The organism is Mycolicibacterium lacusdiani (assembly GCF_021916785.1).
Taxonomy (GTDB): Bacteria; Actinomycetota; Actinomycetes; order Mycobacteriales; family Mycobacteriaceae; genus Mycobacterium; species Mycobacterium lacusdiani.
The window spans coordinates 228,749-283,765 of record NZ_JAKCFC010000007.1 but is presented as its reverse complement, the minus strand read 5'-3'; the positions used below and the strand labels follow the sequence as shown (position 1 = coordinate 283,765).

Annotated in this window: 63 protein-coding genes (1 of these 63 running past the window's edge); 36 read left to right on the top strand and 27 right to left on the bottom strand. The window is 69.8% G+C overall.

Annotation, left to right across the window (positions count from 1 at the left end):
- From LOK44_RS21385 to LOK44_RS21340, 10 genes are all read right to left on the bottom strand, one after another.
- A protein-coding gene (locus LOK44_RS21385) for a potassium transporter Kup (protein ID WP_237572082.1) crosses the window boundary here: on the bottom strand, window positions 1-1,541 show its 5' portion. 382 nt of this gene lie to the left of the window's left edge; 1,541 of the gene's 1,923 nt are visible here — the first part of the coding sequence; its start codon is at window positions 1,539-1,541; its stop codon lies beyond the left edge, outside the window.
- Window positions 1,542-1,638: 97 nt separating this feature from the next.
- On the bottom strand, window positions 1,639-1,806 hold the full coding sequence (locus tag LOK44_RS21380; RefSeq protein ID WP_170314484.1) for a hypothetical protein: 168 nt from the start codon (window positions 1,804-1,806) through the stop codon (window positions 1,639-1,641).
- A 167-nt stretch (window positions 1,807-1,973) separates the two neighbouring features.
- Window positions 1,974-2,627 carry an MOSC domain-containing protein gene (locus LOK44_RS21375; protein WP_237572081.1) on the bottom strand — a complete coding sequence of 218 codons (654 nt, stop codon included), beginning with the start codon at window positions 2,625-2,627 and terminating at the stop codon, window positions 1,974-1,976.
- Window positions 2,628-2,643: 16 nt separating this feature from the next.
- Window positions 2,644-3,351: a hypothetical protein gene (locus LOK44_RS21370; protein ID WP_237572080.1), complete on the bottom strand. Its 708-nt coding sequence runs from the start codon at window positions 3,349-3,351 to the stop codon at window positions 2,644-2,646.
- Window positions 3,348-4,316 (bottom strand): vWA domain-containing protein, encoded by a 969-nt coding sequence (locus LOK44_RS21365; protein WP_237572079.1) that lies wholly within the window; start codon window positions 4,314-4,316, stop codon window positions 3,348-3,350. The genes LOK44_RS21370 and LOK44_RS21365 overlap by 4 nt, the downstream gene beginning before the upstream one ends.
- On the bottom strand, window positions 4,313-5,281 hold the full coding sequence (locus LOK44_RS21360; protein WP_237572078.1) for a hypothetical protein: 969 nt from the start codon (window positions 5,279-5,281) through the stop codon (window positions 4,313-4,315). The genes LOK44_RS21365 and LOK44_RS21360 overlap by 4 nt, the downstream gene beginning before the upstream one ends.
- A complete protein-coding gene (locus tag LOK44_RS21355; protein ID WP_237572077.1) occupies window positions 5,272-5,745 on the bottom strand; it encodes a hypothetical protein in 474 nt (157 codons plus the stop codon). The genes LOK44_RS21360 and LOK44_RS21355 overlap by 10 nt, the downstream gene beginning before the upstream one ends.
- Entirely contained in the window at window positions 5,735-6,607 is an 873-nt protein-coding gene (locus tag LOK44_RS21350) for a DUF58 domain-containing protein (protein ID WP_237572076.1), read from the bottom strand. The genes LOK44_RS21355 and LOK44_RS21350 overlap by 11 nt, the downstream gene beginning before the upstream one ends.
- Window positions 6,608-6,617: 10 nt before the next feature.
- On the bottom strand, window positions 6,618-7,619 hold the full coding sequence (locus LOK44_RS21345) for an AAA family ATPase (RefSeq protein WP_163920500.1): 1,002 nt from the start codon (window positions 7,617-7,619) through the stop codon (window positions 6,618-6,620).
- Between the two features lie 55 nt (window positions 7,620-7,674).
- Window positions 7,675-8,166, bottom strand: a complete 492-nt coding sequence (locus tag LOK44_RS21340; protein WP_237572138.1) for an MSMEG_6728 family protein — start codon at window positions 8,164-8,166, stop codon at window positions 7,675-7,677.
- A gap of 40 nt (window positions 8,167-8,206) precedes the next feature.
- On the opposite strand from LOK44_RS21340, the gene LOK44_RS21335 reads away from it, so the two are divergent.
- Window positions 8,207-8,893, top strand: coding sequence for a GAP family protein (locus LOK44_RS21335; RefSeq protein WP_237572075.1), 687 nt, complete (start codon window positions 8,207-8,209; stop codon window positions 8,891-8,893).
- Between the two features lie 10 nt (window positions 8,894-8,903).
- Here LOK44_RS21335 and LOK44_RS21330 read toward each other — a convergent pair whose 3' ends face one another.
- A complete protein-coding gene (locus LOK44_RS21330; protein WP_237572074.1) occupies window positions 8,904-9,821 on the bottom strand; it encodes an AraC family transcriptional regulator in 918 nt (305 codons plus the stop codon).
- A gap of 119 nt (window positions 9,822-9,940) precedes the next feature.
- On the opposite strand from LOK44_RS21330, the gene LOK44_RS21325 reads away from it, so the two are divergent.
- Window positions 9,941-11,023 carry an aldo/keto reductase gene (locus LOK44_RS21325; protein ID WP_237572073.1) on the top strand — a complete coding sequence of 361 codons (1,083 nt, stop codon included), beginning with the start codon at window positions 9,941-9,943 and terminating at the stop codon, window positions 11,021-11,023.
- Here LOK44_RS21325 and LOK44_RS21320 read toward each other — a convergent pair.
- The 3 genes from LOK44_RS21320 to LOK44_RS21310 are packed head-to-tail and all read right to left on the bottom strand — an operon-like array spanning window position 11,020 to window position 13,746.
- The gene (locus tag LOK44_RS21320) at window positions 11,020-11,385 is read right to left on the bottom strand and encodes a cupin domain-containing protein (protein ID WP_237572072.1); all 366 of its coding nucleotides are present in this window, start codon (window positions 11,383-11,385) and stop codon (window positions 11,020-11,022) included. The two genes, LOK44_RS21325 and LOK44_RS21320, sit on opposite strands and share 4 nt — an antisense overlap.
- A gap of 2 nt (window positions 11,386-11,387) precedes the next feature.
- Window positions 11,388-12,557: an acyl-CoA dehydrogenase family protein gene (locus LOK44_RS21315; RefSeq protein ID WP_237572071.1), complete on the bottom strand. Its 1,170-nt coding sequence runs from the start codon at window positions 12,555-12,557 to the stop codon at window positions 11,388-11,390.
- Window positions 12,550-13,746 (bottom strand): acyl-CoA dehydrogenase family protein, encoded by a 1,197-nt coding sequence (locus tag LOK44_RS21310; protein WP_237572070.1) that lies wholly within the window; start codon window positions 13,744-13,746, stop codon window positions 12,550-12,552. Before LOK44_RS21310 ends, LOK44_RS21315 begins: the two co-directional genes overlap by 8 nt.
- A 166-nt stretch (window positions 13,747-13,912) precedes the next feature.
- On the opposite strand from LOK44_RS21310, the gene LOK44_RS21305 reads away from it, so the two are divergent.
- Complete coding sequence (locus LOK44_RS21305) at window positions 13,913-14,719, top strand: SDR family NAD(P)-dependent oxidoreductase (RefSeq protein ID WP_237572069.1); 807 nt, start codon at window positions 13,913-13,915, stop codon at window positions 14,717-14,719.
- Here LOK44_RS21305 and lipE read toward each other — a convergent pair.
- On the bottom strand, window positions 14,716-15,954 hold the full coding sequence (lipE, locus tag LOK44_RS21300) for a lipase LipE (RefSeq protein ID WP_237572137.1): 1,239 nt from the start codon (window positions 15,952-15,954) through the stop codon (window positions 14,716-14,718). The two genes, LOK44_RS21305 and lipE, sit on opposite strands and share 4 nt — an antisense overlap.
- Window positions 15,955-16,054: 100 nt before the next feature.
- Here lipE and LOK44_RS21295 point away from each other — a divergent pair, with 100 nt between their 5' ends.
- The 6 genes from LOK44_RS21295 to LOK44_RS21270 all read left to right on the top strand — a co-directional run bounded on the left by LOK44_RS21295 (window position 16,055) and on the right by LOK44_RS21270 (window position 21,745).
- Window positions 16,055-16,960, top strand: a complete 906-nt coding sequence (locus LOK44_RS21295; RefSeq protein ID WP_237572068.1) for a DUF1295 domain-containing protein — start codon at window positions 16,055-16,057, stop codon at window positions 16,958-16,960.
- On the top strand, window positions 16,957-18,078 hold the full coding sequence (locus tag LOK44_RS21290) for an FAD-dependent oxidoreductase (RefSeq protein WP_237572067.1): 1,122 nt from the start codon (window positions 16,957-16,959) through the stop codon (window positions 18,076-18,078). The genes LOK44_RS21295 and LOK44_RS21290 overlap by 4 nt, the downstream gene beginning before the upstream one ends.
- Before the next feature lie 90 nt (window positions 18,079-18,168).
- Window positions 18,169-19,356, top strand: coding sequence for a PP2C family protein-serine/threonine phosphatase (locus LOK44_RS21285; protein ID WP_237572066.1), 1,188 nt, complete (start codon window positions 18,169-18,171; stop codon window positions 19,354-19,356).
- Window positions 19,353-20,984: a sensor histidine kinase gene (locus LOK44_RS21280; protein WP_237572065.1), complete on the top strand. Its 1,632-nt coding sequence runs from the start codon at window positions 19,353-19,355 to the stop codon at window positions 20,982-20,984. Before LOK44_RS21285 ends, LOK44_RS21280 begins: the two co-directional genes overlap by 4 nt.
- Window positions 20,981-21,421 carry a response regulator gene (locus LOK44_RS21275; protein ID WP_163920521.1) on the top strand — a complete coding sequence of 147 codons (441 nt, stop codon included), beginning with the start codon at window positions 20,981-20,983 and terminating at the stop codon, window positions 21,419-21,421. The genes LOK44_RS21280 and LOK44_RS21275 overlap by 4 nt, the downstream gene beginning before the upstream one ends.
- Window positions 21,422-21,490: 69 nt before the next feature.
- A complete protein-coding gene (locus LOK44_RS21270) occupies window positions 21,491-21,745 on the top strand; it encodes a metallothionein (RefSeq protein ID WP_163920523.1) in 255 nt (84 codons plus the stop codon).
- 3 nt (window positions 21,746-21,748) lie between these two features.
- Here the strand turns inward: LOK44_RS21270 and LOK44_RS21265 are convergent, their stop codons facing one another.
- Together LOK44_RS21265 and mrf are read right to left on the bottom strand one after the other, a co-directional pair.
- Window positions 21,749-22,006, bottom strand: coding sequence for a type B 50S ribosomal protein L31 (locus tag LOK44_RS21265; protein WP_237572064.1), 258 nt, complete (start codon window positions 22,004-22,006; stop codon window positions 21,749-21,751).
- Window positions 22,003-23,202, bottom strand: coding sequence for a ribosome hibernation factor-recruiting GTPase MRF (gene mrf, locus LOK44_RS21260; RefSeq protein ID WP_237572063.1), 1,200 nt, complete (start codon window positions 23,200-23,202; stop codon window positions 22,003-22,005). Before mrf ends, LOK44_RS21265 begins: the two co-directional genes overlap by 4 nt.
- 100 nt (window positions 23,203-23,302) lie before the next feature.
- On the opposite strand from mrf, the gene rpmB reads away from it, so the two are divergent.
- The 4 genes from rpmB to LOK44_RS21240 are packed head-to-tail and all read left to right on the top strand — an operon-like array spanning window position 23,303 to window position 24,289.
- Complete coding sequence (gene rpmB / locus LOK44_RS21255; protein ID WP_237572062.1) at window positions 23,303-23,539, top strand: 50S ribosomal protein L28; 237 nt, start codon at window positions 23,303-23,305, stop codon at window positions 23,537-23,539.
- Window positions 23,539-23,706 carry a 50S ribosomal protein L33 gene (gene rpmG, locus LOK44_RS21250; protein ID WP_237572061.1) on the top strand — a complete coding sequence of 56 codons (168 nt, stop codon included), beginning with the start codon at window positions 23,539-23,541 and terminating at the stop codon, window positions 23,704-23,706. The genes rpmB and rpmG overlap by 1 nt, the downstream gene beginning before the upstream one ends.
- Window positions 23,706-23,969 (top strand): 30S ribosomal protein S18, encoded by a 264-nt coding sequence (gene rpsR / locus LOK44_RS21245; protein ID WP_237572060.1) that lies wholly within the window; start codon window positions 23,706-23,708, stop codon window positions 23,967-23,969. The genes rpmG and rpsR overlap by 1 nt, the downstream gene beginning before the upstream one ends.
- Complete coding sequence (locus tag LOK44_RS21240) at window positions 23,966-24,289, top strand: hypothetical protein (protein WP_237572059.1); 324 nt, start codon at window positions 23,966-23,968, stop codon at window positions 24,287-24,289. The genes rpsR and LOK44_RS21240 overlap by 4 nt, the downstream gene beginning before the upstream one ends.
- On the opposite strand, the gene LOK44_RS21235 is transcribed toward LOK44_RS21240, so the two are convergent.
- Window positions 24,276-24,653: a hypothetical protein gene (locus LOK44_RS21235; protein WP_237572058.1), complete on the bottom strand. Its 378-nt coding sequence runs from the start codon at window positions 24,651-24,653 to the stop codon at window positions 24,276-24,278. The genes LOK44_RS21240 and LOK44_RS21235 overlap by 14 nt on opposite strands.
- A gap of 102 nt (window positions 24,654-24,755) precedes the next feature.
- Here LOK44_RS21235 and LOK44_RS21230 point away from each other — a divergent pair, with 102 nt between their 5' ends.
- The 7 genes from LOK44_RS21230 to LOK44_RS21200 all read left to right on the top strand — a co-directional run bounded on the left by LOK44_RS21230 (window position 24,756) and on the right by LOK44_RS21200 (window position 30,560).
- Window positions 24,756-25,229, top strand: coding sequence for an SRPBCC family protein (locus LOK44_RS21230; RefSeq protein WP_237572057.1), 474 nt, complete (start codon window positions 24,756-24,758; stop codon window positions 25,227-25,229).
- A 150-nt stretch (window positions 25,230-25,379) separates the two neighbouring features.
- Window positions 25,380-26,399: an alpha/beta hydrolase gene (locus LOK44_RS21225; RefSeq protein WP_237572056.1), complete on the top strand. Its 1,020-nt coding sequence runs from the start codon at window positions 25,380-25,382 to the stop codon at window positions 26,397-26,399.
- A 60-nt stretch (window positions 26,400-26,459) separates the two neighbouring features.
- Window positions 26,460-27,425 (top strand): DUF4129 domain-containing protein, encoded by a 966-nt coding sequence (locus LOK44_RS21220; protein WP_237572055.1) that lies wholly within the window; start codon window positions 26,460-26,462, stop codon window positions 27,423-27,425.
- Window positions 27,422-27,907: a hypothetical protein gene (locus tag LOK44_RS21215; RefSeq protein ID WP_237572054.1), complete on the top strand. Its 486-nt coding sequence runs from the start codon at window positions 27,422-27,424 to the stop codon at window positions 27,905-27,907. Before LOK44_RS21220 ends, LOK44_RS21215 begins: the two co-directional genes overlap by 4 nt.
- Window positions 27,904-28,878 (top strand): AAA family ATPase, encoded by a 975-nt coding sequence (locus tag LOK44_RS21210; protein WP_237572053.1) that lies wholly within the window; start codon window positions 27,904-27,906, stop codon window positions 28,876-28,878. Before LOK44_RS21215 ends, LOK44_RS21210 begins: the two co-directional genes overlap by 4 nt.
- Window positions 28,879-28,888: 10 nt before the next feature.
- Window positions 28,889-30,139 carry a DUF58 domain-containing protein gene (locus tag LOK44_RS21205; protein WP_237572052.1) on the top strand — a complete coding sequence of 417 codons (1,251 nt, stop codon included), beginning with the start codon at window positions 28,889-28,891 and terminating at the stop codon, window positions 30,137-30,139.
- Window position 30,140: 1 nt separating this feature from the next.
- Entirely contained in the window at window positions 30,141-30,560 is a 420-nt protein-coding gene (locus LOK44_RS21200) for a hypothetical protein (RefSeq protein WP_237572051.1), read from the top strand.
- A 7-nt stretch (window positions 30,561-30,567) separates the two neighbouring features.
- Here the strand turns inward: LOK44_RS21200 and LOK44_RS21195 are convergent, their stop codons facing one another.
- Window positions 30,568-31,029 (bottom strand): MarR family winged helix-turn-helix transcriptional regulator, encoded by a 462-nt coding sequence (locus tag LOK44_RS21195; protein ID WP_237572050.1) that lies wholly within the window; start codon window positions 31,027-31,029, stop codon window positions 30,568-30,570.
- 86 nt (window positions 31,030-31,115) lie between these two features.
- On the opposite strand from LOK44_RS21195, the gene LOK44_RS21190 reads away from it, so the two are divergent.
- The 3 genes from LOK44_RS21190 to LOK44_RS21180 are packed head-to-tail and all read left to right on the top strand — an operon-like array spanning window position 31,116 to window position 33,273.
- A complete protein-coding gene (locus LOK44_RS21190) occupies window positions 31,116-31,547 on the top strand; it encodes a Rid family hydrolase (protein WP_237572049.1) in 432 nt (143 codons plus the stop codon).
- A gap of 40 nt (window positions 31,548-31,587) precedes the next feature.
- The gene (locus tag LOK44_RS21185; protein ID WP_237572048.1) at window positions 31,588-32,394 is read left to right on the top strand and encodes an acyl-CoA thioesterase; all 807 of its coding nucleotides are present in this window, start codon (window positions 31,588-31,590) and stop codon (window positions 32,392-32,394) included.
- Between the two features lie 27 nt (window positions 32,395-32,421).
- Window positions 32,422-33,273: a rhomboid family intramembrane serine protease gene (locus LOK44_RS21180; RefSeq protein ID WP_237572047.1), complete on the top strand. Its 852-nt coding sequence runs from the start codon at window positions 32,422-32,424 to the stop codon at window positions 33,271-33,273.
- 26 nt (window positions 33,274-33,299) lie between these two features.
- Here LOK44_RS21180 and LOK44_RS21175 read toward each other — a convergent pair whose 3' ends face one another.
- Entirely contained in the window at window positions 33,300-33,677 is a 378-nt protein-coding gene (locus tag LOK44_RS21175) for a heme-binding protein (protein ID WP_237572046.1), read from the bottom strand.
- Window positions 33,678-33,971: 294 nt separating this feature from the next.
- On the opposite strand from LOK44_RS21175, the gene LOK44_RS21170 reads away from it, so the two are divergent.
- Together LOK44_RS21170 and LOK44_RS21165 are read left to right on the top strand one after the other, a co-directional pair.
- Window positions 33,972-34,952, top strand: a complete 981-nt coding sequence (locus LOK44_RS21170; RefSeq protein WP_237572136.1) for an esterase family protein — start codon at window positions 33,972-33,974, stop codon at window positions 34,950-34,952.
- 46 nt (window positions 34,953-34,998) lie between these two features.
- Entirely contained in the window at window positions 34,999-35,436 is a 438-nt protein-coding gene (locus LOK44_RS21165; RefSeq protein WP_237572045.1) for a type II toxin-antitoxin system Rv0910 family toxin, read from the top strand.
- Window positions 35,437-35,490: 54 nt separating this feature from the next.
- On the opposite strand, the gene LOK44_RS21160 is transcribed toward LOK44_RS21165, so the two are convergent.
- A complete protein-coding gene (locus tag LOK44_RS21160; protein ID WP_237572044.1) occupies window positions 35,491-36,276 on the bottom strand; it encodes an oxidoreductase in 786 nt (261 codons plus the stop codon).
- Between the two features lie 172 nt (window positions 36,277-36,448).
- On the opposite strand from LOK44_RS21160, the gene LOK44_RS21155 reads away from it, so the two are divergent.
- The 6 genes from LOK44_RS21155 to LOK44_RS21130 all read left to right on the top strand — a co-directional run bounded on the left by LOK44_RS21155 (window position 36,449) and on the right by LOK44_RS21130 (window position 42,520).
- The gene (locus LOK44_RS21155) at window positions 36,449-37,732 is read left to right on the top strand and encodes an MFS transporter (protein ID WP_237572043.1); all 1,284 of its coding nucleotides are present in this window, start codon (window positions 36,449-36,451) and stop codon (window positions 37,730-37,732) included.
- 17 nt (window positions 37,733-37,749) lie between these two features.
- Window positions 37,750-38,766 (top strand): LacI family DNA-binding transcriptional regulator, encoded by a 1,017-nt coding sequence (locus LOK44_RS21150; protein ID WP_237572042.1) that lies wholly within the window; start codon window positions 37,750-37,752, stop codon window positions 38,764-38,766.
- 115 nt (window positions 38,767-38,881) lie between these two features.
- Window positions 38,882-40,096, top strand: a complete 1,215-nt coding sequence (locus LOK44_RS21145) for a cytochrome P450 (RefSeq protein WP_237572041.1) — start codon at window positions 38,882-38,884, stop codon at window positions 40,094-40,096.
- A complete protein-coding gene (locus LOK44_RS21140; protein ID WP_237572040.1) occupies window positions 40,093-41,166 on the top strand; it encodes a phosphotransferase in 1,074 nt (357 codons plus the stop codon). Before LOK44_RS21145 ends, LOK44_RS21140 begins: the two co-directional genes overlap by 4 nt.
- 103 nt (window positions 41,167-41,269) lie before the next feature.
- Entirely contained in the window at window positions 41,270-41,557 is a 288-nt protein-coding gene (locus LOK44_RS21135) for a hypothetical protein (protein ID WP_237572039.1), read from the top strand.
- Window positions 41,558-41,611: 54 nt separating this feature from the next.
- The gene (locus LOK44_RS21130) at window positions 41,612-42,520 is read left to right on the top strand and encodes a DMT family transporter (RefSeq protein ID WP_237572038.1); all 909 of its coding nucleotides are present in this window, start codon (window positions 41,612-41,614) and stop codon (window positions 42,518-42,520) included.
- Window position 42,521: 1 nt separating this feature from the next.
- Here LOK44_RS21130 and LOK44_RS21125 read toward each other — a convergent pair whose 3' ends face one another.
- Window positions 42,522-43,454, bottom strand: coding sequence for an SAM-dependent methyltransferase (locus LOK44_RS21125; RefSeq protein WP_237572037.1), 933 nt, complete (start codon window positions 43,452-43,454; stop codon window positions 42,522-42,524).
- Between the two features lie 187 nt (window positions 43,455-43,641).
- Here LOK44_RS21125 and car point away from each other — a divergent pair, with 187 nt between their 5' ends.
- Complete coding sequence (gene car, locus LOK44_RS21120) at window positions 43,642-47,184, top strand: carboxylic acid reductase (RefSeq protein ID WP_237572036.1); 3,543 nt, start codon at window positions 43,642-43,644, stop codon at window positions 47,182-47,184.
- Between the two features lie 57 nt (window positions 47,185-47,241).
- Here car and LOK44_RS21115 read toward each other — a convergent pair whose 3' ends face one another.
- Genes LOK44_RS21115 through LOK44_RS21105 form a run of 3 tightly spaced genes read right to left on the bottom strand, consistent with a single transcriptional unit; the run spans window position 47,242 to window position 49,371 of the window.
- Complete coding sequence (locus LOK44_RS21115; protein WP_237572035.1) at window positions 47,242-48,306, bottom strand: NAD(P)H-dependent amine dehydrogenase family protein; 1,065 nt, start codon at window positions 48,304-48,306, stop codon at window positions 47,242-47,244.
- 46 nt (window positions 48,307-48,352) lie between these two features.
- Window positions 48,353-48,769 carry a TIGR03668 family PPOX class F420-dependent oxidoreductase gene (locus tag LOK44_RS21110; protein ID WP_237572034.1) on the bottom strand — a complete coding sequence of 139 codons (417 nt, stop codon included), beginning with the start codon at window positions 48,767-48,769 and terminating at the stop codon, window positions 48,353-48,355.
- A gap of 2 nt (window positions 48,770-48,771) precedes the next feature.
- A complete protein-coding gene (locus tag LOK44_RS21105) occupies window positions 48,772-49,371 on the bottom strand; it encodes a hypothetical protein (RefSeq protein ID WP_237572033.1) in 600 nt (199 codons plus the stop codon).
- 235 nt (window positions 49,372-49,606) lie between these two features.
- On the opposite strand from LOK44_RS21105, the gene LOK44_RS21100 reads away from it, so the two are divergent.
- The 4 genes from LOK44_RS21100 to LOK44_RS21085 all read left to right on the top strand — a co-directional run bounded on the left by LOK44_RS21100 (window position 49,607) and on the right by LOK44_RS21085 (window position 53,398).
- Complete coding sequence (locus LOK44_RS21100; protein ID WP_237572032.1) at window positions 49,607-50,740, top strand: ABC transporter substrate-binding protein; 1,134 nt, start codon at window positions 49,607-49,609, stop codon at window positions 50,738-50,740.
- Window positions 50,737-51,588, top strand: coding sequence for an ABC transporter permease (locus LOK44_RS21095; RefSeq protein WP_237572135.1), 852 nt, complete (start codon window positions 50,737-50,739; stop codon window positions 51,586-51,588). The genes LOK44_RS21100 and LOK44_RS21095 overlap by 4 nt, the downstream gene beginning before the upstream one ends.
- Window positions 51,589-51,659: 71 nt before the next feature.
- Entirely contained in the window at window positions 51,660-52,349 is a 690-nt protein-coding gene (locus LOK44_RS21090) for an ABC transporter permease (RefSeq protein WP_237572134.1), read from the top strand.
- Entirely contained in the window at window positions 52,346-53,398 is a 1,053-nt protein-coding gene (locus LOK44_RS21085) for an ABC transporter ATP-binding protein (protein WP_237572031.1), read from the top strand. The genes LOK44_RS21090 and LOK44_RS21085 overlap by 4 nt, the downstream gene beginning before the upstream one ends.
- Window positions 53,399-53,456: 58 nt before the next feature.
- Here the strand turns inward: LOK44_RS21085 and pyrE are convergent, their stop codons facing one another.
- Entirely contained in the window at window positions 53,457-54,029 is a 573-nt protein-coding gene (pyrE, locus tag LOK44_RS21080; RefSeq protein ID WP_237572030.1) for an orotate phosphoribosyltransferase, read from the bottom strand.
- Between the two features lie 24 nt (window positions 54,030-54,053).
- The gene (locus LOK44_RS21075; RefSeq protein ID WP_237572029.1) at window positions 54,054-54,869 is read right to left on the bottom strand and encodes a HugZ family pyridoxamine 5'-phosphate oxidase; all 816 of its coding nucleotides are present in this window, start codon (window positions 54,867-54,869) and stop codon (window positions 54,054-54,056) included.
- Window positions 54,870-55,017 lie beyond the last annotated feature (148 nt).

Below are 55,017 nucleotides of genomic sequence, written 5' to 3'. Positions count from 1 at the left end.
AGGACGTGGTTGTGCTCGACGTTGGCCCGCATCGACAGCGGCGCGGTGTCGTCGCCGCGGTTGAGGAAGATGGCGGTTCCGGGCACGCGCACCAGCGGCGGGTCGCGGTGGAGCAACCCGCTGACGAACGGTCGCAGCGGTCCCTCGACGTCGGCGCGCTTGCGGGTGACGATGGCCCGCCCCCGCTGCCAGGTGGTCATCACGGTGAACGCCGAGATGGCGATCAGCAGGGGCAGCCACGCGCCGTGGACGAGCTTGGTGAGGTTGGCGGCGAAGAACATCAGGTCGACGGCCAGTAGCAGGCCGCCGCCGCCCAGCACCGCCCACAGCGGCCAGTGCCAGCGGGTCCTCGCGTAGTACAGGAACAGCGTCGTGGTGATCGTGATGGTTCCGGTGACCGCCATGCCGAACGCGTAGGCCAGGGCGTCCGACGACCGGAACGCGAACACCAGGATCAGCACGCCGATCAGCAGGACGCCGTTGATGAACGGGACGTAGATCTGTCCGATGGTCGAGGCCGAGGTGTGTGCGATCCGCAGCCGCGGGAGGTAGCCGAGCTGAGCCGCCTGCGAGGCCACCGAGAACGCGCCGGTGATGACGGCCTGGGAGGCAATCACCGTTGCGGCGGTGGCCAGTACGACCATCGGCACCAGCGCCCAGTCCGGCGTCAGGAGGAAGAACGGCGCCTCGACCTTGCTCTCGTCGCCGAGCAGCAGCGCGCCCTGGCCGAGATAGCTCAGCGTCAGCGCGGGTAGTGCGAGGCCCAGCCACCCGATGGTGATGGCCTTGCGTCCGAAGTGGCCCATGTCGGCGTACAGCGCTTCGGCGCCGGTCACGGCCAGCACGACCGCCGCCAGCGCGAAGAAGCCGATGTGGAAGTGGCCGGCCATGAATCCCAGTGCGTACGTGGGGGATAGGGCCGTGAGGATCTCGGGCTCGCGGACGATGCCGCCGATGCCGCACGCGCCGATCGCCAGGAACCACACGATCATCACCGGACCGAAGAAGCGGCCGACGGCGGCCGTGCCGCGGCGCTGGACCGAGAAGAGCAGCACGATGATGACGGCCGTGATGGGTACGATCCACGGCGCGAGTTCGGGCTCGACGATCTTGAGGCCCTCGACCGCGGACAGCACGGAGATCGCCGGGGTGATCATGCTGTCGCCGAAGAACAGTGCGGCGCCGAATATCCCGAGACCCGCGAGCATGAGCGAGGTGCGGCGACCGCGGCCGTGCGTGCGCTGACGCAGCAGCGTGATGAGCGCCATGATGCCGCCCTCGCCGTGGTTGTCCGCCCGCATGACCAGGCTGACGTAGGTGAGGGTGACGATCACCATGACCGACCAGAAGATCAGCGACACGATGCCGTAGACGTGGTCGCGGGCGACGGGAACCGGGTGGGGATCGTCGGGATCGAACACCGTCGCAATCGTGTAGATCGGGCTGGTGCCGATGTCGCCGAACACGATGCCCAGCGCGCCGACCACTATGCCCGTCGACAGGCGTGGCGCGTGCGAGGGCGGTGCGGAATTCGCGGGCACGGCGCGATCGTAAGCCCGACCGCCTGTGCGTCGACCGTCCGGACACGCAAGAGGGGCACCCGCGCTTGGCGGGTGCCCCTCGAGGATCGTGCGGGGGTCAGCGGCTCTGGTGCACCGTGGTGTCCGTGTAGGGCACGGTGGCCGTCGGCTGAATCTCGTCGAGCCACGTGTGGTGGTCGATGCCTGCCTGAGCTGGCGCTGCGAGTCCGAGGACCGCTGCGGCCATACCGCTGGCGACGATCGAGGCGAATCCGAACTTCTTCATTGCGTGTGTCACTTCTTTCGATCTATTGAGTTGTACGAACCGTGGCGCTGATGTCGCGGATCGAACGCTGTGTCGACAGGCGCGAGACGTCGAGCCGGTCTGCCTGTTGTAACCGCCGTGTTACGTCGTTTGATTCCAGCTGTGCGGCAGGACACATGGGGGCGGCCTTACGACGCAGCGCGCCTGCGGGCCTGGCGCTTGAGTGACTCGGGCAGCTCGTCGGCCGCGAGCAGGCTGGGCATCAGGTCGGGCTCGAGCATCATCGCCCGGTAGACCGTCGCGATCGTCACGCCGTGCTCGGGCCGGCCGAACACCTCGATCTCGTCACCGGCCGCAACGGGCCCGGACTCGAGCACTCGCAGATAGGCGCCGGGCGTCCCGCCGTTGGTGAACGTCTTGATCCAGCCCCGGATGCCCATGCGCATCGCGAATGTCTTGCACGGCGTGCGGGGGCGGGTCACCTGCAGCAGCAGTCCGCCCGAGCCCACGCGCCAGCGCTCGCCGATGACGGCGTTGGTGACGTCGACACCCGAGGTGGTGACGTTCTCGCCGAACATGCCGTTGGTGATCTCGCGGTCGATCTGGCCCTGCCAGACGTCGAGGTCCTCGCGGGCGTACGCGTAGACCGCCTGATCGTCGCCGCCGTGGAACTTCGAGTTTCCGATCGAGTCGCCGACGAGACCGCTGCCCAGCCCGCCCCGCATCGCGCCGGGGGGACGCACCTGGACCGGCCCGTCGACCGGCCGCTTGTCGATCCCCGTCGTCGCGGCGCGGACGCCGGGACCGACGTGTGCACTGTTCACCGTCAACACCTTGGCCACGACGTCGAGGCTAGCTTCAGGGCGCGCCGCGCACCGCCGCGCCGTCCTCCAGCAGCTGCCGCAACCGGTCCAGCGGCGGCCCCGGGCCCAGCACCAGCCGCTCGTCGTCGGTCTGGTCGGGCGACGTGCCGGCTCCCGGCGGCGGCGCGCCAGCGGGCGGCGGTGGGGGAGGAGCCGCGGCGGGCGGCGGAGGAGCCAGCGGCCGCTCCAGGATTGCGATCTTGTTGGCGAGCCGGTCGGTCGCCTGCTCGCGGACCGTGCGGCGTTCGGGGTCGGCATCGTCGTTGCCCGCGAAGCAGCCTGCGGGCGCGCCGGTCACGGTGCCCAACGCTGCCCGGTAGCGGAGCAACGCGGCGGGACCGTCGCCCGCGCCGACGAACGCATCGCCCCACGCCTCGCGCACCAGAGCCAGGTTCACCAGCGCCGGGCAGTCGCCGCCTGCCTCGGCGAAGCGCCGCTCGGCCTCGTCGAACCGGCCCTCGAGCGTGGCGAGCGCCCCCGCTGCGAACGACGTGGCACCGGGGTCGACGACGTCGAAGACCTCCATGGTGGAGACGTCGCCGCGCAACGCCTCGGTGTCGCCGCGGGCGAAGTCGTCGGCCGCGGCATTGCCCGCGATCACCATCGACACCAATTTGGCGATCACCAGCACGACGATCAGTACGGCCGGCGCCGACCACAGCAGCAGGCGTCGGCGACGAGCCAGGTGGGCGGGCCGGGTCACGTGACCACCGCCCTGGTCCTGGACCGTTGTAGGTCGCGCAGCGTCAGCGACAGCTCGAGCAGCAGCAGCGCAGCGGCGAGCATCGCAGGTGCCCAGTAGATCTCGGTCGGCCGCGCCGATGCGGTGACGCCCGACTCCTGCGGCGGCGGACCGGCATCACCGAACATCGCCGAGGTATCGCCCGTGCCGTCGCGCTGCACGAATGGCACGCCCAGCTGCTCGGCAACCGCGCGCAACCGCGGCTCGTCGAGGATCGAGCGTTCCGCCTGGCTTCCCGACAGCGGTGCGCCGCGGGTGGTGCCGTAGCCCAGCACCGCGCCGCCGTCGACCGAACCCTCGGCCACGTCGAAGCGACGCTGCGGAGCCTCGGACGCGCTGGCGCCCGAGCCGACGTAGAAGACGAGGTTGTTGGCGCGCGGGAATTGCTGGCGCGCTCCGATCAGCTGATAGCGCAGCACGTTTCCCGCTGCCGCGACGTTCGTGAGCGCGACGTCGGCGTCGCCGTACGGCTCCATGGCCGCCAGCACCGAACGCAGACTCCAGGTGTCCTGCGACAGCGGCCATTCCAGTGAGGGGCCCGACGCGAAGGCGATGACGGCGAATCGGGCGTCCGGGTAGCGGTCTACCACCGCGGCGATGTCCTCACGCGCGGCGTCCATTCGCGTCCTGCCATCGGGGAGGTCGCCGACGCCCATCTCGGGTGAGCGGTCCACCACCAGGAAGACGTTCGGTTGTCCGTCGGCCGCACCGGCGGGCGTGGTCTGCAGGTCGTCACCGAATACGGGCCGGGCCGCGGCGATCAGCAGCAGCACGACCGCAGCCGTCACCCCCGCCCAGCGCCACACCTGCGTCCGCGTGCGGCGGCGGGCCGAGAGCAGTTGCCGCAGCGACGCGACCCTGGCGACCACCGCGACGGCGGCCACGATCGCCAGCAGGATGGGGGGCAGCACGGGATAGAAGCTCATCGGTGCCTCACCGCCAGAGGCACCAGTGACAGCGCCGCCAGTGCCAGCACCGCGACGGCGAGCGGGACGTCGGGGGACTCGGGTGTCGACACGCGCACCGTCTGCCCCGGTGTCGGGGGCGGTGGGGCGTCGCGGATCTCGGCGAGCCGCACGGCGACGTCACCGCTTGCCGATGCGGACTTGCCCCCGGTGGTGCGGGCGAGGTCGTCGAGGGTGGCGTTGCTCGGACCGGTGACCACGGCGTTCACCTGCACCCCGGCGGTCGTGGCCAGCTCGCGCAACTGCTCGGCACCCACCACCGACGGCCGCGTCTCGTCGGGCGCCCGCAGCGTGCCCGGTCCGACGTAGATCAGCGAACGGCGTTGTGCCCCGGCCTCGTCGAAGTCGGGAAAGCCCGTGAGACACAGGGCGAGGACGTCCTCGGTGCTCTCGGCGTAGTTGGCGTAGGACACCGCGGGAGAGAAGTCCCCGCGACGGGCGGCGTCGGATCCCGCGTACTCGCCGAAGCGGGCCGCGGCGTACTGGTGGTCGCGGGTCATCGGGATCACTCGGCGATTCGGGGACGTCAGCCCGATGCGCTGGGTGTCGAAGGTCGGGACGTGCCCGGCGAAGAAGCGCATCGCCGCGGCCAGTTGCGGATCGTCGACGGGCGAACCGGCACAGACCATCACGTCCTCGGGCTGGCCGGTGTCGGCGTCGTGCGCGGCGGTCGGCAACCCCGTCGGACGCGCCGCCGCGAGCACCGAGGCGCCGCAAGCGAGGACCAGCAGCATCAGGACGGCGATCGTCGCGATCATTCGGCGCCGCACGGCCCGCACGTACGCGGGCAGCTGGGTGAGCCGGTCCACGTTGGCCAGCGGGCGCAGTCGGCGACCGTCGTCGCCAGGCATTGCCAGCGCGACGACGATGCCCGCGGCGAGCGCGACGCACGCCACGATCACGACGAGCCACCAGGTCAACTCCACGTGAGGATCAACTCCTCGGTGGCGCCGCTGAGTTCGCCGACGTCCTCGGCCGACCGTTCGTTGAACGCAACGTCGTTGAGTCGGGCCAGGATTGGCGCGGCAGGCGCGAGGCTGCCCTTGGCGACCTCGTCGACCTGCATGTACTGCGCTCGCACGCCGGTGAATTCGTGCAGGAACTCGCGCAGCGTGCGGCTCAACTCGGCACCGGCCGCGGCGGCTGGCAATTCACCGCTGCGCCTGCGTTCGTCGATCCGGCGGGCCTCGCGCGCAAACCTGCGCCTGACCAGGGCGGCGCGTGCGGACGCGACCAGGCGTGGACCGGCGTTGCGCTCCGGCGGCATCGTCGTCAGGAACACCGCGACGTACCAGCCGATCACGAGAAGCGTCAGCAGCACCGCCGCCCACACCCACGTCGACGACGTCGGCGCCGGGCCGATGACGAAGCGCAGCAGGTCATCCGGCACGGGCGAACACCCCGGTCATGCCGACGAGGCCGGATCGGATGCCGCGACTGCCCTCGAACACGGCGTAGGGGACCGCGCGCGTGGTCATCGCCTCCCAAAGTGCCTCGCGGCGAACCCCTTCGGCCTCCTCGTAAGCGGTGACGACGTCGAATCCGAGATCCAACCCGCTCAGCACGTGGGCGCCGCCGTCGACGTCGTAGCCCCCGGTGTCGTCGTCGGTCGAACTCACGACGGGGTGGTCGGCCGTCATCGCCCACATCACGTCGTGGCGAGGCGTGAGCCGAGAGAGCATGGCGTCGAGGCGTTCACCGGTGTCGGGTTCGTCGGACACCACGACGACGAGGTGGCGATGCCGGTAGTGCTCGCACACCCAGCGCAACTGGGTCAGCACGTCGCTGCGGCCGGGGTGATCGCGCACGTGGTCGAGGTACCGGGTCAGCATGTACTCCAGATGTGTCTCACCGCGGCGCAAGCGGATGTCGACGCAGCCCCTCGAGTCGCCGAAGACCATCCCGATCTGATCGGAGCGGCGCAGCGTGATCAGGCCCAGCGCGCCGATCACGTTCGCCGCGACGTCGGCCTTGCGCTCACCGGAGGGACTGAGCCCCAGCATGTTTCGTCCTCCATCGGCGACGACGAGGATCTTGTGGTGCTTCTCCGACACGAAGCGCTTGATCAGGACGTCGCCGGATCGGGCCGTCGCCTTCCAGTCGATGTCGCGGACGTCGTCGCCAGGGACGTAGGGCCGCAGATCGTCGAATTCGAGGCTGCGCGAATGCAACAGCGAGTAGCGGCCGCCCTCGAGCAGCCCGTTGGTGTCGCGGCCGAAGGACGCCTTGGCGCGGTCGAGATGTCTACCCACGAGACGCGCCCTAGGGCACCCGCACCGCGCGCAGCACCGCGTCGACGACGAGGTCCGGCGTGATGCGTTGGCTCACGGCCTCGAAGCCCAGGATCAGCCGGTGCCGCAGCACGCGGTGGGCCAGCGCGGCGATGTCCTCTGGCATGACGTGACCGCGGCCGCGTAGCAGCGCCAGCGCCCGCGCGCTGCGGCAGAAGGCGATCGTCGCGCGGGGGCTTGCGCCGTACTCGATGAGGCGGGCCATCTCGCCGGGCAGGAACTCCTCGGGTACGCGAGTCACCTCGACGAGCCGGCTGGCGTACTGGATGAGGGCGCGGTCCATGTGCACCGAGCCCGCCACGCGCTGGGCGTGCCGGATGGCGTCGAGTTCGACCGCGGGCGGGGTGCGGTGGGCGCGTTCGTAGAGTCCGGCGTCCATCCGGGAGATCACCTCGACCTCCTCGTCGGCCGACGGGTAGCGCACCAACTCCTTGAGCATGAAGCGGTCGGTCTGGGCCTCGGACAGCGGATACGTGCCCTCCTGGTCGACCGGGTTCTGCGTGGCCATGACGAGGAACGGGTCTGGCAGGGGATATTCGACGCCGGCGATCGTGGTCTGGCGTTCCTCCATCGCCTCGAGCATCGCGCTCTGGGTCTTGGCGCTCGAGCGGTTGATCTCGTCGAGCAGCACGACGTTCGCGTGCACCGGGCCGAGCTGGGTGACGAACGCGTTGTTGGCAGCCTCGTAGATCTGGGTGCCGACGATGTCGCTCGGCAGCAGGTCGGGCGTGCACTGAATGCGGCGGAACTCGCCGCGGATGGACTCGGCGACCACGCGTGCGGCGGTGGTCTTGGCCAGGCCTGGCACGCTCTCGATTAGCAGGTGACCGCCCGCCAGCAGGGCGACGAGCATCGACTCACGCAGGTGGAGTTGGCCCACCACCTTCGCGGAGAAGGCGGCGGCGACGGCATCCACCGTGCGCAACGCCGCATCCAGGTCAGTTCGCTCGAGCTGCGTGCGTGCTGCGGTCATGAATCCTTCCGAAGGTGGCTTGCCCGACGCCCGTGTTTACCCGACCAGGCTAGTTTCATGCCCGCGCGTCCAGCGGAACCCGCCGTTCGCGGTCGGATCCCGGCCACACGTACGGCAGATCGTCGGGTACGTCACCGAACAGCGGGCGGTAGAACTCGGGGTCCTTGCGCACCAGGGCGGACTGGTGGCTGAGGTGAAAGTCGGCGTCGCCGAGCCACGGCGGCAGGTCGCCTGATTCGGCCAGTCTCCGCTGGTCACGGACCTCGTCGATGCCCGTGGTGGCGTGCAGGTCGGCCAGCAGCGTCGGCGCCGTGGTGTCCGCGTGGCCCAGCCGCACCCACGCCTCGCTGGTCACCAAGCCGTAGCGGACCAGCGCCTCCTCGTAGCCGGCCCACATCGCCGCAGCGGGGTGTCGACGCCAGCCGTAGCCGGGAACCGTCAGCGCCCGCAGCACCTGGACCGTCTCCGCGCGCTGTTTGCCGAGCCGCTTGCGATCGAGGTGGGCGGCCGATTCGCTGAAGTCCGGGTACGGCAGGAACGTCTGCATCCGGTTCGGGTACCCGATCGACGGTAGGTTCTCCACTGTCATGTTGGCTCTCCTCCTTCCGCTGGTCGGGTTCGCGTTCCTCGACTCGCTCAACGTCCTGAACCTGGGCGTGACGACCGCGGTGGTGTACGACAGCCGACTGAGCCGCAGGTCACCCCTTCCCGCCGGGGTGAGCTTCATCGTCGGCGTGCTCACCGCGACCACGGTGTTCGGCGTGCTCACCGTGGTGGGCCTGAACCTGCTGACCGACCGCGTGGGCTTCGAGGTGACGCCGACGGTCCGGTACTGGGGTCAGCTGGCGGTCGGGCTGGTGCTCATCGTGCTCGCTGCCGCGTCGGGGCAGGCCCGTGGTGTGGCGCCGCCGGAGCGGGTGGTTGCGGCTGCACGGCGCAATCCCTGGCTCTTCGCGATCGTGGGGCTGGCGGTGGGGTTCGGGCAGTCGGCTACGTCGGTGCCGTACCTGAGCGCGCTGGCATTGATCTCGGCGCACGATCCCATGCCACTGGCGTGGCCGGTGCTGGTGCTCGGCTACTGCGCGGTCGCGTTGTCGTTCTCGGTGTTCGTGCTGGCGCTGTCGACGGTGCGGACGATGCGGGCGCGACGGGTGCAGCGCCACCTCGTCCGCGCGATCACCCGGTACGGGCCGCCGGTCATCCGCGGCCTGTTCCTCGTCGTCGGGGTGGTGCTGGTGGTGGGTGCGCTGCTGAACTACCGGGCGCTCTTCTAGCGCGCCGCCCTCACACCAGGGCGACGGCGTGCGTCGGCTGGTCCCGTAGGCGCTCGGCATCGCGGCCGGGCGGAACTCCGAACAGCCTGCGGTACTCGCGGTTGAACTGCGACGGGCTGTCGTAGCCGACGGCGTGACCGATGCCCGCGACGTCACCGGGGCGGGCGAGCAGCAGCGACCGGGCATGTTGGAGCCGGATGCACTTCTGGAACTGCAGCGGCGTCATGGCGGTCACGCCGCGGAAGTGGCGGTGGTAGGCCGACGAACTCATGCCGGCCATGCTCGCGAGGTCGTCGATCCGCAGCGGCTGGGCGTAGTTGTCGCGCAGCCAGCTGATGGTCCGGCTGACGTACGCGAGATTGCCGTCCGCCGAACCGATCTGACGCAGCGTCGCGCCCTGCGGACCGGTCAGCACCCGCCACAGGATCTCCCGTTCGATCAGGGGTGCCAGGACTGCGGCATCGTCGGGCCGGTCGAGGAGGCGGAGCATGCGAGCGACGGCGTCGAGCAGGTCGACGTCGGCGTCACCGGTGGTGATCGCGGACTCGGGATCGTCGGTGCGCCTGCGTCGTTCGCCCGGCGCGCGAAGCATCAGCGCGGCGATCTCGGCGGGCCGAAGTGCCAGGCCGAAGCCGAGGGACGGCGATGCCGCGCTGGTGTCGACGTAGTGGCCCGTGACGGGCACCGTGGCCGCGACGAGTAGGCATTGGCCCGCGCGGTACTCGTACGCCCGGTCGCCCAGCAGCAGGCGCTTGCCGCCCTGGGCCATGACGACCAGCAGGGGCTCGGTGAGCGTGTAGTCGGGTGTGGAACCGTCGGTCGCCACCTTCGACAGCAGCACGCCGTCGATCGCGGTGGTCATGTCCGGGCGGGCGTGGCGCGCGATGCGGTCACCGATCTCGGCGAGCAGTACGGCGCGAGTGTGCACTGTCCGATCATCTCCGATCGAAGAGGATCGTGCAAGAGCCCGCAGCGATCGATCTACCGCGGCCGCTCATTCGCGCATTGAATGGAGCCATCCAAAACGCAACGCTAGGAGATGGATTCATGTCACTCGATCACTACGTCACCCTCGGTAGGTCCGGACTTCGGGTCAGCCCGTTCGCGCTCGGCGCGATGACGTTCGGCAACGACCCGGGTGGTGCAGGGACGTCCGTCGAGGAGTCCGAGCGCATCCTCGAAACGTATCTCGACCTCGGCGGGAACTTCGTCGACACCGCGAACTTCTACACCAACGGCCACTCCGAGAAGATCCTCGGCGACTGGTTCGCAGCCCGGCCCGGCAGGCGCGAGCACGTGGTGCTGGCGTCGAAGTTCTTCACCAACATGCACCCCGGTGACCCGAACGGCGGCGGTGCGGGCCGGTCCTCGATCCGCGCCCAGTTGCGCGAGACGCTGCGCCGGCTGAACACCGACTACCTCGACGTGTATTGGATGCACAACTGGGACAGGCACACTCCGATCGAGGAGACGATGTCGACCCTCGACGACCTGGTCCGCGCAGGCACCATCCGCTACGTCGGGTTCTCGAACACCCCGGCATGGGTCACCGCGCAGGCGCAGACCACCGCGCTGCTGAAGGGTTGGGCGCCACTGATCGCGCTGCAAGTCGAGTACTCGCTGCTCGCCCGCACCGTCGAGGGTGAACTGGCACCGCTGGCGCTGGACACCGGCATGGCGCTGGTGCCGTGGAGTCCACTGAAGAACGGGTTCCTGTCGGGTAAGTACCGGCGCGGGGCGGCGGTCACCGACTCCGCCCGCGTCGCATTCGTGGGCGGGCCGTCCGACGACGAGTTCCGCGTCATCGAGGCGGTCGCTGACGTGGCAGCCGAGGCCGGTGTCTCCTCGGCCGCCGTCTCGCTGGCCTGGCTGCGGGCGCGACCGGGCACCGTGGTGCCGATCATCGGGGCGCGGCGCCTCGAGCACCTCACCGCCAACCTCGCCGGGCTGGACGTGGCGCTCACCTCCGACCAGGTCGCCCGGCTCGACGACGCGTCGGCCCCCGCGTTGAGCTACCCCGCCGCGCTCAACGGGGACATGGCCACGATGCTGCAGTTCGCGGGCGCCACGGTCGACGGGCGACCGTCGGCGGTCTACCCGCCGCTGCTGGCCAGTGACGTCAGGTATTAGCCGGCGTAATAGTCTGCGCCGCGCGAGAATTCGACGAACGTGCAGGCCTCGTCGCCCACGCACCAGGCATCGTGGCCGGGCGGCAGCAGCATGACGTCGCCCGCGGAGAAGACCTCCTCGGACCCGTCGGCCATCTGGACGCCGAGGGCGCCGCGCAGGACGAGGGCGACGTGCGGCAGCTCGCACAGCTCGGTGCCCGCGTACTGTTTGAGGTCGTTCGACCAGCGGGCGCCCCGGTCGAACGTCACCTCGGTCACCGACACCCCGGTGAGTTCGGCAGTGCGTTTGGAGATGAGTCCGTGGACGTCGCTGTCGATGTCGGCGAGATGCGCCTTCTGCATGGCGGGATGAAAGGTGCTCATGGCTACGCGCTCCTCCCGTCGGCTACCCGCGGCGGACGGTCCGCGGTCGCGACGTCGAGCACCAGCTCGGCGACGCGATTGCGGTGCTGTTCGGGACTGCCAAGCAGTGCGGCGTCGGTGGTCGCGCGCTTGTAGTAGAGGTGGGTTTGGTGTTCCCAGGTGAACCCGATGCCGCCGTGCACCTGGATGGTGTCGGTCGCGACGCGGGCGAAGGCCGCCGAGCACACCGCCTGGGCGATGCTCGCCTCCAGCGCCGGGTCGCCGGTGCCATCGGCCAACGCCCACACCGCGTGGTACGCGGTCGACTGCGCGTGCTCGACCTCGACGAGCAGGTCGGCCAGCTTGTGCTTCACGGCCTGGAACGACCCGATGGGCCTGCCGAACTGCAGCCGGGTCTTGGCGTACTCGACGGACAAATCCAGCAGATGCCGTGCGGCGCCGACCTGTTCGACGGCCAGCAGCGCCGACCCGACCTGGAGGGCGTGCTCGATGACGCGCACCGCTTCGTCCGGTCCCGCCACCAGCTTCGCGGGCGCATCGGTGAACTCGACGTCGGCTTGCGGCCGGGTCAGGTCCAGGGTGGCCAGGGAGATGCGTTGCACACCTGGTGAACCCGCGTCGACGGCGTAGAGCGCCACCCCGTCGGGTCCCGTCGCCGCGACCAGCAGGTCGTCCGCTGACGGGGCGTCCACGACGCGCGGCACCGTCCCGGTCAGCGTCCAGTCCTCGCCCAACGCCGACGCGGTGACGGTGACCGCTGCCGGATCGAACGCGCCTGCTCGGTCGCCAACGGCGAAGGCCGCCGTGCGCCTGCCCTCGACGAGTTCGGGCAGTAGAGCGTCGCGGACCGCACCGCCCGGTGCGGCGACGAGAGCGGGGATGGCCAGGTACACCGTGCCGAACAGCGGCCCGCAGGCAAGTGCGGCGCCGAGCCGTTCGACGGCGACGGCCTGATCGATCAGCGAACCACCAACGCCACCATCGGTTTCCGGCACGGACAGGCCCAGCACGCCCAGCTCCCCGCCGAGTCGCGCCCATGCCTTGCGGTCGAACGGCGGGTCGGACTCCATGAGCCGTCGTACGGCGGCCTCGTCGAAGTGATCGGCGCAGAACCGGCTCACCGCCTCGCGCAGTTGGGCCTGCTCGTCGGTGAAGATGAATGGCTCAGCCACGGGGAATCTCCTTCCAGGGCATGCCGGCATCGGCACGCAGGTCGCCTGGCAGGCCGAGGATGCGCTCGCCGAGGATGTTTCGCATGACTTCGGAGGTGCCGCCCTCGATCGTGTTGGCACGGCTGCGCAGGAACCGCTGTTGAATCGGTCCGCGCCAATCGGATTCGTTCTCGGGATCCCTACCGGAGCTGTAGCCGTGGTATAGCGTGCCCTCCGGGCCGAGCAGGTCCATGCAGAACTGGTAGATCAGCTGGTTCAGCTCGGCGCCGACCATCTTGCCGATCGAGCCCTCCGGCCCGGGTCCGCCCATCGTGGCCGCCGCGCGCGACCGCTCGGAGGTGAGCCGTTGCGCCTCCGACCGCAACCACAGCTGGGTGAGCCGGTCGCGGAGCACCGGGGTCTGCAGATCGGGCCGCGCCGCCCACAGCGAGACGGCCTCGGAGATCGTGCCCGCGCCGCGCCTGCTACCGCTGCCGCCGAGTGCGCTGCGTTCGTTCATCAGCGTCGTCATCGCGACGTTCCACCCGTTGCCGACGGCACCCAGGCGGTGGGCGTCGGGGATGCGGGCGTCGGAGAAGTACACCTCGTTGAACTCGGCCTGGCCGGTCAGCTGCCGCAGCGGCCGCGTCTCGACGCCGGGCCCGTGCATGTCGACGACGAAGTACGTGAGGCCCTTGTGCTTGGCCACGTTGGGGTCGGTGCGGGCGAGCAGCAGACCCCACCGGGCGCGGTGGGCGAGGCTCGTCCACACCTTCTGTCCGTTGACGACCCATTCGTCACCGTCGGGCACCGCGGACGTCGCGAGCCCGGCCAGGTCGGAACCGGCGCCCGGCTCGGAGAACAGCTGACACCAGATGTGCTCGGTGCTGGCCAGCGGGCGCAGCCACGACTTCTTGAGGTCGTCGTCCTGGGCGTGCTCGCGGATGGTGGGCGCCGCCATGCCGTAGCCCATCGGGTTCAGGCCCAGGGGGACCGGGCCGCCCGCGCCCTGCAGGATGCCGTCGGCGACCGCCTGCAGGCGCCGCGAGACGCCGAGGCCGCCGAGACCCTCGGGAAAGTGGACCCAGGACAGGCCTGCGTCGTAGCAGGCGGCGAGGTACTCGGGAATCGGAACGGACTTCGGATCGTGTTCGGCGACCACCCGGTGGGCGAGGTCGGCCACCCGGTCGACATCAGCGTCGTTGCTCATCTGCCCACGATAGGAAGTCGACACCCGTCAAGAAAGGGCGGGGGGTGAATCCGGCCCAATTCGCTCACCAGGTGGAACATTGGGCGGTCGACCACGCCGACTCGCGCGGGGGCTCGAGTGACGGATGGGACTAGAGGACGCCACCGACTGCGCTTACGGTGAGGCCATGGTGCTCAGACGCGATGCCGCGTTCCTCGACGGGCGGGTCGCCGTCGTCACCGGTGGCGGGTCGGGGATCGGGCGCGGCATCGCCGAGGGCTTCGCCGCCTACGGCGCCAAGGTCGCGATCTGGGAACGCGACGGCGAGACCGCCGCCGCGGTCGCCGAGAAGTGCGGCGGGCTGGCATGCACGGTCGACGTCCGCGATACGGACCTGGTCGACGAGGCGCTGGCCACCACGATCGAGACACTGGGCGTACCAACGATTCTGGTGAACAACGCCGGCGGCGTCTTCGCATCGGGAATCCTCGACACCTCACCCAACGGGTGGGACGCGCTGATCCGATCGAATCTGACCCACGTGCTGCTGTGTACCCAACGCGTCGCCAAGGCGATGGTCGCCGCCGAACTCGGCGGCAGCATCGTCAACGTCACCTCCATCGAGGGGTTCCGGGCCGCACCGGGATACGCCGCCTACTCGGCGGCCAAGGCGGGCGTCGTCAACTACACCCGCACCGCCGCACTCGAACTCGCGCCGCACGGCATCCGCGTCAACGGCCTGGCGCCCGACGTCACCGCCACCGAGGGGCTGGCGAACATGGCGCCACCGGGATGGGAGGCGCGCACCAGCAACACCATCCCAATGGGCCGGGTCGGGCACGTCGACGAGATGGCAGGCGCCGCAGTGTTCCTCGCGTCCGACCTGAGTTCCTACGTCACCGGGCAGACGCTGCACGTCGACGGCGGCACCGCTGCGGCGGGCGGCTGGTACCACCACCCCGACGACGGCCGGTACGTGCTTGGGCCGAGCTAGCGGACCCTGGGGACCTCCGCGGCGATGGCGTCGAGCAGCGCCGGGTACCGCTTGGCCTCGCGGTGGCCGCCCGGCTTGCCGCTGCTGATGATGCCCGCCGAGAGCCGGCGCGACGGGTCGGAGTATACCGCGACGTTCACCAGCCCGGTGTGCCCGAACGCGTCAGGGGCGTCCCTGCCGAACGGACCAAAGCGCTTGGAGCCCAGCATGAAACCCGTGCCCCAGCGCAGAGGCACCATGCCCGTCGCGACGTCGGGCCGCAACCGGCGGGCTTGCCGGGTCGCCTCGCGCAACGTCTCGGGTAACATCACCCGGACGCCGTCGAGTTCGCCTCCGCGGGTCCAGATCTCGGCGAACCGGGACAGCTCGTGGGCCGTCGACACCGTGTTCGACGACGGCAGCACACCGGTCAGGTAACGCTCTGTGTTGGTGAACGGGATGAGCTGGTGGGTCGTCCCGCCGATCGCGGTCTTGAACGCCTTGGCCATCGGCGGCGGCAGTGGCTTGCCCGTAGCGTGGCTCGGCGCGACGAGTGGGACGTCGGTGGGCAGCACGCCGTAGTTGGTCCAGCGGAAGCCCAGCGGGTCGAGGATCTCGGTGGCGAGGATCTCGCGGATGTTGCGGCCCGTTGCGGCCGAGACGATCTCGCGCACCAGCGGCCCCCACGTCAGCGCGTGGTAGACGTGCACCAGACCCGGCTTGTAGATCGGCTTCAGCTTGCCGAGCATCTCGCGGGCGTACTCGCTGTCGTCCATGCGCTTCACGTCGGGCTTGGGCCCGGTCGCGAACGGGACGCCCGCGCTGTGGGTCATCACGTGCCGGATCGTGGTGCGGTCCTTGCCGTGGCTGGTGTAGCTGGGCAGGTACTCGCACACCCGGTCGTCGAGCGAGAACGCGCCGCGCTCGACCAGCATGTGCACGACGGTGCTCGTCATCGCCTTGGCCGCCGAGTACGCGCAGAACGGCGTGTCGGTGGTGACCGCGACGCGGTCGGCGTCGGGCGAGTCGGCCGGTCCGTTGCCCCAGCCGTGCCCGATCGCCCGGTTGAGCACCACCTCGCCGTCGACGCGCAGGCACACCTGGATTGCCGGGTGCATGCCAGCCCGGTACCAGTGCCGGGTCTTCTCCCAGATCCGGTCGGCTGCGCCCGCGGGCAGCACGGTGTCGTTCTCCTCGCCGACCGCGGTGACGGCATCGAGGTCGGCGGGAACGCAAATACGGCCCTCGGCAGCCATCTGGTCGGTCACGTCGACAGGTTACGGCCCGAGCCGAAACCCGCCCCGCGACCGAATTAGAACGTGTTACAGTTCGGCCACTTTCGAGCCGGAGGGAACCATGGCCGAGGCGGCGTTGCAGACCAGATCGAAGGCGGCGTCGCTCGCCATCGTCACGCTCGCCTACGTCATCGCGATCGCGGTCGCCGCGGCATGGCTGATCTGGGGTCCCACCACAGGCCGGCTGTGGCTCGACACCCTGATCGCGGACGTGCTCGCCACCCTCGTCGTCTTCACGTTCAGCCGGGCCTACCGCAACTCGAGTTTCTACGACGCGTACTGGAGCGTCATCCCGCCGCTGCTGCTCTTCTACTGGTGGAGCCAGGCCGGCCCGGGCGTCGACGACCTGCGCGCCGTGCTGGTCGCCACGGTCGTGGTGCTCTGGGCCGTGCGCCTGACCGGCAACTGGGTGTACGCCTTTCCCGGCCTGCACCACGAGGACTGGCGCTACCCGATGTTCCGCGACCGGGCGGGCAAGTGGGAGTTCTTCGCCGACCTGGTCGCCATCCACGTCATCCCGACGCTGCAGGTGTTCCTCGGCATGGTGCCGGTGTACGTCGCGGTGACCCGGCCCGGCGACGGGATCGCCTGGCTCGCCGTCGTGGCGTTCGTCATCGGCGTCGCGGCGGTGACACTCGAACTCGTCGCCGACGTCCAGATGCACCGCTTCGCGCGGGTACGCAAGCCGGGCGAGGCGATGGACCGCGGGCTGTGGTCGTGGTCGCGGCACCCCAACTACTTCGGCGAGTTCGGGTTCTGGTTCGCCCTCGGCCTGTTCGGCGTGGCGGCGGCACCCGCCGACGCCTGGTGGCTGATGGCAGGCGCGGCTGTGATGCTCGCGCTGTTCCTCGGCGCCAGCATCCCGATGATGGAGGAACGCAGCCTGCAGCGCCGCCCCGAGTACCAGCAGGTGATCGACCGGGTGTCCACGTTCGTGCCCCGCCCACCCAAGCGCGGCCGATCGTGAAGCGCATCGTCATCGCGGGTCTCGGCGACAGCGGCGTGCTGACCGCGATCAAGCTCGCCAAGCGGCCCGACGTCGACGTCGTGGGCATCTCGTCGAAGCCGGGGCTGGTGAGCGGGCAGGAACTCGGCTGGCGCATCAGCAGACCCGACCACTGGGCTCAGCACAACTGGATCGCATTCGACCGGTTCCGCGGTCTCGACCGGGTGCGCACCGTGCACGGCACCCTCACCGGCGCCGACCTCGACGGCCGCACGGTGTCCGTGCGCACGGCCCACGGGGACACGGCGACCGTGGGCTACGACGCACTGGTGATCTCCACGGGTGTCACGAACGGCTTCTGGCGGCAGCCGACCCTGCAGTCGCACACCGAGATCGGCGCCGACCTGCACGCGGCGCACGACCGGCTGTCCGCGTCGGCGTCGGTGATCGTCGTCGGCGGCGGCGCGGCCGCGGTCAGCAGTGCCGCGAACATCGCCAGGACCTGGCCCGCCAAGCGCGTCGAGCTGTACTTCCCCGGCGACCGCGCGCTGACCCAGTACCACCCGAGGACGTGGTCGCGGATCGAGCGCAGGCTCGTCGACGCAGGCGTAAAACTGCGCCCCGGGCACCGCGCCGTCCTGCCCGACGAGTTCACCGGCGACGAGATCACCACGGGGCCGGTCCGGTGGAGCACCGGCCAGCCCGACGCGTGGGCCGACGCCGTGCTGTGGACCATCGGCCGGGTCAGCCCCAACACCGCGTGGCTGCCGTCCGCGCTGCTCGACGACGACGGCTTCGTCCGCGTGACGCCCGAACTGCAGGTGCCCGGCCGCCGCGGCGTGTTCGCGCTCGGCGACGTCGCGGCGACCGACCCGCAGCGCAGCTCGGCCCGCAACCGGGCCGACGGGCTGCTCGCGGACAACCTGCTCGCCTACTTCGAGGGCCGCCCGCTGCGCTCCTACCGCCCGCCGAAGTCCAGGTGGGGATCGATCATCGGCATCCAGCGCGACGGGCTCGAGGTGTTCGCGCCGAACGGCCGCGCGTTCCGGTTCCCGGCGTGGTCGTTCGAGCGCGTGCTGATGCCCGTGATCGTGCGGCGCGGAATCTACCGCGGCGTGCGCGACTCGACCCCGCGTTAGTCAACTTCCGAACCAGCACAACGACGCCGCCGGTCGTCGGTATTGTCATTGCATCGTTCACCCGTCCACCACCACATGCGTCGGAAGCCCGTGCTCAAACCTGAATTCGACCCAGCTGCTCCTGGCCAGCAGCTGTCAGTCCTATTGGTCGAGGACGACCGGGCCGACGCGATCCTCGTCGAGGAACTGATCGCCGACACGAACGCGGACATCGCCGTGGTGTGGGCGCCGTCGATGGCCGACGCCGAGCGTGAACTCTCCAAGTCGCGGCCCGACTGCGTGCTGCTGGACCTCAACCTGCCCGACGCCAACGGCATCAGCGCGCTGGACCGCATCACCAAGCGTGACGATCACGTTCCCGTCGTCGTGCTCACCGGCCTGTTCGACGAGCACTTCGGGGTGTCGGCAGTCGCGTCGGGCGCCCAGGACTACCTGGTCAAGGGCCGGGTGGAGCCGGAGATGCTGCGCCGCGCCCTGCTCTACGCAATCGAACGCAAGCGTGCCGAACTCACCGCCGTCGCCTTGCGCGCCAGCCAGCTCACCGCACTGGAGAACGCCCGGTTGGCCCGCGGGCTGCTGCCGACGCCGCTGCTGCACGAGAACCCGGGCGTGGAGATCGAGGCCCAGTACCGCCCCAGCCACCAGAACGCCCTCCTCGGTGGCGACTTCTACGACTTCGTCCAGACCCCCGACCGCACGGTCCACGTCATGGTCGGCGACGTGGCCGGGCACGGGCCGGACGCCGCCGCACTGGGGGTGGCCCTGCGGATCGGCTGGCGGGCGCTGACGTTCGCTGGCCTGCGCGGCAACGAGCGCATGCGCCAGCTCGAACGGATCCTGCGGGCCGAGAGCCCGGTGAGCAGCGGCGTGTTCGCGACGGTGCTCAGCGTGGCCCTCGCACCCGACGGGCACTTCACCGTCGTCCGGGCCGGGCACCCCGGGATGCTGCTGCACGGCGCGTCCACCGTCGAATGGCTCGAGCCGCCCGCTGGCCCCGCGCTCGGCCTCAACGGGCAGAACTGGCCGCTGAGCGAGTTGGAGTTGCCGCACGGATATGGCCTGGTGCTGCTCACCGACGGCATCTTCGAGGGTCACGCCGGCCGGGGCAACGAGCGCCTCGGTGAGGAAGGGCTGCTGGAACTCGCCCGGTCGGTCGCCGACCTGCCGGGTCGGCAGTTCGTGAAGGCGATCATCGACGGCGCAGGTGAACGCGCGCAGGCACACGGCGGGCTGTCCGACGACATCGCCGTCGTGCGGGTGGAGCGGACCGCGACATGACGCAACCACCAAGGGAGCCCGGGACCAAGAGCCGCAAGCTCACCGTCCAGGGCTGGCAGAACCTCGTCCTGTCCGCGATGGGCGTGGTCGTGCTGGCAGGTGCGATCACGGGCGGCGTCCTCGTCGACCGCACCGACGACGTGTCCCGCGACCTGATCGATGACATCCAGCCCGCACGCGTCGCGTCCTACCGCCTGCAGACGGCCCTGCGCGACCAGGAGACCGCCACCCGCGGGTACGCGATCACCGCCAACCGGCAGTTCCTCCAGCCGTACTACGACGGACAGCAGGCCGAGGACGCCGCGGTCGAGGCGATGAGCGCGCGACTGGATGACCGGCCAGACCTGATGGCGGATCTAGACGCCGTCGAAGCCGCTGCCGACCAGTGGCGGACGCGGTACGCCGAACCGCTGATCGCCAGTGTCGTGCCGCAGGCCGCGGCGCCGGTCGACCAGTCGGTGATCGAACGCGGGAAGGCCGAGTTCGACGACATCCGCCGAGTCTTCGACGTCCAGTCGGCCAACCTGATGACGACGCGTGACGACGCGGTCGCCGAACTCGACACCGTCAGGGACTGGCGCGACAGGGTGCTGATCGCGATGATCGTCGCGTTCTTCGTTGCCGCCGTGCTGCTGGCCATCCTGGTGCGCAACGCGGTGACGCGCCCGCTGTCCTACCTCGCGGAGTCGTGCAGGCGCATCACCGAGGGCGAGTTCGACAAGAAGATCGTGCCGCGCGGGCCGAAGGACATCCGCGCCATCGCGACCGACGTCGAGGACATGCGCCAGCGGATCGTGTGGGAACTCGAGATCTCCCAGCAGGCCCGCGCGCTGCTCGACGACCAGACGGTCGAACTGCGGCGCTCCAACGCCGAACTCGAGCAGTTCGCCTACGTCGCCTCGCACGACCTGCAGGAACCGCTGCGCAAGGTGGCGTCGTTCTGTCAGCTGATCGAGAAGCGCTACGGCGACCAACTCGATGAACGCGGCGTCGAGTACATCCGGTTCGCTGTGGACGGTGCCAAGCGCATGCAGGTGCTGATCAACGACCTCCTGACCTTCTCCCGTGTCGGACGGTTGAACTCGACGCAGGCCGACGTGGACCTCGGCGAGGCCATCGAGGCGGCCCGCGGCAACCTCACCACGTCGATCGAGGAGAGCGGCGCGACGCTAGTGCTCCCCGAGCACGGGCTTCCCGTCGTCACCGGCGACCCGACCCTGATGACGATGCTGTGGCAGAACCTGATCGGCAACGCCGTGAAGTTCCGCCGCGAGGGCGTCCCACCCCGGATCGTCGTCGAGTGCGAGCCCGGCGAGGACGGCTGGTACGCGTTCAGCGTCTCGGACAACGGCATCGGCATCGCCGACGAGTTCGTCGACAAGGTGTTCGTGATCTTCCAGCGGCTGCACGGTCGCGACGCATACACGGGAACCGGCATCGGTCTGGCACTGTGTAAGAAGATCGTCGAGTATCACGGCGGCACCATCTGGATCGACACCGACTATGCCGAGGGCACGCGGTTCCGGTTCACGTTGCCCGTGCCCGCCGCCAAGACCGGCGGCACCGACGAGGCCCTGGAGAACACCGGCGCCGAGCCCGAGCCAGCCCTCGAAGGGACACGCGAATGACCTCCTCTGCCCGACCCATCGACGTCCTCCTGGTCGAAGACGATCCCGGTGACGAGCTGATCACCCGGGAAGCCTTCGAGCACAACAAGATCAAGAACAACCTGCACGTCGCGCACGATGGCGAGGAGGGACTGGACTTCCTCTACAAGCGCGGTGCCTACCCGGACGCCCCGCGGCCCGACCTGATCCTGCTCGACCTGAACCTGCCCAAGTACGACGGCAGGCAGCTGCTCGAGCAGATCAAGTCCGATCCGGATCTGATGCACATCCCGGTCGTCGTGCTGACCACGTCGTCGGCCGAGGAGGACATCCTGCGCAGCTACAAGCTGCACGCCAACGCCTACGTCACCAAGCCCGTCGACCTCGACCAGTTCATGAGCGCGGTGCGTCAGATCGACGAGTTCTTCGTGCAGGTCGTGCGGCTCCCGCACTCCTGACCGCCGGTCCCGGGGTTTGTGGACCCGTGCGCCGGGAACCCATTCGCCGACACGAATGGGAGGTCTGACATGACGATCTGTGCCACCTGCGGGAATGACTACGACAAGGCGTTCACCGTCACCTGGCCGGACGGCCGCACGGCCGACTTCGACAGCGTGGAGTGCGCAGCAGCGCAACTGGCGCCCGAGTGCGCGCACTGCGGCTGCCGAATCCTGGGCCACGGCATCGAGACCGAGGACGCGATCTTCTGCTGCGCCCATTGCGCGCGCAAGGACAGCAACGCCGACGTCAACGACCGCTATCCGGTGCCTGCGGGCGCCTGACCGTCAGCCGCGCGTCCCGTAGCGGCGGCGGAACTTCTCGACCTGCCCGGCGGAGTCGAGAACGCGCTGGCGCCCCGTCCAAAATGGGTGCGAGTCGGCGCTGACCTCGACGACGACCAGCGGGTAGGTGCGAACGCCGTCCGGAGTCTCCCACTCGATGGTGCGCGAACTCGTCACCGTCGAGCGGGTGAGGAACGCCGCTCCGGTGTTCGAGTCCTGGAAGACGACCGGGTGGTAGTCGGGGTGGACGCCTGGCTTCATCGTAATTCTCCTTCTCCCGTGCCGTGCACGGGCACGTCGGTGGTTGTGCTGGGCTCGTGGCCGCACGGGTCGGCGTGCCAGTCGCCGAACGGGTCGCCGTAGCGGCTCCACTCGTCGCGGGCGGCCATCTCCGCGTCGGTGAGCAGCGCGCCTGCCAACGCGCCGTGGACCTCGGCGGGTTCGGCGCCGCAGATCAGGATGGCCATCGACGTGTGCCGGTCGCCGAAGTCGTCGTGCCACATCAGATCTGCCATCGCTGCGCGTTCGGGATCGGCGTAGGGACGCTCGCGAGCCGTCATGGCGGTTAGCCACTTGCCCGCCGAGTTGACCCGCAGGCCGCCGCCCGCGGACTCCAGCCACATGGCATGGTCCGGCCGGCTGGCCAGCCACAGCCGACCCCGCGTGCGGACGACGCCGTCGAGCAGCGCGTCCACGGCGTCGTGCAGCCGGTGTGGGTGAAATGGCCTGTCCGCGTTGAACTCCAGCAGGAACACGTCGCCGTCGGTGCGTAGTGGCGGCTGCCCAGCGAGCAGCGGGCCGTGCGGGTCGTCGCTGCGTCCCCGGCGAGCGTCGGGTTCGAGGTGCGACAGGCCCAGTTCGAGCCGGTCGACGCCGACGGTGATCCTGGCCCGCGGCGCGAGTCTGCGCAATACGTCGAGTGTGCGCGGGTCCGGCGAGGTGAGCACCAGGGCGTCGGAGAACTCCGCCTGACCCACGACGACCTGTGCGACGGTCCGCCCGTCGGGCAGTTCGTCGTCCGACAGCGCCTGCGGCAGCCACACCGTCGCGTCGACGCACGTGATCACGGCGGCGATCTCGACGTCTCTGGCGGCCGGGCCGTCGGTGAAGCCGGGTCCGACGCGGACGCGGACGTGGTTGATCGCCCAGGCGATCGGCTCCGGCTCGAGCCAGGGGCCGAGCCGCACGACGATGCGCCCGATGTCGCAGCGGCGATGCAGGACGCGCAGCAGGACCAGCAGGTCGTTGCGGACGGTGCAGGCCAGGCAGCCGTGCGCCAGTTCGAGAATCGTTTCGGCCGTGCTGGTTTCATCCTGGTCCCGGGTGGTCACCGTGCGTCTGACGACGTGGCCGTCGAAGCGGTGTTCGACGACGAGCGTGCCGGGCGTCCGCGTCAGCACGCCTGTCACGGCCTCGGTGTCGCCCTGCCCGGCGACCAGTAGCAGTGGTGTGCGCACCATCCTCCTTCCGACAATCATTTTCATTAGGGCGCGGCCTACGCTAGCCTCCGTGACGACGGTTGTCGAAAATCGTTTTCAATAGCGAAGGAGGTGCACCGTGTCGGCTACGTGCCAGATCACCGGTCGCACAGTCGGTTTCGGGAACAACGTGTCCCATTCACATCGGCGCACCAAGCGCACCTGGCGTCCCAACATCCAGGTCAAGACGTACTACCTGCCGTCGGAGGGCCGTCGGGTGCGGCTGCGGGTGAGCGCCAAGGGCATCAAGGTCATCGACCGCGACGGCATCGAGGCCGTGGTCGCACGCCTGCGACGCGAAGGGCAGCGGATCTAGTGGCCAGCCGTACCGACATCCGGCCTTTGGTCAAGCTCAAGTCGACCGCAGGCACCGGATACACCTACGTCACCAGGAAGAACCGGCGCAACGACCCGGACCGGCTCGTGCTGCGCAAGTACGACCCCGTGCTGCGGTGCCACGTCGACTTCAGGGAGGAGCGCTGATGGCGAAGACCAGGAAGCCCCCCGCCCGCCGGGACGCGCGCGACGGCAAGCCGCCGCGCCGCAACATGCTCGCGGGCCTCGGCGTCGAGACCGTCGACTACAAGGACACCGGCACGCTGCGGCAGTTCATCTCCGATCGCGGAAAGATCCGCTCCCGCAGCGTGACCGGGCTCACCGTGCAACAGCAGCGCCAGGTCGCCAACGCCATCGAGAACGCCCGCGAGATGGCCCTGCTCCCGTACCCCGCGGGCCGGCCGCGATGAGTGCGGGCGCTCCGCGGCCGTTCACGCTCGTCGTCTGCACCGGGTGCCACACGCCCGACGGCGTGTTCGAGGAGTTGCGTGGGACGGTCCGCCGCTCTCCGCACGGCATGCTGGTCGCAGCCGGTTGCCTGGTGGGACCGTCGGCGTGCGCGGCACGCCACGACCGCCCCGGCACGCTAGTGGTCATGCAGCCGTGCGCGGTGGATCGCTCCCCGGTGGGCGCGGCCACGTGGGTGGGCCCGATCTCGGATCGGACGGACGCCCGGGCACTCTGCCGATGGGTCGAGGACGGGGACTGGCCCAGCGCTACAGCGGGATGAACCGCTCGCCGTTCAACTCGGTCCACAGCCGACGGAGGGCTGCGGACGCCCGGTGGCGCCACCGCCTGCGCGACCGGAAGCCGTGCGCGACGACGTCGGCGACGTAGTCGACGTCGGTGACCACGTAGCCGCCGTCGGTCCGGCGCCACAGACCGGCCAGACACAACTCGATCGCGGCCATCGTCGTGACGGGGGGCGGGGCGACGGCGTCGAGGTCGGCGTCGGAGACGAACGACGGCCGGATCGACTCGCTGCTGCGGGCAACGGCGCGTGCGTGTACGTCGAGCGCGGAGGCAGTCACACCGGCGGTGTCCGGGCGGCGTCGCAGTGCCAGTACCTCGCGGAACACGTCCTCGTTGCGCATACCGCCAGCATAGGCGTAACAGCGACGTAACACGGAATTAACGCGATGCCGCACTCCGGTAGGGTTCGGCACTGATCCACGCCGAGACGCACGGGAGGCGACATGTCGGGCCGGAAGTTCACCTTCGAGGTCAACCGGACCAGCAGCGCGCCGCCCGCGACGCTGTTCCGGATCGAGGCCGATGGCGCTCGCTGGAGCGAATGGGCGAAGCCCATCGTGTTCCAGTCCAGCTGGGAGACCCAGGGCCATCCGGAGCCGGGCGGCATCGGCGCGGTCCGCAAGGTCGGGATGTGGCCGATGATGATGCTCGAGAAGACCGTCGAGTACGAGCAGGACCGCAGGCACGTCTACGCACTCATCGCGCCCAAGACGCCCGCGCTGGACTACCACGGCGAGGCGCTGTTCACCCCGAATGCGTCGGGCGGCACGGACATACGCTGGCGCGGCTGGTTCACCGAGGGCGTCCGCGGCACGGGCCCGGTCATGCAGGCCCTGCTGCGTGGGGCCATCCAGGTCATCTCTCTGAAGCTGATCCGGGCGGCCGAACGCGAAGCCGCCGCCGCGCCGGGGCACTGAGGAACTGAACCGCTGAGAATCTGGGCGGGCGTCCTCGCGGCGCTGGTCGCGCTTCCCGCGCTCGGTGTTCTCGCGACGCTGCTACACGGGGTTCCCGTCATCGGACTCGCCGCAGGCTTCGTGCCGCCGGTCATGTCGTGGGTGGTCCTGGTGACCGCGGCCATCGCCCTGCTGGCGATGGTCCTCTGGCTGCGCGGGCGTAGCCGGGCACTGCTCGCGGTGGTGGTCGTGGCCGCGCTGACGGTGGCGGCGGGGGCATACGTCGTCGCCAGGCAGGTGACCGTCGTCGAGAACGCGGGCGCCGACGTCGACCTGGTCGACACGCTGGACGTGTGGTCGACACCGGCCGCAGTGCCCGACGTCGAGGAGACCTACTCGTCGTTCGATGGAGAGCCGTTGCGGCTGAGCGTCTTCCGCCCGCCACCCGGCTCGAGACCGGCGCCGGTGCTGCTGTTCGTGCACGGCGGCGGCTGGGTGGCCGGCGACCGCAACGCCCACGCCACCGACCTGCGCTGGTTCGCCGACCGAGGATGGCTCGTCGTCTCCGTCGACTACGCGCTGTCGTCGCCGCAACGCCATCTCTGGGACGTGGTCACCGGTCAGATCGGCTGCGCGATGACGTGGGTGGCCGACAATGCGGAGCGCTTCGGGGGTGACCCGGCGCGGCTGTCGCTGACCGGCGACTCCGCGGGTGGCAACCTCGCGATCAACGCCGCCTACATGGCTTCCGCCGGGACGCTGCGGCCGTCGTGCGGCACCGTGGTACCCGCGGTCGGCGCGGTATCGGCGCTGTACCCAGCGGTCGACCCGGCAGGGGTCTTCGCCAACGACGACGTCGCGCTGGGCGGCACGGCGAAGGGCTTCGCCACCGCCTACCTCGGCGGATCGCCCGTCGACGTCCCCGACCGCTACGCCGCCGTCGCGTCGGCTACCCACGTGAGTCCGGCAGCACCGCCCACGCTGCTGGTGCTCGGGGCCGCCGATCACCTGGTGCCGACCCGTGGCGCGGAGGAGTTCGCCGACCGGGCCGCCGCCGCGGGCGTGGACGTGCATCTGGTCTCGGTCCCGTACGCCGATCACGTCTTCGACGAACGCGAGGGCAGCATCGGCCAGCAGGCGTACCGCCAACTCACCGCGGCCTGGCTGCGCGAACACGGCCAGGGGCCCTGACGACCGGCCTACCATCGACCAGACAGGCGCGGCCGCGGACGGTCGCCGGGAGGTCCGCCGATGGCCGGTTCGCAGACGTCGACACGACGTTCGATCCCGCCTGCCGCAGTCGTGGCTCTCCTGGTGATCGTGGTGACCGTCGGCCTGCGCGGCCACGTGCCAGGGGCCGAGGCGCCCGCTACCGAGCGGCCACCTGACGACCCGGCGTCGACCGTGATCGTGCTCGGGTTGCTCGCGGTGGCCGTCGCGGTGGTGGTGACGGCCGTGATCGTCCGGCTGCGCAGGCCCGTGCCCGCCGCCGCGCCGACGTCGACCGGACCGGCCTGGCTGCGTAGCGACCGGGCCCGCCCGACCTGGCGGGTCGCGATGATCGCCTTCGGTGTCATCGCCTGCTGGCTGCTGATCTTCGTGCTGCTCAGCAGGTGGGACTTCGGCGGGTCGGCCGACCCGACGCTGCCCGAGCCTGCCGGAGATCAGTCCGCCGCCCCGGAGCCGGTCGAGCCCGCCGACACGGCATCGGCGCCACCGGACGCGGTTGAACGAGATTGGGACGCATTGGGTTACCTCTACGTGGCGACTGCGGTCTTCCTCGTCGTGCTCGTCGCCGGAAGCGTGCTGGGCATGCGCCGCCGCCCAGGGGTGACCGACCAGTCCGCCGCGGCGGGGGAGGGGGGACCTCGGGCCCAGACCGACGAGTCCGAGACGCTTGCCCGGGCCGCCGAGGTCGGTCTCGCCGAAGTGGGTGACACCAGCCGCGACCCGCGCCACGCGATCATCGCCTGCTACGCCGCGATGGAACGCGAACTGGCCCGCGTGCCGGGCGCGATGCCACGGGACTTCGACACGGCCTCCGAGGTACTCGATCGTGCGGTGGCGCAGAATGCGTTGCAGCCCGACAGTGCAATCGAATTGGTCGACCTGTTCGACGAGGCCCGGTTCAGCCCGCACGTGATGACCGAGGCGCACCGCGACGCCGCCGTCGCGGTGCTTCGGCGGGTCCTCGACGAGCTGCGGGTCACGGCGTGAACCGGATCGTCGCCGCGGCCGCGCTGCTGATCCTCGGAGTGCAGGCCGCCGTGCTGACACTGCCGGATCGGTCGCCGCTGCCGTGGATGGCCGGTGCCACGCTCGCGGTCGCGCTGCTGGCGCTGCGGTGGCACGTCACGCGGGAGCCCGCGGTGCTGGTCGACGAGTCCAGGGCCCGCGACCCCGAGGAGACGCTGCGGCGCTGGGTCGCCCGCACGCAGACGTTGGTCAGCTGGGCCGACTCCAGCCGCGCGGACTGGGACAAGCACCTGCGCCCGATGCTGGCCCGGCAGTTCGAACTCGCCACCGGACAACGCAAGTCGAAGAACGCCGAGGCGTACCGCGCGACGGCGCGCATGGTGTTCGGTGACGAGCTATGGCGATGGGTCGACCCGGACGACGTCGCGCTGAACGAGCGGGAGAAACCGGGGCCCGGTCGCGACGTCCTCGACGAACTGCTGAAACGGCTGGAGCGGATATGACCGACACGACGAGTGCCACCACGACGGCCGCCCGGTGCGACGCCGTGCTCGACGAGGTACAGCGCGTGGTGGTCGGGCGACGGCCGGCGCTGACCCTCATCCTGATCGCCGTGCTGGCCCGCGGGCACGCGCTCATCGAGGATCTACCCGGGCTCGGCAAGACGCTGATCGCCCGGTGCTTCGCCGCGGCGCTGGGTTTGGAGTTCACCCGCGTGCAGTTCACCCCCGACCTGCTGCCCGCGGATCTGCTCGGGTCGACCATCTACGACATGCGTTCGGGTCGTTTCGAATTCCGGCCCGGCCCGATCTTCACCAACCTGCTGCTCACCGACGAGATCAACCGCACCCCGCCCAAGACCCAGGCCGCGCTGCTGGAGGCCATGGCGGAAGGGCAGGTCAGCATCGACGGCGTCACGCATCGGCTCAGCGAGCCGTTCGTGGTGCTCGCCACCGACAACCCGATCGAGTACGAGGGCACCTACCCGTTGCCGGAGGCGCAGCTCGACCGCTTCACCGTCCGGCTCGAACTGCAGTACCTCACCGGCGCCGAGGAGGTCTCGATGCTGCGGCGCCGGATCGACCGCGGCTCGCCCGACGCCGTGGTGAACCGGGTGGTCGACGCGAACGAGCTACTGGCCATGCGGGAGTCGGTCGAGCAGGTGACGGTGCACGAGGACGTGCTGCGCTACATCGTGTCGCTGGCGACGGCCAGCAGGCAGCATCCCCAGGTCGCGGTCGGCGCGAGTCCGCGCGCCGAGCTGGACCTCGTGCAACTCGCCCGCGCCCGCGCACTGCTGCTCGGTCGGGACTACGTGATCCCAGAGGACGTCAAGGCGCTCGCCGTTCCCGCGATGGCGCATCGCATCAGTCTGCGACCGGAGATGTGGGTGCGGCAGGTGCGCAGCGTCGACGTCGTCGAGGAGTTGCTCCGGCGGGTTCCCGTCCCGCGCACGTCGGGTGCCGGCGAGTGACCGGCGCACCGTGACCACTGAGCACGCCACCGACGTCGAACCGAATTGGCGTGCATCGGGATTGACGCAGGCGCTGGCGACCACCGTCGCGGTGGCGCTCATCGTGGCGGTGGCCGCATCGGCGTGGCAGCTGGCCGTCTTCGCGGCACCGCTGCTGGGGGTGCTGGCGGCCTACCGGTGGCAGCGCCGGGCGCCCGCGGTCACGGTGTCCGCCGATCGAAAGACGGTGCGCTGCTTCGAGACCGAGGACGTGCGGCTGACGGTGTGGGCGAGCGCCTCGGACGGTTCGGCCGTTCGCCTCGAGGTCCTCGGCGCGACGGGTCTGCGGCACGAGGCGATCCCACGCGACGACGGCCGCTTCGAGGTGACCGCGAGTGCGCAGCAGTGGGGCCGCTATCCGGTCACCGTCAGGGTGGGCCTGCAGGCTCGCGGCGGCCTCGTCGAGGGCACCGCGACCGTCCGTGCCGCCGACGTGTTCGTGTTCCCGGTGGTGCCCGCGCAGCCGACGGCGCTGCCGCGCACCGAGCTGCTCGACCGGCTCGGCACCCACATCACCGCGCGCATCGGCAGGGGCATCGAGTTCGGCGGAATCAGGACCTACGTGCCGGGTGATCAACTGCGCACGGTGAATTGGCCGGTCAGCGCCCGCCGGGGGAGCCTGCACGTCACCGAACGGCTCAGTGAGCGCGCCGCCGACGTCGTGGTGCTCGTCGACACCCACGATCAGCCGCCGGGCCCTGCGACCGAGGCGGCTCGGCGCACGGTCGCGGGCGCGGTGCAGGTGGTGCAGAGCGCACTGCGCAGCGGCGACCGCGCCGGCGTGGTGGCGCTCGGTGCGCGCCCGCGGTGGTTGCAGCCGGACATCGGGCGCAGGCAGTTCTATCGGGTGCTCGACGCGACGTTCGCCGTCGGTGACGAATTCGAGCGCACCTCGGGCACTCTCGCGCCTGCGGCCGCGATCCCGACCGGTGCGATCGTGGTGGCGTTCTCGACGTTGCTCGACACCGACTTCGCGCTCGCGCTCATCGATCTCTGCAGGCGCGGACACGTCGTGGTGGCCGTCGACGTGCTCGACCGCGCGCCGTTGCGCGAGGATCACGACCCGCTGATCCACCGGATGTGGTCGATGCAGCGGTCGTTCATGTACCGCGACATGGCGATGATCGGCGTCGACGTGGTGTCGTGGCTGCCCGACAGCACGCTCGACCAGGTGATGCACCTGACGCCCGACCACCGGCGCCGCGTCGCTCGGCGGCGTTGACGTGCGCGCGCTCTCACCCGCCTTCGCCCTGCTGATGATCGCCGCCGGGGCGCTGGGCGCCGTGGGCGCCGACGTCGCGGCGGTGGCGGTGGCGGTCGTCGCGGTGGTCGCAGGCGTGCGGTGGGCGGGCGCCGCCACGCTCGCGGTGGGGTGCGTCGTCGTGCTGATCGTGCGCACCGATCCGCCACCGACGGTGGCCGCCATCGCGGGAATCGCCGCGACGGCATACCTGGTGACCCGGTTCGTCGAGCGGCCCGACGACGCGGTGGCCCGCCCGACCGTGGCCGCCGCGTTGGGCCTGTCGGCGGTGGCGCTGCTGGCGGCGATCGTGCCGGTCGAGGTGGCCTGGCTGCCGCTGGCCGTACCCGTGGCGGTGCTCGCGGCCTACGTCGTCGTCGTGCGTCCGTTCCTGGCGGACTGAGCGCCGGTCAGCCCGGCAGGCGCGCCTTGAGTTTCGCGGCGATGCGCACCAGCGCTAGCTGATCGGCGGCGCTCAGCGGGTCGAGCACGAGTTCGCGCACGGCGCGGACGTGCACGGGAGCGGCGGCGCGAACGATCTCGAAGCCGGCGTCGGTCAGCACGGCGAGGGTGTACCGGCCGTCGTCGGGATCGGGATGACGGGACATCGCGCCCCGCTTCTCCAAACGGGTGACGACGTTCGACAGCCGCGACAGTGACCCGTTCGCTAGGAACGCCAGTTCGCTCATCCTGATCCGCCGCTCGGGCGCCTCGGACACGTGGCTCAGTACGAGGTATTCGAACAGCGTCAGGCCCGACTCGTCCCGCAGCGGCGCCTCGAGCCGGCCGGGCATGAGCAGCAGCAGGGAGATGAGCCCGGTCCAGGCCTCCTTCTCGTCGGCGCTCAACCACCCGTCACGTCGCTCGGCCATTCCCGGCACCATACTCACTTCACGCATGAACTGAAACCGTGCTAGGGTTGACTTCAACCGTGAAGTGAAACGAAAGGCAGAGCCCCATGGCACGACCAGAGTTCTTCGTCACCCCTGGCTACGGCGACACGCAGCTGAAGAACATGCGCTACAGCCAGGCCGTCCGGGTCGGCGACCGCGTCGAGATCTCCGGACAGGGCGGCTGGAACGACCAGTTCGAGTTCCCCGCCGACCTGCGCGAGGAGATCGTGGCCGCCTTCGACAACGTGGAGCGGACCCTGGCCACCGCGGGAGCGACCTGGCGCGACGTGATCTCGGTGGACTCCTTCCACGTCACCGAGGACCCCGCGACGATCGGCGACGCCCACAACTCCGTGATGGTCGAGCAGTTCCGCGAGCGCATGGGTGACCGGGCGCCGATCTGGACCGAGATCGCGGTGCCGGTGCTGGGCGCGGCGAACATGCGCATCGAGATCAAGGTGAGCGCCATCGTCGGACCCGAGGTGCGCGCCGACTGACGCCGCCGGGCCGACGGGCCTCGGCTAGGGTCAGCGCTCTATGACACGTGTCAACTCGGCCGGGGACCGCAGCTGGATCGCCCGCCTGCTCGGCTTCGAGCAGCACGGCGACGTGTTCGTCGCCCCCAACCCCCGCAGCGGTCCCGGCGACCGGCTGTTCGGCGGACTCATCGCGGCCCAAGCCCTGGCCGCGGCGGGTCACACCGTCGAACCCGACAAGCTGCCGCAGTCGCTGCACCTCTACTTCGTCCGCGGCGGCCAGTACGGCGTCGACGTGGAACTGCACGTCGAGCGGACGCGCGATGGGCGGTCCTTCGACACCCGCCGCGTCACCGCCGTCCAGCACGGCAAGGTCATCCTCGAGATGATCGCGTCGTTCCACCGTCCCGAGGACGCCGCCGACTGGCAGCCACCGGTCGTCCCCGCACTCGAGTTCGACGACGCCATGCACAAGGTGCCAAACCTCGGCTTCGCCGAGCGTTTCGACATCCGGGTCACCCCCGGCGACGACTCGGTGTTCGCCGTGCCGCCGTTCTGGATCCGAACGCGCGACGAGATCGAGGACGACCCGCTGATCCGGGCCTGCACGCTGACGTTCATGTCGGACTTCGGGCCGGTGCCCGTCGCCAGGCCGCCCGGCACCCCGCTGCACCCCGAGGCCGGCTACGCCGCGAGCCTCGACCACGCAGTGTGGTTCCACCGCCCGTTCGATCCGCGGCAGTGGCATCGCTACGAGGTGCGGTCGCTCAACAACAGCGACTCGCGCGGCCTGGTCGTCGGTTCTCTTTACTCCGCCGACGACACACTGGTCGCCAGCACGACACAGGAAGCCCTCTGGCGCCTCTAGTGCGGTGCCGCCTGGAAGAGTGGTGACGTGAGCTACCCGTACCAGCCCGTGCCGCAGGGCGCGCCGCCGCCGACGTGCTACCGGCATCCCGACCGGCCGACGTACGTTCAGTGCACCCGCTGCGGGCGGTTCATCTGCCCCGAGTGCATGCGCACCGCGCCCGTCGGACACCAGTGCCCGGACTGCATCGACGCGGCGGCGAAGTCGATACGTCAGCCGACCACGGCCTTCGGCGGCAGGCCCACCACCGTGCCGCTCGTCAGCTACGTGCTGATCGCGCTGAACGTGGCGCTGTTCGTACTGCAGATGGCGAACGACGAGGTCTACCGCCAGTTCGTGCTGTGGCCAGAGGGCATCGCCTACGGCGACCAGTACTACCGACTCGCGACGTCGGCCTTCCTGCACGTCGGCATCACGCACGTCCTGTTCAACATGGTGGCGCTGTACTTCACCGGCCCCGCACTGGAATTGGCGATGGGCCGGATCCGATTCCTCGGCATCTACGCGTTGAGCGCGCTCGGCGGATCGGTCATGGTCTACCTGTTCTCACCCGTCGACCAGGGCACCCTTGGCGCCTCGGGCGCGATCTTCGGCCTGTTCGCCGCGACCCTGGTCCTCGCCAAGAAGCTGAACTTCGACATGCGCCCGCTCATCGGACTCATCGTCATCAACCTCGTCATCACGTTCGTGGTGCCGTCGATCAGCTGGCAGGGCCACATCGGCGGCCTCCTCACCGGCGCGCTGGTCGCGTGGGTCTACGGCTACGCCCCGCGGGCCAACCGAACCCTGATCCAGGCGGGGTTCTCGGTCGCCCTCGTCGTGGTGTTCGTGGCGATCATCTGGTGGCGTACCGGCGCGATCCTCACCGGCGTGGGGTAGCCCAGCCGGTCAGGGAGCCCCTCTTCTCAGGGAGTTGCAGGCGCGCCGCACCGGTTCTTGATGTCCACCAGCGGCTGCCGGATGCCGGTCATCTCGGCCTGCTCCTGGGGGTGCTGCGCCAGGTAGCCCATCGTCTTGCTGGCGACCTCCTCGCGGCTGAGCCCGCCGAGCGTCGACACGTAGGCGTTGAGGTCCGGGTGGGTGAACAGGTACGCCGAGGTCGACGCGGACACGCCGGCGCGCACCCCCTCGAGGTCTGCGGCGCTGCAGTTGGGCGGGTTCGCCGCGGGATCTTCGTTGGCGAACGCGGGCGCGATGCCGCCGAACAGTGTCGCCGTCAGCAGCCCGCCGGCGAGCACGGTGCCGCCGACCAGCCGTCGGGTGGTGAATGCCGAGAGTTCCATGACCGTCGCTCCTTCGTCGTTTCAGGAGAGTCTGCCGACTCCAGCTAACCGAAGGGCCGCGCCCAAGGTGATTCACAGCCACCTCCCTCCGCCTACACAGGCGCCACGTCCGCCACGATCGCGAAACGCCTTGATAACGAGCGCATCAAGCGCCGCGTGGGCGCGGAACCAGTGACCGGGCCGCTGTTAGGTTCGGCCACGAATCGACGTCTGACGAATGGAGTACCACCGGTGTTCGCCAAGGTGAAGCGGCTGTCCGCAGCCCTGCTCGCGGTGCTCGCGCTGCCCGGGCTGATGGGCATCACGGCGCAGACGCCGACGGCCGCGGCCTACTCGCGCCCGGGCCTGCCGATCGAGCAGCTCGACGTCCCGTCGCCGTCGATGGGCCGCAACATCCGGGTGACCTTCCAGGGTGGCGGGCCGCACGCGGTCTACCTGCTCGACGGGCTGCGCGCCCAGGAGGACGCCAGCGGCTGGGACATCAACACCGCGGCGTTCGAGTGGTACCACGACTCGGGCCTGTCCCTGGTCATGCCGGTCGGTGGGCAGTCCAGCTTCTACACCGACTGGTACCGACCGGCCGTCGGCGGCGCAGGCACCGTCACCTACAAGTGGGAGACCTTCCTGACCCAGGAGCTGCCCGCCTGGCTGGCCGCGAACCGCGGCATCGCCCCGACCGGCAACGCCGTCGTCGGGCTCTCGATGGCAGGCGGCGCCGCGCTGACACTGGCGATCTGGCACCCGGCGCAGTTCATCTTCGCGGGTTCGCTGTCCGGGTTCCTCAACCCCTCACAAGGGTTGTGGCCCACCATGATCGGCTTCGCGATGAAGGATGCGGGCGGATTCAACGCGACCGACATGTGGGGCACCACCAGCGACCCGGCCTGGCGGCGCAACGACCCGACGGTCAACATCGCGACGCTCGTCGCCAACAACACCGCGGTGTGGGTGTACTGCGGCAACGGCCGGTCCTCGGACCTCGACGCGCCCGGTGGCGACTTCGGCACCATGTACAGCGCGCAGTTCCTGGAGAACATCACCATCAACACCAACAAGGACTTCCAGAAGCGGTACCTGGCCGCAGGCGGCCGCAACGCGATCTTCAACTTCCCGGCCAACGGCACGCACAGCTGGGGCTACTGGGGAGCGCAGCTCGCGGCGATGAAGCCCGACCTGCAGCGGGTGCTCGGCGCCGGCGCCCCGCCGCCGCCGCCTCCGCCCCCGCCGGCAGCGCCGGTCCCCGCGCCTGCTCCGGCCCCGGTGCCGGTGCCCTAGGTCGCTGGAGGCGTCGATTCGGCCCGAGTCGGGTATGAAGTGAGGCATGGCGAACGTCGACGTGTCCGTAACCTCGGAACTCACCCCTGAACAGGCCTGGGCCATGGCCTCGGACCTGCATCGCTTCGACGAGTGGCTGACCATCTTCGGAGGATGGAAGAGCCCGGTGCCCGAGGTGATCGACGAGGGCACCAGGGTGTCGTCGTGCATCAAGGTGAAGGGCTTCCGGAACACCATTCACTGGGAGGTCGAAGAGTACGACGCGCCCCGTCGCATCGCGATGCAGGGACACGGGTTCGGCGGGGTGCGGATCTCGCTGCACATGACCGTCACCCCTGACCAGCCGGGGACGACGTTCCACGTGCTCGCCGAGTTCAAGGGCGGGCTGCTCAGCGGACCCGTCGGCGCGCTGACCGCGCGCGTCCTGCGCTCCGACGTCGAACGGTCGGTGCGCAACCTCGCGTCGCTACAGGTCAAGCGCTAGGCGCGGTAGCTCAGTGCGTCGGCGCGTAACTGTGGGGGAGCGGGGTCCGTTTCGCTAGAGGGTGGTGACGTAACCGCCGTCGATGCGGACGTCGGCGCCCGTGGTGTTGGCCGAGCGACTGCTGGCCAGGAAGACGGTGAGGTCGGCGACCTCCTGCGGGGTGGTGAACCGACCGGTCGGTGCGATTGCGGACACCGTTGCCACGACGTCGTCGGCAGTCGCGCCGCTGGCATCGGCGAACTTGGCGGCCACGCCATCGGAGGCCAGCCAGAGGTCGGTCGAGACAGGACCCGGGCTGACGGTGTTGACCCGAATGCCCTTGGGGCCGAACTCCTTCGAAAGGCTCTTGGCGTAGCTTGCCAGGGCGGCCTTGGTGGCGCTGTAGTCGACGATGTTCCACTCGGGCAGCGTCGCGTTGATCGACCCGATCATCACGATGCTGCCGCCGCCGCGAGTCAGCATGTGGGGGATCGCCTCGCGCGTGGTCCGCACCGCCGAGAGGAAGTTGATCGACAGCGACGCCGCCCAGTCCTCGTCGGTGACCGAGAGGATGCCGTCGAATCGGGTCTGGACTGCGCCGGCGTTATTGACCAGGACGTCGACCCCGCCGCGCTCGGCGGCCGCATCGATCAGCGCCTTGGGGCCCTCCGCGGTCGACAGATCTGCGGCGACGAACGTGGCCGATCCGGCGGCCACGAGATCGCGGAGTTCGGGGCCATCGTGGCGGGCGCCGGCTATGACGTGAGCCCCTGCGGCGGCGAAGGCCTGGCTGATCGCCAGACCGATGCCCTTGCTCGCGCCGGTGACGACGACAGTCTGATCTGCGAGGTGCATGTCCATGCCCATACTGTGCGCCTCCCGACGGCTCACCACACGCCGAGTGTCGCGTCGTGTCACGCCTGCACGCCGAAACCGTGGCGGTAACCGACGTTCGGCGAGGACTGAGAGCTAAGCGTCTTGCTCAAATCCGTTCTGCCACGCGGCAACCCGACGCTGACTAATCTCGGGCGGCATGTCGGATGCGGCCGCGGTGCGCAAGGCGATCGTCGGCGCATCGATCGGCAACGCCGTCGAGTGGTTCGACTTCGCGATCTACGGATTCCTCGCGACGTACATCGCCGCCAACTTCTTCCCGTCCGGCGACGACACCGCGGCGTTGCTCAACACCTTCGCGATCTTCGCCGCGGCGTTCTTCGCGAGGCCGCTCGGCGGGTTCGTGTTCGGGCCGCTCGGTGACCGCGTCGGCCGTCAACGCGTACTGGCGATCGTCATCCTGCTCATGTCGGCCGCGACACTGGCGATCGGCCTGCTGCCCACGTATCAGGCGATCGGCGTCGCGGCACCGCTGCTGCTGTTGTTCTTCCGGTGCCTGCAGGGCTTCTCGGCCGGCGGCGAATACGGCGGCGGCGCGGTCTACCTCGCCGAGTACGCGTCGGCCGAACGCCGCGGCTTCACGGTCACCTTCATGGCGTGGTCGGGTGTCGTGGGATTCCTGCTCGGCTCGATCACGGTCACGCTGCTGCAGGCCGGACTGCCCGCGGAGGCGATGGACTCCTACGGCTGGCGCATCCCGTTCCTGATCGCCGCGCCGCTGGGCCTCGTCGGGCTCTACATTCGGCTGCGGCTCGACGACACGCCCGAATTCACCGAACTCAGCCGGTCCGACGACGTCGCCGCCAAGCCGCTGCGCGAGGCGATCACCACGTCATGGCGGTCGATCCTGCAGGTGATCGGCTTGTTCCTGATCTTCAACGTCGGCTACTACGTGGTGTTCACGTTCCTGCCGACGTACCTCATCAAGACGCTGCACTACTCCAAGACGGCGTCGTTCACCTCGATCACGCTGGCCAGCCTGGTGGCGCTGGTGCTGATCCTCCCGCTGGCCGCGCTGTCGGACCGGGTGGGCCGCAAGCCGATGCTGATCGCCGGGTCGGCGCTGTTCGTCGTGTTCGCGTATCCGCTGTTCCTGCTGGCGAACTCGGGCTCGCTGACCGCAGCGATCACCGCGCACTGCCTCCTCGCTGCGATCGAGTCGGTGTACATCTCGACTGCCGTCACCGCGGGGGTGGAACTCTTCGTCACCCGGGTGCGGTACAGCGGCTTCTCCGTCGGCTACAACGTCGCCGTCGCCGGCTTCGGCGGCACGACGCCCTACGTCGTCACCTGGCTGACCGGTGAGACCGGCGTGATGGCGCCCGCGTTCTACCTGATGGGTGCCGCAGCGCTGTCGCTGCTGACCGTGCTGGGCCTGCGCGAGACCGCGGGTGCTCGGCGCAGCAGCACGGTAGCCGCCTGACGTGCCACGATGAGCACGTGGGAGTAAAGGGTTCGGCGCGGCCGACGACGGCGGAAAAGTCGGCGCGGCCGACGAAAGCCGACGTCGCGCGCCTCGCCAACGTCTCCGCCGCCACCGTCACCTACGTCCTCAACGACGTTGCGGGGCAGACGATCTCGGCTACGACCAGGGCCGCCGTGCAGGCCGCGGCCGAGCAACTCGGCTACCGGCCGAACCTCGCGGCGCGCAATCTGGCCCGCGGTGGCAGCGGCGTCATGCTCTACGTGGTGCCGCGCATCTCCCTCGGCGATCTGCTGATCGAGGTGGGCAGTCGGCTGACCGCGGCGCTGGCGCGGCACGGCGTGGTGCTGTCGCTGCAGTTCGAGACCGAGGACGGTCGCAACGTCGTCGACGCGATCGCCGACCTCAACCCGATCGCGGTGACGACCGTGTTCCCGCTCGGCGGTGCGGCACTCGACGCCGTCACCGCGGCGGGCATCCCGCAGATCCACCTGGGCAGCGCGCAGTTGCATGCGATGGGTGCGCTGCACCTGACGATCGGCGAGATGCGCGTCGCGCACCTCGTCGAGCGTGGTCACCGCAGGCTGGCGTTCGCCTTCTCCGACGTCGAACCCGTGCGACCGCTCGGCGAGTACTGGCTCGAGGGTCTGCGCGCGGCGGCCGCCGCGCGCGGGCTGCCCGAGATCGTCACCGGATCGGTGAGGTCGGACGGCACCGATGCCGCCGACGTGGTGCGCGGCTGGGTGGCCGACGGCGTCACGGCGCTGTGCGCCGAGAGCGACGAGACCGCGATGGTCGTGCTCCACGGCATCCGGCGGGCCGGCCTGACCTGTCCCGCGGACCTCGCGGTGATGGGCGTCGACGCCAGGCCGCTGGGCGCCGTCAGCGCACCGCCCCTGACCTCGGTCGGCTTCGACGCCGAGACCATCGTCGACGTGTCGGTCGCCGCCATGATGACCGAACTCGGCTACCCGTCGGTGCGCGAGCCGAGCAGCGCCAACGTCGCGCACCTGATCCTGCGCGAATCGACCTGACACCGTTACACCGACCGCTCGAGTCGTAACCGTCGAATCCTTGTCCGAGCGCGTCCGCGGCGTGTAACTTACGCGTGTAAGCAATCCCGCCAGTTCGACCAGAGAGGCGGACCACGTGACCGACTCGGCAACGCTCGACGCGACCAGCGACGTCTACTTCGACCCGTACGACGTCGACATCAACGCCAATCCCTACCCGGTCTTCGCCCGCCTGCGCGAAGAGGCGCCGTTGTACTACAACGCGCAGCACGACTTCTACGCGGTCAGCCGCTACGAGGACGTCAACCGCGGCATCGTCGACCACGGCACGTACAGCTCGGCCAAGGGCGCGATCCTCGAACTCATCCGGGCCGACTTCCCGATTCCGTCCGGCGTCCTCATCTTCGAGGACCCGCCGATCCACGACATCCACCGCAAACTGCTGGCCCGGATGTTCACCCCGCGCAAGATCGCGCTGCTCGAGCAGAAGATCAGGAACTACTGCGTCGAGAGCCTCGACGCCGTGATCGGCTCGGACCGGTTCGACTTCGTCACCGACTTCGGTGCGGTCATGCCGATGAAGACCATCAGCGCGCTCATCGGCATCCCCGAAGCGGACCAGGTGGCGGTCCGCGATCACGTCACCGGCCAGATGAAGACCGAGGCGGGCAAGCCCATGAAGGCCGCCGAGGAGGGGCTCGTCTCCGGCGACATCTTCGCCGACTACATCGACTGGCGCGTCGACAACCCGTCCGACGACATCATGACCGAACTGCTCAACGTCGAGTTCGTCGACGAGCAGGGCGTGACCCGCCGCCTGACCCGCGACGAACTGCTCATCTACCTCAACGTCGTCGCAGGCGCTGGCAACGACACCACGACGCGGCTAATCGGTTGGGCCGCAAAGGTATTGGCCGAACACCCCGACCAACGGCGGCAGCTGGTCGAGGACCCCACACTGATTCCCAAGGCCGTCGAGGAACTGGTCCGCTTCGAGCCGCCCGCACCCCACGTCGCCCGGTACGTGACCCGCGACGTCGAGATCCACGGCCAGACCGTGCCCCAGGGCGCGGTGATGATGATGCTCATCGGCGCCGCCAACCGCGACCCGCGCCAGTTCCCGCCCGACGGCGAGGTCTTCGACATCCACCGCGAACAACGCGCGCATCTGGGCTTCAGCGTCGGCGCGCACTACTGCCTCGGCTCCTCGCTGGCCCGACTGGAGGGCCGGATCGCGCTCGAGGAGATCCTGAAGCGGTTCCCCGAGTGGGAGGTCGACCTACCCAACGCGGTGTTCTCGACCACCTCGACCATCCGGGGCTGGGAATCCATGCCCGCGATCATCGGATGACCACCGCGCTCGCCGTCCCGAGGGACTGGACCGAGATCACGCGTGAGTGGATGACCGCCGCGCTGGCGGACACGCATCCCGACGCCGTCGTCGACGGCGTGACCGTCGACATGCGCGACGACGGGACCAACCGGCGCGCACGTCTGGCCGTCACGTACGCGTCCGGGTCCGGACCGGCGAGCGTGTTCGTCAAGGCGGTCGACCCCGACCACAAGGCCATGATCAAGATGACCAGCGGGCTGCTGCACGAGCCGAGGCTGTTCAACTCGAATCTCGAACTGCCACTGGAGCATCCGCTGGTCTACGCCGCGGTGATCGACGAGGCCGAGGAGGACTTCCTGCTCGTCATGGAGGACCTCGCCGCGCGCGGCGCCGACCCCCGCGACGCCACCCGGCCGCTGTCCGTCGAGCAGGCGACCGACGGCGTGCGTGGGCTGGCCCGCATGCATGGCCGGTTCTGGGGCCACCGCCTCGACCGTCCGGAACTCGGCTGGCTGGAACCGTTCGTGCCGTGGGACGGCATGCAGTACGCCCCGTTGCCCGCGGCGCTCGAGCGCCTTGGCGACGACGCGCCCGCGTCGGTTCGCGCGTTGTCGATCGACGCGCTGATCGAGGACGTGTGGAAGCCATACGTCCGCACGCTCACCATCGGGCCGGTGACGCTGCTGCACGGTGACGCCCACGTCGGCAACACCTACGTCGTGCCCGACGGGAAGGAGTCCACCGTCGGATTCCTGGACTGGCAGGTGGCCCGGCGCGGCAACTTCGCGCTCGACCTCGGCTACTTCCTGCAGGGTGCGCTGATCACCGAGGACCGCAGGCGTCACGAAGGCGCGATCCTCGAGGCGTACCGCGACGCGCTCGACCTGCCCGCCGACGAGCTGCCGTCGCTCGACGAGGTGTGGCTGCGCTACCGCGCGTCCGTGGCGCACGGGCTGACGCTGTGGCTGTGCACCGCGAGCGCGGGCGAACTGTGGCAGCGGCCGGACATCGCGCTCGCGCTCGCCCAGCGGTACTCCGCCGCCTACGAGGACCTGCAGACCGCGGCCGCGATCGCCGACCTCGTGTGACGACGGCGAACTCGGCCTACGTCGGGCGATCGACGTCACCTCGTGAGCCACGCCATTTCTCCGTTAGCCTGGAACGCGACGGCAATCGAACGGGGAGCGACATATGGCGATTCGGATACTGCCCTACGTGACGGTCGAGGTCGACGAACGTCTGCGCCGCCGGGTACGCCGCGTCGCGGACAGGGTGCGCCTCAACGTGCGGTCCTATCTCCTCAGCGCCGCCGACGACGTCGACACCGCGGGCGAGAAGGTTCGCGACCTCTGCGGCGCGGCCGTACAACGAGTCGACACCGTCGTCGACCGCGTGAACGACCGCATCGACCCCGCGGGTACGCCCGAGGACGATGCGGCACCGCAACCTGCGAAGGGCGCTCGGCTCGAAGCGGTCTAGCGGCGCCTCCTCTACCGTGTAGGTGAGGGGGCTTGTCGCAGAACCGATGAAGGGATGCCGAGGACGTTGCTGACCCATGGGCTGGTCGTCCTCCTGTCACTGTGCGCCGCCATCGCGATGGCCATCGGCATCGTCGTGCGCCAGCGCGCCACCCTCGACGTTCCGTCCGAACAGGGCGTCAGCGTCGTCATGTTCCGCACCCTGCTGCGCCGTCCGCTGTGGTGGGCAGGCACGGCCGTAGCCATCCTCGGCTACGTGTTCCAGGCGCTCGCGCTGATCAAGGGCTCACTGCTGCTCGTTCAACCCCTGCTGGTCTCGGCGCTGCTGTTCGCGCTGCCGCTGAGCGCGCGGATGGCCCACCGCCGGGTCCGGCGCTCGGAGTGGCTGTGGGCGGGCCTGCTCACGACGTCGCTCGCCGTCTTCGTCCTCCTCGCCCGGCCCGGACCGCAGGCGGCTACCGCGACGCTGCCGGTGACCGCCATCGTCGCGGCGGTCTGCACACTGATCGTCGTGGTCTGCGTCGTCATCGCGGTGCGGGTGGCGGGATGGCAGCGCGCGGTCGCGGTCGCCGTCGCCGTCGGCGTGCTGTTCGGCGTGGTCGCGGTCCTCACCAAGATCGTGATGCACACCCTCGACGAGCGCGGCCTGCTGCACATGCTGGCCACGCCGGCGCCGTATCTGCTGGTCTTCCTCGGCGTGTTCGCCGTGCTCCTGCAACAGTCGGCGTTCCACGCAGGCGCACTGCAGATGTCGGTGCCGACGATGCTGGTGCTCGAACCCGTCGTCGCGGTGTTCCTCGGCGCCATCCTGCTCGGCGAGGAGCTGAACGCCGGACGCTACGAGGCGATCGCGCTCACCCTCGCCATCGCGGCGATGACGGCCGCCACCGTGGCGCTCGGCCGCGACGAGGGTGCCTACGAGGCCGAACTCGAACTGCAGGTGGCTCGCTCAGGGGGGCCCTGACTCAGCGGCGCGTCGAGGTGTAGTAGACGACCCCGTTCATCGTGACGTCGTCGTCGCTCGCCTGCGGGATCGCCGGGAAGCCGTTGTCGGCCAACAACTGGCTCATCGGGGTGCCGACCGACGTCCAGCCCCTGGCGTCCAGGTACTCGCCGACGTCGTTGCGTTCGCCGTCGAAACCCAGCTCGTTGAAGTCGAGGTCGAAGCCATGTTCGCGCCACTTCGCGGTGGCCGCGCGCATCTTCTCCCGAGCGGCCTCGAGGTCGGTGTTCGCCTGATTCGGCACGGCTTCGGAGCCCAGCCGGCTCCCCGGCGCGCTCAGCTCGGTGACGGCATCGAGCAGGCGGTCCTGCGCCTCGGGCGGCAGGTAGCCGAACAGTCCCTCGGCGATCCACGCCGACGGCGCGGTCGGATCGAAGCCGGCTGCCCGCAGCGCGGCGGGCCAGTCGTCGCGCAGGTCGATCGAGATCGCTCGCAGTTCCGCGGTCGGTGCGGCGCCGAACTCGGCCAGCGTCACGCGCTTGAACTCGACGACCTGGGGCTGGTCGATCTCGTAGACGACCATGTCCGAGGGCCAGTCGAGCCGGTAGGCCCGGGCGTCGAGCCCGGCAGCCAGGATGACGGCCTGGCGGATGCCCGCCTCGGCGGCGTCGGTGAAGAACCGGTCGAAGTAGCGGGTCCGCGCGGCCATCGCGGCCGGCATGTGCGACAGGCCCCAACCGGCGCCGTCGACGTCGACCTCCGCGCCGGTGATCTCACCGGACGCCCACCGTGTGAGAAAGTCCACACCGACGGCACGCACCAGGGGCTCGGCGAACGGGTCGTCGATCAACGGCTCGTCGGCCCTGGTCGCGATCGCGCGTGCGGCGGCGACCATGGTCGCGGTCGCTCCCACGCTGGTCGCGAGGTCCCAGGTGTCGTCCTCAGTACGTGCCATAAATCAGTCCTCCAGGGCTCGGCAGATATTTAGCTAGCATAACGAACAGCGGCTGTGGCGCATTCCTTCACAGCAAACTCCCAGCTCAGCGACGCGGGGCATATCTTTAGTTTTGCTAACGTTGTTCCAGTTCGAGAGACCGACGACGCTCCCTCCCGACGAACAGCACCGCAGACTAAGGACACGCATGTCATCCGAGAACCAGCCACTCGACACCAGCGAAGCGCGCCTCGAGCGCCGCATCGCGGATCTGTACGCGAGCGATCCGGAGTTCGCCGCGGCACGCCCCGACGCATCGGTCGGAGCTGCGGTCGACGGACTGCGCCTGCCCGACGTCGTCCGCACCGTCATGGAGGCCTACGCCAACCGGCCCGCGCTCGGTCAGCGCGCCGTCGAATTCGTGACCGACGACGCCGGCCGGACCGTCGCAGCCCTCCAGCCACGCTTCGAGACCATCACCTACGGCGAGCTGTGGGACCGCACCCGCGCCGTCGCCGCCGCGCTCGCCGCCGACGCCGCCAGCGGTGACAGGGTCGCAATCCTCGGCTTCACCAGCGTCGACTACACCGTCGTCGACACCGCACTGACGCAGATGGGCGCGGTATCCGTGCCGCTGCAGACCAGCGCGCCACTGGCACAGCTGGCGCCGATCGTCGCCGAGACCGAGCCGACGGTGCTCGCGTCGAGCATCGACTACCTCGATGACGCCGTCGCGCTGATCTCAGACGGTCCCGCACCCAAGCGCCTGGTCGTCTTCGACGTCCGACCCGAACTCGACGACCACCGAGACGCGCTCGCGTCCGCAACCGCCCGCCTTGCCGACTCGGGCGTCGTCGTCGAGACCCTCGCCGACGTCATCGCCCGCGGCGCCGAACTGCCCGAGGTCATCGTCGCCGACTCCGGCGAGGACGAGCCGCTCGGGCTGCTGATCTACACCTCCGGCAGCACCGGCGCACCCAAGGGCGCCATGTACCCCGCCCACAAGGTTGCCGACATGTGGCGCGCCGCCGCACTCGGCCACTGGGACGACAAGCAGGGCGCCATCCCGTCGATCACGCTGAGCTTTCTGCCGATGAGCCACGTCATGGGCCGCGGCGTCCTGTACGGCTCGCTGGCCGCGGGCGGCACCGTCTACTTCGCGGCGCGCAGCGACCTGTCCACCTTCCTCGAGGACCTCGCGCTGTCGCGGCCCACGCAGATGAACTTCGTCCCGCGCATCTGGGACATGCTGCACCAGGAGTGCCTCAGCGAGCTGGCGCGCAGGAACGCCTCGAGCGCCGACGACGAGGACGCCGTGCTCGGCGAGCTGCGCCAGAACCTGCTCGGCGGCCGCTTCGTGACGGCCCTGACCGGTTCGGCCCCGATCGCACCCGAACTGAAGACCTGGGTCGAGAAGCTGCTCGACATGCACCTCATCGAGGGCTACGGCTCCACCGAGGCGGGCGCGGTGTTCGTCGACGGCCAGGTCCGCCGCCCGCCGGTGATCGACTACAAGCTCGTCGACGTACCCGAACTCGGCTACTTCGGCAGCGACGTGCCCCACCCGCGCGGCGAACTCCTGGTCAAGTCCGAGCAGCTGTTCCCCGGCTATTACAAGCGCCCCGAGGTCACCGCCGAGGTGTTCGACGCCGACGGCTACTACCGCACCGGTGACATCGTCGCCGAGACCGGACCCGATCAGCTGCGCTACGTCGACCGTCGCAACAACGTCCTCAAGCTGTCCCAGGGCGAGTTCGTCACCGTCTCCAAGCTGGAGGCCGCGTTCGGCGGTAGCCCGCTGGTGCGCCAGATCTTCCTGTACGGCAACAGTGCTCGCCCCTACCTGCTGGCCGTCGTGGTTCCGACCGACGACGTGATAGCACGTTACGACGCAAGCGAACTCAAGTCCGCCATCAGCGCATCGCTCAAGGACGCCGCTCGCGCCGCGGACCTGCAGTCCTACGAGATCCCGCGCGACTTCATCGTCGAGACCACCCCGTTCACCGTCGAGAACGGTCTGCTCACCGGCATCCGCAAGCTGGCATGGCCGCGGCTGAAGGAACGCTACGGCCCCGAACTCGAACAGCTCTACGTCGACCTGGCCGATGGGCAGGCGGGGGAGCTGCGCGCACTGCGGCAGGACGGTGCCGACGGCCCGGTACTCGACACCGTTGCCCGTGCCGCCCGCGCGCTGCTCGGTGCGGCGCCAGGTGACGTGACCGGCGATGCGCACTTCACAGACCTCGGTGGAGACTCGTTGTCCGCGTTGACGTTCGCCAACCTGCTGCACGAGATCTTCGACGTCGACGTTCCCGTCGGTGTCATCGTCAGCCCGGCCAGCGACCTGGCGGCCATCGCCGCCTACGTCGAGACCGAGCGTGCCGGCGGATCGAAGCGGCCCACCTATGCCGCCGTGCACGGCCGCGACGCCACCGAGGTGCACGCCCGCGACCTGACCCTGGACCGGTTCTTCGACTCGGAGCTGCTGCACGCCGCGGCATCGCTGCCGGAGCCGAGCAGCGAGGTTCGCACCGTGTTGCTCACCGGCGCAACCGGCTTCCTCGGCCGCTACCTGGCACTCGAGTGGCTCGAGCGGATGGACCTCGTCGACGGCAAGGTCATCTGCCTCGTCCGCGGCAAGTCCGACGCCGATGCCAGGGCCCGCCTGGACAAGACGTTCGGCGCCGTTGATTCCCCTGTCGCTTCGCTCCTGCCCGCCGGTGCCGACCCGAAGCTGCTGGCCCACTACCGCGAGCTGGCCGCCGACCACCTCGAGGTGTTCGCCGGTGACAAGGGCGAGGCGAACCTGGGCCTCGACGACGCCACCTGGCAGCGCCTCGCCGACGAAGTCGACCTGATCGTCGATCCGGCGGCCCTGGTCAACCACGTACTGCCGTACAGCCAGCTGTTCGCGCCCAACGTGCTCGGCACCGCCGAGTTGATCCGCATCGCACTCACCACCCGGAAGAAGCCGTTCGTCTACGTGTCGACGATGGCCGTCGGTGCGGGCATCAACCCGGCCGACAACGTCGAGGACGCCGACGTCCGCGTCGTGAGCGCGACCCGCCGCATCGACGACAGCTACGCCAACGGTTACGGCAACAGCAAGTGGGGCGGCGAGGTGTTGCTGCGCGAGGCGCATGACCAATTCGGGCTGCCCGCATCGGTATTCCGCTGCGACATGATCCTGGCCGACACCAGCTACGCCGGCCAGCTGAACCTGCCCGACATGTTCACGCGCATGATGCTGAGCCTGGTCGCCACCGGTGTCGCGCCTGCGTCGTTCTACGAGACAGACGCCGAGGGCAACCGGCAGCGGAGCCACTACGACGGGCTGCCGGTGGAGTTCATCGCGGAGGCGATCTCGACGCTGGGGGCGAGTGCGACCGGGTTCGAGACGTTCCACGTCATGAACCCGTACGACGACGGCATCAGCATGGACACCTTCGTCGACTGGCTCATCGACGCCGGCTACCCGATCGCGCGGATGGACGACTACGGCTCGTGGTTGCAACGGTTCGAGACCACGCTGCGGGCCCTGCCCGATGCGCAACGGCAGGCGTCACTGCTGCCGCTGCTGCACAACTATCAGAAGCCGGAACACCCGGTGAACGGTGCGATGGCGTCGACCGACCGGTTCCGGGCGGCCGTGCAGGACGCGAAGATCGGTCCGGACAAGGACATCCCGCACGTCAGCGCCGAGGTGATCGTCAAGTACGTCACCGATCTGGAGCTGCTCGGGCTGCTCTAGAACGCGTGATTTCGGCGCGATTTCCCGCGGTCACCGCGGGAAATCGCGCCCAAATCGCTAGTTGCCGAAGCCGATCAGGCTGCGCACCTGGGGCAGGTCGGCGATCGTCGCGAAACCCGGCGGCGCGGCGCACACCGCGGGTACCGCGTTGAGCACCTGCATGCCGGTCGCGACGTTGGCGGAGTTGACGTGCTCCAACATCGTGGCGTCGCGGCGGAAGCTGGCCAGCGACATGAAGTGCGTCTGCATCGACGGGTCGCCCTCGATGGTCAGCGTCCACCCGTGCCGTGGCTTCGGCCAGTGCTTCGGGTACTCGTTGCCGACGGTCCACAGCGTCTCGATCTCGACGAGCGGTTCGCCGTCGCGCCTGCCGACCCAGTTCCACCGTTGTCCCGCAGTGGTTCCCGCCCGCAGCACGTGATCGAAGATTTCGTGGTCGTGCTCGGCCGGGACGGCCTCGACGTCGGCGGTCACCCCGTCGATGCCGGCGCGCAGCGCGTCGGCGAGCAGCCACACCTGCTCGACGAAGATCGAGCTGTTGAACGCGAGGAAGTCGTTGGCGGTGACGCTGATCTCGTCGACCGGCGCGCCGAATCGCATGTTGTCGAACGTGATCGCGGTGCTGTCGTACACCGACCAGTCGGCGCGCTCCTGCAGCGTCAGCTTCTCGATGGTGCGGCTCATGCCGGTCATCGCCAACGGCAGTGCGCCCGAGAGGTTGCCGGGGTTGAGTCCGCAGCCGTGCACGGTGGTGCCGCCCTCGTGGCAGGCCGCGAGGACGCGGTCGCGGTCGGCGGGTGCGATGCGCGCGGGATGGAACAGGAACGCGGTCGTGACGACGTTCTTGCCGCCGGCGAGGATCGAGCACACCTCGTCGACGTCTGTGAGGCGCGGCGTGTAGACCACGCAGTCGGCGTCGATGGCGAGCACCGCGGCGGAGTCCTTGGACGCCGTCACCCCGACGGGTTCGCGGCCGATCAGCTCACCGGCATCGACACCGTCCTTGTCGTCGGAGTAGACCTTGACCCCGGCCAGTTCGAGACCGCTGCGCGGATCGAGTGTCGTGGCCATGACCTCGCGGCCGACGGCGCCGGTGCCCCACTGGATGATGCGCAATGCCATGGGGTCACAGTCGCACGGCGCGGGTGCCCGTGTCCCCGGAAAGCGCTCAGGCGTGCCAGCCGCTCCACCGGTGCACGGCCACCGTCACCACCGGGCCGTCGAGCGCGATCCGGTCGTACTGCGCGTACTTGGCGCGCAGCAGCCCGTAGCCGTACGCCATGTCCTCACCCGCTTCGTGCACCTGGGCCGTGCCGTCGGCGCGGACCCACCACAGCTGGCTCCAGTCCTCGTCGTAGTGGTCGACGAGCATGCTCACCCGCGGTTCGGCCTCGATGTTCGCCAGGCGCCGAAGCCGTTGCGTCGACTTGCGTTTGGCGTCGACCGCGGTGAACACGACATCGTCGTGCACGGCGAACACGACCGGCACGACGTGCGGCGTGCCGTCGGGACGGACCGTGGTCAGGACGGCGACGCGAGCCGCGGCGAAGCGACGGGCGAGGTCCGTCTGGTTGGGGTCGGTCACAGTCAGTTCCGGTTGGACGGCCGCTGCGGGGCCACGCTGATCGGCGACCGCGTCACCGGCGTGCGGGTCACCCCGATCTCCGGCTTCTTCGACGGCTGCTGCTGCTGGCGTGGCCGCTGGTAAACCGGCGCCTGCGGTGCGGGTGCCTCGGCCGCAGGCGGCGGCGGGGGAGGCGGTGGGGGCGGCGGCAGCGCACTCGACGGCGTCGTCGTGGTGGCCGTCGTGGTCTCGGTCGACGTCTGCGGCGCGGGAGCCGGCTCGTCGTCCGAGGACCCGCTGACCAGGAGCAGCACGATCGCCACCACCATGGCAATCACCGCGAGTGCGACCGCCACGATGCCGAGCTTCGCCCCCGTCGAGGCGTACCACGGCGGTGGCGCGGCCTTGAAGTGCCAGGTGTTCGCGTCGAACGCGTCGAAGTGGCCGGGGGGAGGGCCCGCCTCGCTCCACGCCATGCCGCCCGGGTACGGGCTCGTCGGCTGGACGTCGCCCTCGACCCACACCGGCCCGGTCGGCGTCGGATCGTCGAACGCGCCGGCACCGTCCTCCGCGAGAACGTCGCCGTCGTACTCGGAGTCCCCAGGGGCTTCCGTGTCAGCCACCCGCACAATGCTAGGCGGCGACCAGCACAAACGTGCATCGGGTCGCGGCCGATACCCAATCGTGACGCGTTCTGCAGTGCTGACGAGTTCGGGTCACCGGAACCTCAGCCGGTAATGGGACCCGCCGGTAAGGTTCCCGACGGGGTCGATCCGTTCACCCCGGCGACCCGGTTTCGTCACCGTCGATTGGTGTCGTCGCCACCGTCGCGCCGCCCGCTCATAAGAAGGTTCGGCAATGAAGACTTTCCGGCTCACCGCGGCCGCCAGCGCAGCACTGCTCGTCCTCACCGGCGCGCTCACCTCGTGTGCTCCACCCGAGAACGACTCCGGCGGTGCAGAGACCGAATCCGGCGTGAAGGCAGGCGAGGCGACCTCGATGGCCGACTTCGGCGGCAAGGAGGGCCTCGTCGAGGCCGCGAAGGCCGAGGGCGAACTCAACGTCATCGCGCTGCCGCCGGATTGGGCCAACTACGGCGCGATCATCAAGGCGTTCGGCGACGAGTACGGCATCAAGGTCAACTCCGCGCAGCCCGACGCGGCCAGCCAGGACGAGATCAACGCCGCGAACCAGCAGAAGGGCAAGTCCACCGCCCCCGACGTGTTCGACCTCGGCCAGTCGGTGGCGCTGGCCAACACCGACCTGTTCGCGCCGTACCAGGTGGAGACCTTCAGCGACATCTCGAACAACTTCAAGGATGCCGACGGCAAGTGGGTCAACGACTACGGCGGCTACATGTCGATCGGCTACGACTCGTCGAAGGTCCCCGAGATCACGGGCGTCGATGACCTGCTGAAGCCCGAGTTCAGGGGCAAGGTTGCGCTCAACGGCGATCCGACCCAGGCCGGTGCTGCGTTCTCCGGCGTCATGATGGTCGCGATCTCGCAGGGCGGCACCCCCGACGACATCGCGCCCGGTGTCGAGTTCTTCCGAAAGCTCAAGGAAGTGGGCAACTTCCTGCCCGTCGACCCGACGCCCGCGACCATCGAGTCCGGTCAGACGCCCGTCGTCATCGACTGGGACTACCTGAATGTTGCCCAGACCAAGAAGCTCCCGTCGTGGAAGGTCGCGATCCCGCCCAACGCCGCGGTGGCGGGTTACTACTACCAGGCGATCAACAAGGACGCGCCGCATCCCGCCGCCGCCCGGCTGTGGCAGGAGTTCCTCTTCGGCGACGAAGGCCAGAACCTGTACCTGCAGGGCGGCGCCCGTCCCGTGCGCGCCGACTCGATGGTCAGCAAGGGCACCATCGATCAGGCGGCGTTCGACCTGCTGCCGCCGGTCAACGGCGCCGCGACGATCGTGACCGTGGAACAGAACCAGGCGGCCACCAAGTACCTCGAGGCCAACTGGGCGAAGGCGGTCGGCTGATCCTGCTGCGACGACTGAGGGAGTCCCTGCCGCTGCTGCCGTTCTTCGCGATCGTCGCGATCTTCCTGATCGTGCCGACCGTGACGGTCCTCATCGGCGCCGTGGTCGACGAGACCGGGTTCTCCCTCGCCCGCATCGAGGCACTGTTCGGCGACACCGCGCTCGCCGCCCTCGGCAAGAGCGTGCTGCTCTCGGGCAGCACCGCGGCACTCGGCGCGGTGTTCGGCGCACTGCTGGCCTGGCTCATCGTCACCCGACCGCCGGAGTCGGCGGTGCGCCGCACCGTGCTGTCGCTGTGCAGCGTGCTGGCCCAGTTCGGCGGCGTCGCATTGGCTTTCGCGTTCCTCGCGACGCTCGGCCTGAACGGCGTGCTGACGCTGTGGGCCGCCGAGCACCTGGGGTGGAACCTGGCCGGATCGGGATGGCTGTACGGCCTGCCCGGTCTGACCCTGGTGTACACGTACTTTCAGATCCCGCTGATGGTCATCGTGTTCCTGCCCGCGCTGGAAGGATTGCGCGAGCAGTGGCGCGAGGCGGCGGTCAGCCTTGGCGCGTCGACGTGGCAGTACTGGCGCGAGGTCGCGGTGCCGCTGCTGACCCCGGCGTTTCTTGGATCGGCACTGCTGTTGTTCGCCAACGCCTTCGCCGCGTACGCGACAGCCGCGGCACTGGTCAGCCAGGGCAGCCCGATCGTGCCGCTGCTCATTCGTTCCGCGCTGACCAGTGAGGTCGTGCTGGGGCAGTCCGGCTTCGCGTACGCGCTGGCGCTGGAGATGATCGTGGTGGTCGCGATCGTCATGGTGGCCTACAACCTGTTGATGCGCCGGACGGCCAGGTGGCTGCGGTGATCGCCAGACGCGTTGCGCGCGGCGCACTCTGGCTGGTGTTCGCCGCGTTCTTCCTCTTCCCGCTGTACGCGATGGCGGACTTCTCGACCCGAAACCTGATCCAGGGCGGGCGAACCGGCGCGGCGTGGACCAACCTGTTCGCCGACGACGCGCTGTACCAGGCGATCGTGACGTCGCTACTGCTTGCCCTGCTCACGGTCGTCGCGATGCTGGTGATCCTGGTCCCCACGATGATCTGGGTGCGGCTGCGCACACCGTGGGCCAAGGGCATCGTCGAATTCCTGTGCCTGCTGCCCCTGACCATCCCGGCCCTGGTGATCGTCGTCGGCCTCAAGAACGTCTACCTGTGGGTCACGTACCTGCTCGGGGAGTCGGCGCTCACGCTGACGTTCGTCTACGTCGTCATCGTGCTGCCGTTCGCCTACCGGGCGCTCGACGCCGCCCTGTCGGCCATCGATCTGCGTACCCTCGCCGAGGCGGCACGCTCCCTCGGTGCGGGGTGGACCACGACCATCGTGCGGGTCGTGTTGCCCAACATCACCTCTGGCGTATTGTCCGCCGCGTTCATCTCGGTGGCCGTGGTGCTCGGCGAGTACACCATCGCCTCGCTTTCGGGCTTCGAGACGCTGCAGGTGCAGATCGTGGCGATCGGCAAGACCAACGGACCGACGTCGGTGGCAGCCTCGCTGGCCGTGCTGCTGTTCGGTTTCGTTCTGCTGCTGGCACTTTCCCTACTGAGCCGGCGGAGGCGCAAGACGTGACGAGCGCGCGAACCGGGGTGGGTGTGGGCGTCGAGCTGACCGACCTCACCAGGGTCTACGGCACGGTGAAGGCGCTCGACGGCCTGACCCTGCACATCGAACCCGGCGAATTCGTCGCGCTGCTCGGACCGTCGGGCTGCGGCAAGACCACCGCGTTGCGCATCCTGGCAGGCCTCGACGAGGCGACGTCGGGCACGGTGTCGGTCGGCGGTCGCGACGTGACCTCGGTGCCTGCCAACAAGCGCGACATGGGCATGGTGTTCCAGGCCTACAGCCTCTTTCCGCATCTGACGGCGCTGCAGAACGTGGAGTTCGGGCTCAAGGTGCGCGGCAGGGACAGGTCGAAGCGATCGACCCGAGCCGCGGAGATGCTCGACCTCGTCGGGCTCTCCGCGCACGCCGACAAGTACGCAGCGGAGATGTCCGGCGGTCAGCAGCAGCGCGTCGCGCTGGCCCGCGCGCTGGCCATCGAGCCCAGCGTGCTGCTGCTCGACGAACCGTTGTCCGCGCTGGACGCCAAGGTGCGCTCGCAGCTGCGCGACGAGATCCGGCGCGTCCAGCTCGAAGTGGGCACCACGACGCTGTTCGTCACGCACGACCAGGAGGAGGCGCTCGCCGTCGCCGACCGCGTCGGCGTGATGAGCCAGGGACGGCTCGAGCAGCTCGCGCCGCCCGCCCAGGTCTACGCGAACCCGGCCACGCCGTTCGTCGCGGAGTTCGTCGGGCTCAACAACCGGGTGCCCGCCCGCGTCGAGGCCGGCCGCGCCCTGCTGCTCGGCGCGACGGTGCCGACGCTCGACGGCTCGATCGCCAACGGTCAGGGCACCGCGCTGCTGCGCCCCGAGTCGGTGACCGTGACCGCGGACCCGGCAGGGACCGCGACGGTCAAGTCGGTCGCGTTCCTCGGGCCGATCTCCAGGGTGTACGTCGAACTGCCCGACGCCACCGTGCTCGACGCCCAGCTCAGCAGCGCCGCGGCCCGGGCGTTCGAACCCGGCGCGCGCGTGACGGTCGGCGTCGAGCCGACCCGCCTGCTGGTGGTGTCCTGAGCGATTCGTGGAACATCTCCCGCGCTCACCGCAGGAGATATTCCACGAATCGCACGTCCTAGACGTCCTTGACCGGCTCGATGCCCAGATCGCGGTAGGTCACCAACGCGGCGAACGGGACGCCGCGCTTGGCGAAGCGGCCTGCCGCGACGTCACCGCGGTCGACCATTGGGATCACGCCGGTGACGACGGCACCCACCGCGGTCACCCGGTCGAACGCGATCTCGGTGGAGCCGCCGGTGCTGATGACGTCGTCGACGAGCAGCACCCGGGTGCCAGACTCGATTCGGGTGCCCTCGATCCACTGCTCGCGGCCACGGTTCTTCTGCTCCTTGCGCACCGAGAACCATGCCTTGCCGGCCACCATCGCCACCCCGTGCGCCAGCGGGTCGGCGCCCATGGTCAGGCCGCCGACGGCGTCGAACTCGATGCCGGTGCGCTCGGCGAGGTCGGCCACCGCACGGCTGACGATCGAGAGCCGCTCACCGGTGTCGACGGCGTACTTGCCGTCGATGTAGTCGTGGCTGAGTTGACCGCTGGCCAGGGTGAATGGCTCTTCGCGGCGCTCGTAACCGCGGGTGCGGATCAGGTCGAACGCGGCTTGCCACGTATTGGGTCGGTCGCTGAACATGGCGGAATCGTATCCGCCGGGTCGTCAGCCCTCTCGGGCGCGACGGGTCAGTTCGACCGCCGCAGCGCGCAACTCGTCGGCGGAGTCGATCGGCTGGGCGTACCCGACCCGGGTGTAGGCGATTCCCCGCTCGCAGGTGACCCGCAGGTCGAGGCCGTAGCGGTCGAGGTCCGTGCACACCGCGGCGGTGGCGTCGGGGTAGCCGCCGAGGGTCCTGGCCATCGCGGCCAGCGCGTCGGCGTGGTCGGCGTTGAGGTGTGCGACGGCACCGCTGGCGGCAGGCTTGACGGGGTCTGGCTGGGCCGCGGCATAGTCGGCGCCGGTGGCGGAGTCCATGCGGCCGTAGCCACCGACCCAGCGCACCCGGTCGACGCGCAGCACCCAGAGCGTGAAGTCGCTGTAGTCGACGTAGTACTTCGCGGCGGGCACGCCGTCGAGATGGGCTTGGCGCGCCTCGTCGTACTCGGCGCCGGTCGGCTCGTAGACCATCCCGGCGAGCGTGATCCTGGCGTTGGCCAGCGGGTCGGTGTCGGTCGCGGGGGCGACGACGGCCAGGCTCGCGCGCTGGTCGCCCGAGAGGTTGCGTCCGTGTTCGGCGAGGTTGGAGACGCACAGCACCGGCGCTCCGCCGTGCAGCCCGTAGGTCACCAGGGACGCCCACGGGTCGCCGGTTGCCGTCAGCGTGGCCAGGGTCCCGGTATTCGTCGACGCCGCGATCGTGCGTGCCTCCTCGGCGGCTGACGGGCGGACGGAGTTCACGACGGGTGCCAGCGGCGGCGGGATGGTCGGGGCGTCGCCGGGGTCGCCGTGATCTCGGGGACGGGAGTCGCGGGTGGCCACTACGGCACCCTACCTGCACCGCAGCCACGCCCACTCCCGCCGTGATTCAACTCCGGCGGTGATGGGTAGCTTAGGGGCGGATGGGCCGGACCAGCGGTGGATCTTGCCCGTCTCACGGCGCCGTGGGTACAAGCCGAGCGAAAAGGTC

Coding starts and splice junctions, on each gene's coding strand:
- LOK44_RS21165 (WP_237572045.1), top strand. CDS start 34,999: ATGGCGAACGTCGACGTGTCCGTAACCTCGGAACTCACCCCTGAACAG.
- LOK44_RS21270 (WP_163920523.1), top strand. CDS start 21,491: ATGACGATCTGTGCCACCTGCGGGAATGACTACGACAAGGCGTTCACC.
- LOK44_RS21305 (WP_237572069.1), top strand. CDS start 13,913: ATGGTGCTCAGACGCGATGCCGCGTTCCTCGACGGGCGGGTCGCCGTC.
- LOK44_RS21210 (WP_237572053.1), top strand. CDS start 27,904: ATGACCGACACGACGAGTGCCACCACGACGGCCGCCCGGTGCGACGCC.
- LOK44_RS21235 (WP_237572058.1), bottom strand. CDS start 24,653: ATGCGCAACGAGGACGTGTTCCGCGAGGTACTGGCACTGCGACGCCGC.
- LOK44_RS21135 (WP_237572039.1), top strand. CDS start 41,270: ATGGCGATTCGGATACTGCCCTACGTGACGGTCGAGGTCGACGAACGT.
- LOK44_RS21140 (WP_237572040.1), top strand. CDS start 40,093: ATGACCACCGCGCTCGCCGTCCCGAGGGACTGGACCGAGATCACGCGT.
- LOK44_RS21170 (WP_237572136.1), top strand. CDS start 33,972: ATGGGCATCACGGCGCAGACGCCGACGGCCGCGGCCTACTCGCGCCCG.
- LOK44_RS21275 (WP_163920521.1), top strand. CDS start 20,981: ATGACCTCCTCTGCCCGACCCATCGACGTCCTCCTGGTCGAAGACGAT.
- LOK44_RS21125 (WP_237572037.1), bottom strand. CDS start 43,454: ATGGCACGTACTGAGGACGACACCTGGGACCTCGCGACCAGCGTGGGA.
- LOK44_RS21155 (WP_237572043.1), top strand. CDS start 36,449: ATGTCGGATGCGGCCGCGGTGCGCAAGGCGATCGTCGGCGCATCGATC.
- rpsR (WP_237572060.1), top strand. CDS start 23,706: ATGGCGAAGACCAGGAAGCCCCCCGCCCGCCGGGACGCGCGCGACGGC.
- LOK44_RS21320 (WP_237572072.1), bottom strand. CDS start 11,385: ATGAGCACCTTTCATCCCGCCATGCAGAAGGCGCATCTCGCCGACATC.
- LOK44_RS21365 (WP_237572079.1), bottom strand. CDS start 4,316: ATGAGCTTCTATCCCGTGCTGCCCCCCATCCTGCTGGCGATCGTGGCC.
- LOK44_RS21175 (WP_237572046.1), bottom strand. CDS start 33,677: ATGGAACTCTCGGCATTCACCACCCGACGGCTGGTCGGCGGCACCGTG.
- lipE (WP_237572137.1), bottom strand. CDS start 15,954: ATGGCTGCCGAGGGCCGTATTTGCGTTCCCGCCGACCTCGATGCCGTC.
- LOK44_RS21130 (WP_237572038.1), top strand. CDS start 41,612: ATGCCGAGGACGTTGCTGACCCATGGGCTGGTCGTCCTCCTGTCACTG.
- LOK44_RS21380 (WP_170314484.1), bottom strand. CDS start 1,806: ATGAAGAAGTTCGGATTCGCCTCGATCGTCGCCAGCGGTATGGCCGCA.
- LOK44_RS21185 (WP_237572048.1), top strand. CDS start 31,588: ATGACACGTGTCAACTCGGCCGGGGACCGCAGCTGGATCGCCCGCCTG.
- LOK44_RS21100 (WP_237572032.1), top strand. CDS start 49,607: ATGAAGACTTTCCGGCTCACCGCGGCCGCCAGCGCAGCACTGCTCGTC.
- LOK44_RS21160 (WP_237572044.1), bottom strand. CDS start 36,276: ATGGACATGCACCTCGCAGATCAGACTGTCGTCGTCACCGGCGCGAGC.
- LOK44_RS21230 (WP_237572057.1), top strand. CDS start 24,756: ATGTCGGGCCGGAAGTTCACCTTCGAGGTCAACCGGACCAGCAGCGCG.
- LOK44_RS21340 (WP_237572138.1), bottom strand. CDS start 8,166: ATGCAGACGTTCCTGCCGTACCCGGACTTCAGCGAATCGGCCGCCCAC.
- LOK44_RS21115 (WP_237572035.1), bottom strand. CDS start 48,306: ATGGCATTGCGCATCATCCAGTGGGGCACCGGCGCCGTCGGCCGCGAG.
- LOK44_RS21220 (WP_237572055.1), top strand. CDS start 26,460: ATGGCCGGTTCGCAGACGTCGACACGACGTTCGATCCCGCCTGCCGCA.
- LOK44_RS21345 (WP_163920500.1), bottom strand. CDS start 7,619: ATGACCGCAGCACGCACGCAGCTCGAGCGAACTGACCTGGATGCGGCG.
- LOK44_RS21295 (WP_237572068.1), top strand. CDS start 16,055: ATGGCCGAGGCGGCGTTGCAGACCAGATCGAAGGCGGCGTCGCTCGCC.
- LOK44_RS21190 (WP_237572049.1), top strand. CDS start 31,116: ATGGCACGACCAGAGTTCTTCGTCACCCCTGGCTACGGCGACACGCAG.
- pyrE (WP_237572030.1), bottom strand. CDS start 54,029: ATGTTCAGCGACCGACCCAATACGTGGCAAGCCGCGTTCGACCTGATC.
- LOK44_RS21335 (WP_237572075.1), top strand. CDS start 8,207: ATGTTGGCTCTCCTCCTTCCGCTGGTCGGGTTCGCGTTCCTCGACTCG.
- LOK44_RS21090 (WP_237572134.1), top strand. CDS start 51,660: ATGGCGGACTTCTCGACCCGAAACCTGATCCAGGGCGGGCGAACCGGC.
- car (WP_237572036.1), top strand. CDS start 43,642: ATGTCATCCGAGAACCAGCCACTCGACACCAGCGAAGCGCGCCTCGAG.
- LOK44_RS21195 (WP_237572050.1), bottom strand. CDS start 31,029: ATGGCCGAGCGACGTGACGGGTGGTTGAGCGCCGACGAGAAGGAGGCC.
- LOK44_RS21240 (WP_237572059.1), top strand. CDS start 23,966: ATGAGTGCGGGCGCTCCGCGGCCGTTCACGCTCGTCGTCTGCACCGGG.
- LOK44_RS21280 (WP_237572065.1), top strand. CDS start 19,353: ATGACGCAACCACCAAGGGAGCCCGGGACCAAGAGCCGCAAGCTCACC.
- LOK44_RS21265 (WP_237572064.1), bottom strand. CDS start 22,006: ATGAAGCCAGGCGTCCACCCCGACTACCACCCGGTCGTCTTCCAGGAC.
- LOK44_RS21325 (WP_237572073.1), top strand. CDS start 9,941: ATGTCACTCGATCACTACGTCACCCTCGGTAGGTCCGGACTTCGGGTC.
- LOK44_RS21310 (WP_237572070.1), bottom strand. CDS start 13,746: ATGAGCAACGACGCTGATGTCGACCGGGTGGCCGACCTCGCCCACCGG.